The 54,318-nt window shown below is 69.8% G+C and carries 58 protein-coding genes and 3 tRNA genes (1 of these 61 only partly in view); 17 read left to right on the top strand and 44 right to left on the bottom strand.

The genetic code is table 11. The features are described from left to right. The 6 genes in view from AB0I04_RS34805 to AB0I04_RS34780 are tightly spaced (at most 56 nt apart) and all read right to left on the bottom strand, a layout consistent with a single transcriptional unit that may run on beyond the window. A protein-coding gene (locus AB0I04_RS34805; RefSeq protein WP_360894363.1) for an MCE family protein crosses the window boundary here: on the bottom strand, nucleotides 1-548 show its 5' portion. The gene continues 496 nt to the left of window position 1, outside the view; the window shows 548 of its 1,044 coding nt (coding positions 1-548); its start codon is at nucleotides 546-548; its stop codon lies off the left edge, out of view. A gap of 36 nt (nucleotides 549-584) precedes the next feature. Beyond that, nucleotides 585-1,604, bottom strand: a complete 1,020-nt coding sequence (locus tag AB0I04_RS34800) for an MlaD family protein (RefSeq protein WP_360894360.1) — start codon at nucleotides 1,602-1,604, stop codon at nucleotides 585-587. Then, nucleotides 1,601-2,908, bottom strand: coding sequence for an MCE family protein (locus AB0I04_RS34795; protein ID WP_360894357.1), 1,308 nt, complete (start codon nucleotides 2,906-2,908; stop codon nucleotides 1,601-1,603). Before AB0I04_RS34795 ends, AB0I04_RS34800 begins: the two co-directional genes overlap by 4 nt. Before the next feature lie 50 nt (nucleotides 2,909-2,958). Next, nucleotides 2,959-3,753, bottom strand: a complete 795-nt coding sequence (locus tag AB0I04_RS34790; RefSeq protein WP_360894537.1) for an ABC transporter permease — start codon at nucleotides 3,751-3,753, stop codon at nucleotides 2,959-2,961. A gap of 56 nt (nucleotides 3,754-3,809) precedes the next feature. After that, nucleotides 3,810-4,604: an ABC transporter permease gene (locus AB0I04_RS34785; RefSeq protein WP_360894355.1), complete on the bottom strand. Its 795-nt coding sequence runs from the start codon at nucleotides 4,602-4,604 to the stop codon at nucleotides 3,810-3,812. Then, nucleotides 4,604-5,626, bottom strand: coding sequence for an ABC transporter ATP-binding protein (locus tag AB0I04_RS34780; protein WP_360894352.1), 1,023 nt, complete (start codon nucleotides 5,624-5,626; stop codon nucleotides 4,604-4,606). The genes AB0I04_RS34785 and AB0I04_RS34780 overlap by 1 nt, the downstream gene beginning before the upstream one ends. A 402-nt stretch (nucleotides 5,627-6,028) precedes the next feature. On the opposite strand from AB0I04_RS34780, the gene AB0I04_RS34775 reads away from it, so the two are divergent. Next, entirely contained in the window at nucleotides 6,029-6,649 is a 621-nt protein-coding gene (locus AB0I04_RS34775) for a hypothetical protein (protein ID WP_360894350.1), read from the top strand. Nucleotides 6,650-6,726: 77 nt separating this feature from the next. On the opposite strand, the gene rplL is transcribed toward AB0I04_RS34775, so the two are convergent. The 9 genes from rplL to AB0I04_RS34730 form a co-directional block, all read right to left on the bottom strand. Continuing rightward, nucleotides 6,727-7,116 carry a 50S ribosomal protein L7/L12 gene (gene rplL / locus AB0I04_RS34770; protein ID WP_360894347.1) on the bottom strand — a complete coding sequence of 130 codons (390 nt, stop codon included), beginning with the start codon at nucleotides 7,114-7,116 and terminating at the stop codon, nucleotides 6,727-6,729. Between the two features lie 75 nt (nucleotides 7,117-7,191). After that, a complete protein-coding gene (rplJ, locus tag AB0I04_RS34765; RefSeq protein WP_360894344.1) occupies nucleotides 7,192-7,767 on the bottom strand; it encodes a 50S ribosomal protein L10 in 576 nt (191 codons plus the stop codon). Between the two features lie 420 nt (nucleotides 7,768-8,187). Then, nucleotides 8,188-9,030: a DUF6612 family protein gene (locus AB0I04_RS34760; RefSeq protein ID WP_360894343.1), complete on the bottom strand. Its 843-nt coding sequence runs from the start codon at nucleotides 9,028-9,030 to the stop codon at nucleotides 8,188-8,190. Nucleotides 9,031-9,302: 272 nt separating this feature from the next. Continuing rightward, entirely contained in the window at nucleotides 9,303-10,157 is an 855-nt protein-coding gene (locus tag AB0I04_RS34755) for an LppX_LprAFG lipoprotein (RefSeq protein ID WP_360894340.1), read from the bottom strand. Between the two features lie 217 nt (nucleotides 10,158-10,374). Then, nucleotides 10,375-11,100, bottom strand: coding sequence for a 50S ribosomal protein L1 (gene rplA / locus AB0I04_RS34750; protein ID WP_360894337.1), 726 nt, complete (start codon nucleotides 11,098-11,100; stop codon nucleotides 10,375-10,377). An 89-nt stretch (nucleotides 11,101-11,189) separates the two neighbouring features. Then, entirely contained in the window at nucleotides 11,190-11,624 is a 435-nt protein-coding gene (rplK, locus tag AB0I04_RS34745; RefSeq protein ID WP_360894334.1) for a 50S ribosomal protein L11, read from the bottom strand. A 178-nt stretch (nucleotides 11,625-11,802) separates the two neighbouring features. Further along, on the bottom strand, nucleotides 11,803-12,534 hold the full coding sequence (gene nusG / locus AB0I04_RS34740; RefSeq protein WP_345429280.1) for a transcription termination/antitermination protein NusG: 732 nt from the start codon (nucleotides 12,532-12,534) through the stop codon (nucleotides 11,803-11,805). A gap of 49 nt (nucleotides 12,535-12,583) precedes the next feature. Next, nucleotides 12,584-12,814: a preprotein translocase subunit SecE gene (gene secE, locus AB0I04_RS34735; RefSeq protein ID WP_360894331.1), complete on the bottom strand. Its 231-nt coding sequence runs from the start codon at nucleotides 12,812-12,814 to the stop codon at nucleotides 12,584-12,586. A 112-nt stretch (nucleotides 12,815-12,926) separates the two neighbouring features. Next, a tRNA-Trp gene (locus AB0I04_RS34730) sits at nucleotides 12,927-13,000 on the bottom strand. A 172-nt stretch (nucleotides 13,001-13,172) separates the two neighbouring features. Between AB0I04_RS34730 and AB0I04_RS34725 the strand changes: the two genes are divergently transcribed. Beyond that, nucleotides 13,173-14,375 carry a pyridoxal phosphate-dependent aminotransferase gene (locus AB0I04_RS34725; protein ID WP_360894328.1) on the top strand — a complete coding sequence of 401 codons (1,203 nt, stop codon included), beginning with the start codon at nucleotides 13,173-13,175 and terminating at the stop codon, nucleotides 14,373-14,375. A gap of 299 nt (nucleotides 14,376-14,674) precedes the next feature. Here AB0I04_RS34725 and AB0I04_RS34720 read toward each other — a convergent pair whose 3' ends face one another. From AB0I04_RS34720 to AB0I04_RS34710, 3 genes are all read right to left on the bottom strand, one after another. Then, nucleotides 14,675-15,418 carry a hypothetical protein gene (locus AB0I04_RS34720; RefSeq protein ID WP_360894326.1) on the bottom strand — a complete coding sequence of 248 codons (744 nt, stop codon included), beginning with the start codon at nucleotides 15,416-15,418 and terminating at the stop codon, nucleotides 14,675-14,677. 3 nt (nucleotides 15,419-15,421) lie between these two features. Beyond that, entirely contained in the window at nucleotides 15,422-15,937 is a 516-nt protein-coding gene (locus tag AB0I04_RS34715; protein WP_360894323.1) for a SigE family RNA polymerase sigma factor, read from the bottom strand. Nucleotides 15,938-16,018: 81 nt separating this feature from the next. Then, nucleotides 16,019-16,993 (bottom strand): hypothetical protein, encoded by a 975-nt coding sequence (locus tag AB0I04_RS34710; protein ID WP_360894320.1) that lies wholly within the window; start codon nucleotides 16,991-16,993, stop codon nucleotides 16,019-16,021. A 162-nt stretch (nucleotides 16,994-17,155) separates the two neighbouring features. Between AB0I04_RS34710 and AB0I04_RS34705 the strand changes: the two genes are divergently transcribed. Both AB0I04_RS34705 and AB0I04_RS34700 read left to right on the top strand, forming a co-directional pair. Further along, nucleotides 17,156-18,211 carry an adenosine deaminase gene (locus tag AB0I04_RS34705; RefSeq protein WP_360894317.1) on the top strand — a complete coding sequence of 352 codons (1,056 nt, stop codon included), beginning with the start codon at nucleotides 17,156-17,158 and terminating at the stop codon, nucleotides 18,209-18,211. A gap of 134 nt (nucleotides 18,212-18,345) precedes the next feature. Beyond that, entirely contained in the window at nucleotides 18,346-19,263 is a 918-nt protein-coding gene (locus tag AB0I04_RS34700) for a GNAT family N-acetyltransferase (RefSeq protein WP_360894315.1), read from the top strand. Nucleotides 19,264-20,136: 873 nt separating this feature from the next. Here AB0I04_RS34700 and AB0I04_RS34695 read toward each other — a convergent pair. The 6 genes from AB0I04_RS34695 to AB0I04_RS34670 all read right to left on the bottom strand — a co-directional run bounded on the left by AB0I04_RS34695 (nucleotide 20,137) and on the right by AB0I04_RS34670 (nucleotide 22,726). Further along, the gene (locus AB0I04_RS34695) at nucleotides 20,137-21,222 is read right to left on the bottom strand and encodes a UDP-N-acetylmuramate dehydrogenase (RefSeq protein WP_360894313.1); all 1,086 of its coding nucleotides are present in this window, start codon (nucleotides 21,220-21,222) and stop codon (nucleotides 20,137-20,139) included. Next, nucleotides 21,222-21,647 carry a MaoC family dehydratase gene (locus AB0I04_RS34690; protein ID WP_360894310.1) on the bottom strand — a complete coding sequence of 142 codons (426 nt, stop codon included), beginning with the start codon at nucleotides 21,645-21,647 and terminating at the stop codon, nucleotides 21,222-21,224. Before AB0I04_RS34690 ends, AB0I04_RS34695 begins: the two co-directional genes overlap by 1 nt. Before the next feature lies 1 nt (nucleotide 21,648). Next, nucleotides 21,649-22,086: a MaoC family dehydratase N-terminal domain-containing protein gene (locus AB0I04_RS34685; protein ID WP_360894308.1), complete on the bottom strand. Its 438-nt coding sequence runs from the start codon at nucleotides 22,084-22,086 to the stop codon at nucleotides 21,649-21,651. A gap of 147 nt (nucleotides 22,087-22,233) precedes the next feature. Then, nucleotides 22,234-22,401 carry a 50S ribosomal protein L33 gene (gene rpmG, locus AB0I04_RS34680; protein WP_360894534.1) on the bottom strand — a complete coding sequence of 56 codons (168 nt, stop codon included), beginning with the start codon at nucleotides 22,399-22,401 and terminating at the stop codon, nucleotides 22,234-22,236. A 73-nt stretch (nucleotides 22,402-22,474) separates the two neighbouring features. Beyond that, nucleotides 22,475-22,551: transfer RNA gene (locus AB0I04_RS34675), tRNA-Met, on the bottom strand. Nucleotides 22,552-22,653: 102 nt separating this feature from the next. Further along, nucleotides 22,654-22,726, bottom strand: a tRNA-Thr gene (locus AB0I04_RS34670). A gap of 311 nt (nucleotides 22,727-23,037) precedes the next feature. Between AB0I04_RS34670 and AB0I04_RS34665 the strand changes: the two genes are divergently transcribed. Next, a complete protein-coding gene (locus AB0I04_RS34665; protein WP_360894305.1) occupies nucleotides 23,038-23,181 on the top strand; it encodes a hypothetical protein in 144 nt (47 codons plus the stop codon). Nucleotides 23,182-23,257: 76 nt separating this feature from the next. Here the strand turns inward: AB0I04_RS34665 and AB0I04_RS34660 are convergent, their stop codons facing one another. From AB0I04_RS34660 to AB0I04_RS34650, 3 genes are all read right to left on the bottom strand, one after another. Continuing rightward, nucleotides 23,258-24,385 (bottom strand): acyl-CoA dehydrogenase family protein, encoded by a 1,128-nt coding sequence (locus AB0I04_RS34660; RefSeq protein ID WP_360894301.1) that lies wholly within the window; start codon nucleotides 24,383-24,385, stop codon nucleotides 23,258-23,260. 240 nt (nucleotides 24,386-24,625) lie between these two features. Then, nucleotides 24,626-25,312, bottom strand: coding sequence for a hypothetical protein (locus AB0I04_RS34655; protein WP_360894298.1), 687 nt, complete (start codon nucleotides 25,310-25,312; stop codon nucleotides 24,626-24,628). Next, nucleotides 25,309-26,214, bottom strand: coding sequence for an ATP-binding cassette domain-containing protein (locus AB0I04_RS34650; protein WP_360894295.1), 906 nt, complete (start codon nucleotides 26,212-26,214; stop codon nucleotides 25,309-25,311). The genes AB0I04_RS34655 and AB0I04_RS34650 overlap by 4 nt, the downstream gene beginning before the upstream one ends. Nucleotides 26,215-26,344: 130 nt before the next feature. Between AB0I04_RS34650 and AB0I04_RS34645 the strand changes: the two genes are divergently transcribed. Continuing rightward, the gene (locus tag AB0I04_RS34645; RefSeq protein WP_360894292.1) at nucleotides 26,345-27,250 is read left to right on the top strand and encodes an amidohydrolase family protein; all 906 of its coding nucleotides are present in this window, start codon (nucleotides 26,345-26,347) and stop codon (nucleotides 27,248-27,250) included. A 306-nt stretch (nucleotides 27,251-27,556) separates the two neighbouring features. Here AB0I04_RS34645 and AB0I04_RS34640 read toward each other — a convergent pair whose 3' ends face one another. Beyond that, nucleotides 27,557-28,048: an Lrp/AsnC family transcriptional regulator gene (locus tag AB0I04_RS34640; RefSeq protein ID WP_360894289.1), complete on the bottom strand. Its 492-nt coding sequence runs from the start codon at nucleotides 28,046-28,048 to the stop codon at nucleotides 27,557-27,559. 105 nt (nucleotides 28,049-28,153) lie between these two features. On the opposite strand from AB0I04_RS34640, the gene AB0I04_RS34635 reads away from it, so the two are divergent. After that, nucleotides 28,154-29,380 carry an MFS transporter gene (locus AB0I04_RS34635; protein WP_360894286.1) on the top strand — a complete coding sequence of 409 codons (1,227 nt, stop codon included), beginning with the start codon at nucleotides 28,154-28,156 and terminating at the stop codon, nucleotides 29,378-29,380. On the opposite strand, the gene AB0I04_RS34630 is transcribed toward AB0I04_RS34635, so the two are convergent. Continuing rightward, entirely contained in the window at nucleotides 29,377-30,006 is a 630-nt protein-coding gene (locus tag AB0I04_RS34630) for a TetR/AcrR family transcriptional regulator (RefSeq protein WP_360894283.1), read from the bottom strand. The genes AB0I04_RS34635 and AB0I04_RS34630 overlap by 4 nt on opposite strands. 87 nt (nucleotides 30,007-30,093) lie before the next feature. Here AB0I04_RS34630 and AB0I04_RS34625 point away from each other — a divergent pair, with 87 nt between their 5' ends. Continuing rightward, complete coding sequence (locus AB0I04_RS34625; RefSeq protein WP_360894280.1) at nucleotides 30,094-31,119, top strand: aldo/keto reductase; 1,026 nt, start codon at nucleotides 30,094-30,096, stop codon at nucleotides 31,117-31,119. A gap of 71 nt (nucleotides 31,120-31,190) precedes the next feature. On the opposite strand, the gene AB0I04_RS34620 is transcribed toward AB0I04_RS34625, so the two are convergent. From AB0I04_RS34620 to AB0I04_RS34610, 3 genes are read right to left on the bottom strand one after another with little or no spacing between them, the layout of a single operon-like run. Then, nucleotides 31,191-31,430, bottom strand: a complete 240-nt coding sequence (locus tag AB0I04_RS34620) for a heavy metal-binding domain-containing protein (protein WP_360894277.1) — start codon at nucleotides 31,428-31,430, stop codon at nucleotides 31,191-31,193. A gap of 29 nt (nucleotides 31,431-31,459) precedes the next feature. Next, complete coding sequence (locus AB0I04_RS34615; RefSeq protein WP_360894274.1) at nucleotides 31,460-32,776, bottom strand: lipase; 1,317 nt, start codon at nucleotides 32,774-32,776, stop codon at nucleotides 31,460-31,462. Between the two features lie 8 nt (nucleotides 32,777-32,784). Then, on the bottom strand, nucleotides 32,785-33,099 hold the full coding sequence (locus AB0I04_RS34610; protein ID WP_360894271.1) for a hypothetical protein: 315 nt from the start codon (nucleotides 33,097-33,099) through the stop codon (nucleotides 32,785-32,787). Nucleotides 33,100-33,237: 138 nt separating this feature from the next. Between AB0I04_RS34610 and AB0I04_RS34605 the strand changes: the two genes are divergently transcribed. Further along, complete coding sequence (locus AB0I04_RS34605) at nucleotides 33,238-33,600, top strand: NUDIX hydrolase (protein ID WP_360894531.1); 363 nt, start codon at nucleotides 33,238-33,240, stop codon at nucleotides 33,598-33,600. 118 nt (nucleotides 33,601-33,718) lie between these two features. Here AB0I04_RS34605 and AB0I04_RS34600 read toward each other — a convergent pair whose 3' ends face one another. Continuing rightward, on the bottom strand, nucleotides 33,719-34,567 hold the full coding sequence (locus tag AB0I04_RS34600; RefSeq protein ID WP_360894268.1) for an LLM class flavin-dependent oxidoreductase: 849 nt from the start codon (nucleotides 34,565-34,567) through the stop codon (nucleotides 33,719-33,721). 460 nt (nucleotides 34,568-35,027) lie between these two features. On the opposite strand from AB0I04_RS34600, the gene AB0I04_RS34595 reads away from it, so the two are divergent. Together AB0I04_RS34595 and AB0I04_RS34590 are read left to right on the top strand one after the other, a co-directional pair. After that, the gene (locus AB0I04_RS34595) at nucleotides 35,028-37,472 is read left to right on the top strand and encodes an ATP-binding domain-containing protein (protein ID WP_360894265.1); all 2,445 of its coding nucleotides are present in this window, start codon (nucleotides 35,028-35,030) and stop codon (nucleotides 37,470-37,472) included. A 399-nt stretch (nucleotides 37,473-37,871) separates the two neighbouring features. Further along, nucleotides 37,872-38,681, top strand: a complete 810-nt coding sequence (locus AB0I04_RS34590) for an SAM-dependent methyltransferase (protein WP_360894262.1) — start codon at nucleotides 37,872-37,874, stop codon at nucleotides 38,679-38,681. 28 nt (nucleotides 38,682-38,709) lie between these two features. Here the strand turns inward: AB0I04_RS34590 and AB0I04_RS34585 are convergent, their stop codons facing one another. Together AB0I04_RS34585 and AB0I04_RS34580 are read right to left on the bottom strand one after the other, a co-directional pair. Then, the gene (locus tag AB0I04_RS34585; protein WP_360894259.1) at nucleotides 38,710-39,087 is read right to left on the bottom strand and encodes a VOC family protein; all 378 of its coding nucleotides are present in this window, start codon (nucleotides 39,085-39,087) and stop codon (nucleotides 38,710-38,712) included. Between the two features lie 104 nt (nucleotides 39,088-39,191). After that, nucleotides 39,192-40,085, bottom strand: a complete 894-nt coding sequence (locus AB0I04_RS34580) for an NAD(P)H-binding protein (RefSeq protein WP_360894256.1) — start codon at nucleotides 40,083-40,085, stop codon at nucleotides 39,192-39,194. Between the two features lie 81 nt (nucleotides 40,086-40,166). On the opposite strand from AB0I04_RS34580, the gene AB0I04_RS34575 reads away from it, so the two are divergent. Beyond that, nucleotides 40,167-40,811 (top strand): helix-turn-helix domain-containing protein, encoded by a 645-nt coding sequence (locus AB0I04_RS34575; protein ID WP_360894253.1) that lies wholly within the window; start codon nucleotides 40,167-40,169, stop codon nucleotides 40,809-40,811. A 46-nt stretch (nucleotides 40,812-40,857) separates the two neighbouring features. Here the strand turns inward: AB0I04_RS34575 and AB0I04_RS34570 are convergent, their stop codons facing one another. Together AB0I04_RS34570 and AB0I04_RS34565 are read right to left on the bottom strand one after the other, a co-directional pair. After that, nucleotides 40,858-42,870 carry an ATP-binding protein gene (locus AB0I04_RS34570; protein ID WP_360894250.1) on the bottom strand — a complete coding sequence of 671 codons (2,013 nt, stop codon included), beginning with the start codon at nucleotides 42,868-42,870 and terminating at the stop codon, nucleotides 40,858-40,860. Beyond that, nucleotides 42,860-43,549 (bottom strand): response regulator transcription factor, encoded by a 690-nt coding sequence (locus AB0I04_RS34565; protein ID WP_360894247.1) that lies wholly within the window; start codon nucleotides 43,547-43,549, stop codon nucleotides 42,860-42,862. Before AB0I04_RS34565 ends, AB0I04_RS34570 begins: the two co-directional genes overlap by 11 nt. A 92-nt stretch (nucleotides 43,550-43,641) precedes the next feature. Here AB0I04_RS34565 and AB0I04_RS34560 point away from each other — a divergent pair, with 92 nt between their 5' ends. Both AB0I04_RS34560 and AB0I04_RS34555 read left to right on the top strand, forming a co-directional pair. Next, nucleotides 43,642-44,388 (top strand): L,D-transpeptidase, encoded by a 747-nt coding sequence (locus AB0I04_RS34560; RefSeq protein WP_360894244.1) that lies wholly within the window; start codon nucleotides 43,642-43,644, stop codon nucleotides 44,386-44,388. A 23-nt stretch (nucleotides 44,389-44,411) separates the two neighbouring features. Further along, nucleotides 44,412-44,681 carry a hypothetical protein gene (locus AB0I04_RS34555; RefSeq protein ID WP_360894241.1) on the top strand — a complete coding sequence of 90 codons (270 nt, stop codon included), beginning with the start codon at nucleotides 44,412-44,414 and terminating at the stop codon, nucleotides 44,679-44,681. A 108-nt stretch (nucleotides 44,682-44,789) separates the two neighbouring features. Here AB0I04_RS34555 and AB0I04_RS34550 read toward each other — a convergent pair whose 3' ends face one another. Next, complete coding sequence (locus tag AB0I04_RS34550) at nucleotides 44,790-45,548, bottom strand: phytanoyl-CoA dioxygenase family protein (RefSeq protein WP_360894238.1); 759 nt, start codon at nucleotides 45,546-45,548, stop codon at nucleotides 44,790-44,792. Nucleotides 45,549-45,733: 185 nt separating this feature from the next. On the opposite strand from AB0I04_RS34550, the gene AB0I04_RS34545 reads away from it, so the two are divergent. Beyond that, nucleotides 45,734-46,609 (top strand): AraC family transcriptional regulator, encoded by an 876-nt coding sequence (locus AB0I04_RS34545; protein WP_360894236.1) that lies wholly within the window; start codon nucleotides 45,734-45,736, stop codon nucleotides 46,607-46,609. Between the two features lie 17 nt (nucleotides 46,610-46,626). Here the strand turns inward: AB0I04_RS34545 and AB0I04_RS34540 are convergent, their stop codons facing one another. The 3 genes from AB0I04_RS34540 to AB0I04_RS34530 form a co-directional block, all read right to left on the bottom strand. After that, the gene (locus AB0I04_RS34540; RefSeq protein WP_360894528.1) at nucleotides 46,627-47,163 is read right to left on the bottom strand and encodes an AAA family ATPase; all 537 of its coding nucleotides are present in this window, start codon (nucleotides 47,161-47,163) and stop codon (nucleotides 46,627-46,629) included. A 499-nt stretch (nucleotides 47,164-47,662) separates the two neighbouring features. Beyond that, complete coding sequence (locus tag AB0I04_RS34535; RefSeq protein ID WP_360894233.1) at nucleotides 47,663-48,541, bottom strand: PhzF family phenazine biosynthesis protein; 879 nt, start codon at nucleotides 48,539-48,541, stop codon at nucleotides 47,663-47,665. Between the two features lie 202 nt (nucleotides 48,542-48,743). Continuing rightward, nucleotides 48,744-49,763 (bottom strand): helix-turn-helix domain-containing protein, encoded by a 1,020-nt coding sequence (locus AB0I04_RS34530; RefSeq protein WP_360894230.1) that lies wholly within the window; start codon nucleotides 49,761-49,763, stop codon nucleotides 48,744-48,746. Between the two features lie 221 nt (nucleotides 49,764-49,984). On the opposite strand from AB0I04_RS34530, the gene AB0I04_RS34525 reads away from it, so the two are divergent. Together AB0I04_RS34525 and AB0I04_RS34520 are read left to right on the top strand one after the other, a co-directional pair. Then, nucleotides 49,985-50,851 (top strand): polysaccharide deacetylase family protein, encoded by an 867-nt coding sequence (locus AB0I04_RS34525; RefSeq protein WP_360894227.1) that lies wholly within the window; start codon nucleotides 49,985-49,987, stop codon nucleotides 50,849-50,851. Between the two features lie 433 nt (nucleotides 50,852-51,284). Further along, nucleotides 51,285-51,416 (top strand): hypothetical protein, encoded by a 132-nt coding sequence (locus tag AB0I04_RS34520; protein ID WP_360894224.1) that lies wholly within the window; start codon nucleotides 51,285-51,287, stop codon nucleotides 51,414-51,416. Between the two features lie 192 nt (nucleotides 51,417-51,608). Here AB0I04_RS34520 and AB0I04_RS34515 read toward each other — a convergent pair whose 3' ends face one another. The 3 genes from AB0I04_RS34515 to AB0I04_RS34505 are packed head-to-tail and all read right to left on the bottom strand — an operon-like array spanning nucleotide 51,609 to nucleotide 53,428. Further along, nucleotides 51,609-52,142 carry a hypothetical protein gene (locus AB0I04_RS34515; RefSeq protein ID WP_360894221.1) on the bottom strand — a complete coding sequence of 178 codons (534 nt, stop codon included), beginning with the start codon at nucleotides 52,140-52,142 and terminating at the stop codon, nucleotides 51,609-51,611. Between the two features lie 12 nt (nucleotides 52,143-52,154). After that, on the bottom strand, nucleotides 52,155-52,658 hold the full coding sequence (locus tag AB0I04_RS34510) for a protein kinase (RefSeq protein ID WP_360894218.1): 504 nt from the start codon (nucleotides 52,656-52,658) through the stop codon (nucleotides 52,155-52,157). Between the two features lie 59 nt (nucleotides 52,659-52,717). Continuing rightward, nucleotides 52,718-53,428, bottom strand: coding sequence for a hypothetical protein (locus tag AB0I04_RS34505; RefSeq protein WP_360894215.1), 711 nt, complete (start codon nucleotides 53,426-53,428; stop codon nucleotides 52,718-52,720). Nucleotides 53,429-54,318: the final 890 nt, after the last annotated feature.

Raw genomic sequence — 54,318 nt, 5'->3', positions numbered from 1 at the left:
GCCTGGGAGATCTTCCGCAGCCCGCTGAGGGTGCGGCGCACGTTGTCCGGGGAGTACTTCAGCGTCTGGTCCAGCGTGTCGAGCGCCTTCCCGAGCTGCGGCACGTCGATCTTCTGCAGCTGACCGGAGAGGTCCTGCAGGGCCGGTACGACCTCGTACGACGGAGCGGTGCGCGACGTTGGGATCTCCGCGTGCGTGGACTGGTGCCGGTCGCCCTTCGGCACGACCTCCAGGTAGTGCGCGCCCAGCAGCGTCGAGATCTTGATCCGGATCTGCGACTGGGTGCCGAAGCGGACGTTGTTCGCGGTGAAGGCGACCTTCACGTGGTCGCCCTCCAGCCCGACGCTCTTGACCTTGCCGACCTTGACGCCGGCGACGCGCACCTCTTCGTTCGGCTTGAGCCCGCTGGCCTCGGTGAACGCCGCGTGGTAGACGGTGCCGCCCTCGAAGATCGTCAGGTTGAACGCGGCGAACACGAGCACGGCGACCGACGACATGCCGATGACGCCCATCACCAGGGGATCCCGGTCGCGGAAGGAGACTCTCACCGCCGCGCTCCCCTCGTCGCTGCCTCGTTCACCTGATCACCCCTTGCATCGGGCGTTCTCGTTCAGGATCTGCGGAGTGTTGAAGGAGACCTTGCCGGGCAGCCCGATGCGTGCGTCGAGGCTGCACAGGTAGAAGTTGAACCAAGAGCCGTACGACGCCGCCCGGTCCAGCAGCATGAAGTTGGTCGGCATCGTCTGGAACGCCTTGTCCAGCTGGTTGCCGTTGGCCGCCAGCACCTTCGACAGGTGGCCGAGCGAGGCGATGTCGGCCTTGACCGACGGCCGGACGTCGGTGAGCAGGCCGTTGGTCGTGTAGACCAGCTGGTTGATGCTGACCAGCGACTCGCCGATCGCGTGACGGTCGCCGGCCAGCCCGGACACCAGGCTCTTGAGGTTGGTGATGAGGGCGGAGACCTCCTGGTCGCGCGAGTCGATGGTGGAGATCACCTTGTCGAGGTTGTCGATCACCCGGCCGATGACCTCGTCGCGGTTGCCGAGGGTCTCGGTCAGGGAGGCGACGTGCGCGAGCAGCCCGTTGACCGTGCCGCCCTCGCCCTGCAGCACCTGGATGAGCTGGTAGGTCAGCTGGTTGACGTCCTGCGGCTTGATCGCCCGCAGCAGCGGCCGGAAGCCGTTGAACAGCGCGGTCAGGTCCAACGCCGGCTGGGTCTGCTCCTTGGGAATCGTGCCGCCCGCCGGCAGGTCGCCGCCCTGCCCGGAGCCCTCGGTGAGAGAGACGTAGCGCTGCCCCATCAGGTTGCGGTACCGCAGCTGCGCCTGCGTGCTGCGGGGCAGGGTCTGGTCCTTGATCACCGAGACCGTGACCCTGGCCAGGTGCCCTTGGTACAGCTTGATGCCGTCGACCTGGCCGACGCGCACGCCGGCGATCCGCACCTCGTCGCCGGAGTTGAGGCCCGCCGCGTCCGTGAAGATCAGGTTGTACTTCCGGCTCGCGACGAACTGCATGTTGGAGATGGCGACGGCGAGCACCGCCGTGGACAGCGTCGCGATGACCATGAAGATCAGCAGCTTGACGGCCGCCGAGGTCGTCTTCACTTGACGGTCACCACCATTCCGTTGGCGGCCGGTTTGTAGAGCAGCGAGGCGAGGTCGGAGACCTGGTCGGCGCGCGTGCCCATGGCGGGCCCGAGCAGGCCCTTGAGCAGGCTGTCATCGTCGGCGGAGCTGCCCGGCTTGACCAGCACGCTGGACAGGGACCGGCCCGCACCGCCGGCCCACCACTGGTCGTCCTCGGTGCCGTCGAGCAGCTGATACTGCGGGAACGGCACCTTCGGGTTCGGCAGACCGTAGCAGCGAGGGTTCCGGTAGTCGTTGAACGCGGGCCGGTCGAGGCCGGGCTTGTACCCGGGCCGCGGCTTGACCAGCTCGAGCGTGACGTGCACGCCCGGCTGCTTGCCGCCCATCGCGTCGACCAGCCGGGGGGTGAGCTTGGCCATGCCCTGCAGGACGCACGGGACGCCCGGGGAGTACTTGGCGAGCAGCGCGAGCGACTGCCGGTTGGCGATCATCGCGCCGACGAGGCGGGGCTCGTTGTTCGCGGTGAACTCGGTGGCCTGGCCGGTGAGGTCGATCCCCTTGTCGAGGGCGGCCACGAGCTGGGGCTCCTTGTCGACGATCGTCCGGTTCGTCGTCTGGAGGTTCTGCATGATCGAGATCAGGTCGGGCGCGGCGCCGTTGAGGTTGTCGCTGACGATCGCGAGCTGCCTCAGGTCGTGCATCACGGTCGGCAGGTGCGGGTTGAGCCGCTTGAGGTAGTCGTCGGCGCCGACGAGCATCTGCCCGATCTGGTCGCCCCGGCCCTGCAGGGCGGTGGCCAGGGCGTTCAGGGTGGCGTTGAGCTTGGCCGGCTCGACCTCGTTGAGGATCGGCATGACGTCGTCGAGGACCTGGTTGACCTCCACGGCGGTGGTGGAGCGATCCTGCGGGATGACGTCGCCGTTCGCCAGGTGACGGCCGCCGATGGCGCCCGCGGGCGGGACGATATCGACGAACTTCTCGCCGAACACCGTCTTGGGCAGCATCCGCGCCGAGGAGTCCGCCGGGATCAGCGGCGCCTTGGACGGGTCGATCGCCAGATCGATCGCCGCGCCCTTCGGCGTCTGCCGGATCTTGCGGACCTCACCGACGATCAGGCCGCGCACCTTCACGTCGGAGTGCGGGACGAGCTGGAGCCCGGCCCGGTCGCTGTCCACGGTGACGTGGTAGACGGGCGTGAACGCCTTGTTGTACTGCGCGATCATCAGCATGACGAGCAGGACGACGACGAGCACGAACGCCAGCCCGTACAGGCGGTAGCGCAGCCGCTCGGACCACGAGCCGAAGGGCGGGGTGTAACTCACGTGTCCTCCCCCGGCTCAGTAATCGACATCGCGCACTCACACCTCTCGTCTCAGCCGGCGATCCGCACCGTGGTGGTCGCGCCCCAGATCGCCATCCCCAAGAGCAGATCCACGATGTTGACCACGACGAGGCTCGTACGGACGGCGCGACCGACCGCCAGGCCCACACCGGCCGGCCCACCGCTGGCGTTGAAGCCGTAGTAACAGTGGATGAGCATGACGAGGATCGCGAAGATCAGGACCTTCCCGAACGACCACAGCACGTCGTGGGGTGGGAGGAACAGGTAGAAGTAGTGGTCGTACGTGCCGCTGGACTGGCCGAACGACAGGGTCACGATCAGCCTGGTCGCGACGAACGACGCGAGCAGGCCGATGACGTACAGCGGGATGACCGCGAGCATCCCGGCGACCAGACGCGTCGTCACCAGGAACGGCAGCGACGGCACACCCATGACCTCCAGGGCGTCGATCTCGTCGCTGATCCGCATGGCGCCGAGCTGCGCGGTGAAGCCGCAGCCGACCGTGGCCGACAGCGCGAGCGCCGACACGGTGGGCGCCAGCTCGCGCGTGTTGAAGTACGCGGAGACGAAACCGCTGAAGGCCGCGCTGCCGATCTGGTTCAGGGCGTTGTAGCCCTGCAGGCCGACCTCGGTGCCGGTGAAGAAGGTCATGAAGCCGACGATCGCCACGCTGCCGCCCATGACGGCGAGGCCGCCGGTGCCGAGGCTGACCTCCGCCAGCAGGCGAATGACCTCCTTCTTGTAGCGGAGGATGACCCGCCACACCCATGCGAACGCCCGGACGTAGAACGCCATCTGGTGGCCGAAGCCCTCGAGGCGCTCCATCGGCGCGTCGATGAGGCGCTTGGCGGACCGGAACCCGCCCCACGTGCCGGCCGCCATCACATGCCCTTCTGCGGAACGAGCTGGAAGTACAGCGCGCTCATCACGAAGTTCTCCACGAACAGCGCCATCGCGGCGATGACGACGGTCTGGTTCACCGCGTCACCGACGCCCTTCGGGCCGCCGGAGGCGGTCAGGCCCTTGTACGAGGCGACGAGCGCGGCGGTGACGCCGAACACGACCGCCTTCACCTCGGCCTGGTAGAGGTCGGACAGCTGGGCGAGGCCGCTGAAGGAGGAGATGTACGCGCCGGGCGTTCCTCCCTGGAGCATGACGTTGAAGACGTAGCCGCCGGCGATGCCGGTGACCGACACGATCCCGTTGAGGAACAGCCCGACGAACGCGCAGGCCAGCACCCGGGGCACCACGAGGCGGTGCAGCGGGTTGATGCCGAGCACCTCCATCGCGTCGATCTCCTCGCGGATCTTCCGCGCGCCCAGGTCGGCGCAGATCGCCGAGCCGGCGGCCGCCGCGATGAGCAGCGCGGTGACGATCGGGCTGGCCTCCCGGACGATCGCCAGCACCGCCGTCGAGCCGGTCTGGGACTGCGCGCCGAGCTGCCGGATCAGGTTGCCGACCTGCAGCGACAGCACCGCGCCGAACGGAATGGCCACCATGATCGTCGGCGCGACCGTGACGCTGACGATGAACCACGCCTGCTGCAGGAACTCCTGCCACTGGAACGGCCACTTGAACATCGCCCGGAAGGTGTCGAGCGACAGCGCGAAGAACCGGCCGGGCTCGCGCAGCGTGACGTTGGCCACACCGCCGGCGACCTTGCCGGCGCGGGCCATCAGACGGCCCCTTCGTGGTGCTGCCCGGCACCCGCCGACATCGCCGCGACGTAGCGCGGCCACTCCTGGAGCCAGTCACGGCCCATCTCGTCGATGAACGACCCCTGCGGCGGGGTGACACCGTGCGCGCGCAGCCACTCGCCGGGCGCGCGCTGGGTCCGGCGGAGGCGGCCGTCGCTGGTCATCAGCTGCGGCGGAATCGGCGGCAGGGGTCCCGGGTCGCGCCCGAGGCGAGACTCGGCCTCCAGCTCGGAGAGGTCCTTCTCCTCCGACATGCCGATGGGGCCGACCTTGCGCGCGTTGAGGAACTGCCGGACCACCGGCTCCTCGCTGGACAGCAGCATCTCCCGCGGCCCGAACATCACCAGCTGGCGGAGGAACAGCATGCCGATGTTGTCCGGCACCGTACGGGCGGTGTTGATGTCGTGGGTGACGATGAGGATCGTCGCCCCGATCTCGGCGTTGAGGTCGACGATCAGCTGGTTGAGCAGCACCGTACGGACGGGGTCCAGACCGGAGTCGGGCTCATCGCAGAGGATGATCTCCGGGTCGAGCACGAGCGCGCGGGCCAGCCCGGCGCGCTTCCGCATGCCGCCGGAGATCTCGCCGGGGAACTTCTGCTGGGCCCCGGCGAGGCCGACCATCTCCATCTTCTCCATGACGATGCGCCGGACCTCGGACTCGGACTTCCGGGTGTGCTCGCGCAGCGGGAAGGCGATGTTGTCGTAGAGGTTCATCGAACCGAACAGCGCGCCGTCCTGGAACAGGACGCCGAAGAGCTTCCGCACCTCGTACATGTCGTGCTCGCGGAGGTTCGGCATGTCCTTGCCGTCGATCCAGCAGTGACCGCGGTCCGGCTTGAGCAGACCGACCATCGTCTTGAGGAACACCGACTTGCCGGTGCCGGAGGGTCCGAGGAGGACGGAGATCTCGCCGGCGGGCAGCGTCAGCGTGACGTCCTCCCAGATGACCTGACGCCCGAAGGACTTGGTCAGCCCTTCGACTCTGATTTCGACGCCCACTCGTCACCTTTCGTCCAGCCAGCCCGGGGGTGTCCGGTACAACGAGCGAGTTACCGATGGGTTACGTCGCCGGATCACACAGAGCCACTGAACAGTGGCCGGGGGGCCATCGTGCGTGCCGCGTCCACCTACCGTAGTCATCCCTCGCTCGATTGGAAGAGGTAAAACCGTAGTCATCGGCGCGCGGGCCGCCTCGTAAGCAGATCGTTACTCGAGTCCGGCTTATGAGACTAGCGGTCCAACAGTTTCCCTGTGAAGGGGTCGTCCGGTAACCCGGCGCCCGGACACGCGTACGGAACGTCGATAAATGATCACTCGCATGGACCGAATTCTATCAACCAAGCGCTTGATAGGTAAGCCCAGAGAGTCATGGACTCCTCGGCCTTCGGGATAATCCGCGTGATGAGCGAATCACCGCCCCATACCGACGACGACATCCGCTCCTACGTCGCCTCCTGCCCCATCACCCCGGAATTCGCCCGGCGGATCGTCGGCCTCATGGACCTGCCCTGGGATGACCCGGAGGTCGCCGACCGCGCGATGCTCGGCCTCGGCTGGCGCGACGAAGGCGAGGTGCCGATGGACGAGTGTCGTTTCGTCACCGACCTCGGCCATTTCGTGCACGGCGACTACTGCCTCTACATGCCGTTCGCCCACTTCTACGACGTGGGCGGGGAGCTGTGGCCGGAGGACGGCTGGGGTAGGGAGCCGGGCTGGTCCAGCCGGAAGGACGCCGACCGCGCGGACTTCGACGCCTGCGTCGGCGGCGCCGTCGACCGGTTCGCCGAGGTGCTCGGCCCACCGGAGGCCGACGTACGGACCGAGGGCACCACCCTGTCCACCGGCCCGTACTCCTGGCGCTACGCCGCCTGGCGCCGGAGCGGCAACGTCCTCGTCGTCGGCCAGACCCTCGAGCCCTTCTCCTACCACCAGGACGAGGAGGCGGTCGTCTTCATCCGCGATCTGCCCGAGGGAACACCGCTCCCGGACGCCGCCGCCTTCCCCGGCTTCCTCACCTGGTAGGCGAAGACGGCGAAGGGCGGCCACCCGGATGGGTGACCGCCCTCGAAGAGCGCTGAGAAAGCGCGGGAGAAGACGCCTTACTTGACGGTGACCGTCGCGCCGGCCTTCTCCAGGGCCTCCTTGGCCTTGTCGGCCGTCTCCTTGTTGACCTTCTCCAGCAGCGGCTTCGGCGCGCCGTCGACCAGGTCCTTGGCTTCCTTCAGGCCCAGGCTCGTGAGGGCGCGGACCTCCTTGATGACCTGGATCTTCTTGTCGCCGGCAGCCTCGAGGACGACGTCGAACTCGTCCTGCTCCGGGGCGGCCTCGGCGCCGCCACCCGCAGCGGCGGGACCGGCGGCGGCGACCGCGACGGGGGCGGCGGCCGTGACCTCGAAGGTGTCCTCGAACTGCTTCACGAACTCGGAGAGCTCGAGAAGGGTCATCTCCTTGAAAGCGTCGAGCAGCTCGTCCGTGCTGAGCTTCGCCATGGTGTTGCTTCCTCCTGTTGAAAACCCGCGTCGCTCGTGCGGGTGGGGTACTTCAGGTCTGTTACGACCGCGGGATCAACCCTCGTCCGACGTCTCTGCCGACGCCTCGGCGGGAGCCACAGCGGCCCCGCCTTCCTCTTCGCGCTTGACCCGCAGGGCCTCGGCCAGCTGAGCGGCCTTGACCGGCAGGGCGTTGAAGAGAGCGGCGGCGTTGCCCATCGACGCCTTCATCGCACCCGCGAGCTTCGCGAGGAGAACCTCGCGGGACTCGAGGGAGGCGAGCGTGGTGATGTCCTCGGACGTCATCGGCTTGCCGTCGACGACGCCGCCCTTGATCACCAAGTTCGGGTTGGCCTTGGCGAAGTCACGCAGGCCCTTGGCGGCCTCGACCACATCGCCCTTGACGAACGCGATCGCCGACGGGCCCTGGAGCAGCTGCTCGAGCTCCTCGGTGACCCCGGCCTCGCGCGCGGCGATCTTGGTCAGCGTGTTCTTCACCACGGCGAAACGTGCATTCTCACCAAGCGATCGGCGCAGCTCGCTGATCTGCGCGACGGTGAGCCCGCGGTACTCGGTCAGCACGGCACCGCTCGAGCTCTCGAACTCATTCTTGAGCTCGGCGACCGCCGCCACCTTGTCCGCCCTCGCCATGGGCCTCCTTCCAGATGTGCCACCGGTCGAAGGCCCAGAAAATACAGAACGCCCCGGCGCAGGCGCACGGGGCGTGAACATGACCAGCACCAGGTCACGTCTCAGCTCTCGAACTCACCTACGCGGGCCGCCCCGCTGTGCGGGACCTTCAGTCACCCCGTGGGTGACGACCGGCGGTCTTCGGCGTTGAACAGAGTACGCGATGCACCGGCACACGCCAAATCGCGTACGGACGCGGTGGACCCGGCCCTCATCCCGCACTGATCGACAGCGCGGGCGTGCGGCGAGCTCCGCAATGATGCCTCGCCTGCGGCCGAAAGGAGGCTGAATCCAGCAGATCCCCGGCGGCCGCCGCCTTCTCGCGGCAACCGCCAGGGATCCAGGGTCATCGACGGCGCAGGCCCGCCGGACGCACGAGCGTCAGCCGGCGGAGCCGGTCTGGCTCGCGGGCGGGGCCTCGATGGAGACGGGCTTGTTGAAGCCGCTGTACGTCGTCGTGGTGTTCGTCTGCACCTGGCTGCCCGCCGGGCTCTTGACCGCCATCTTGCGCGGGAGCTGCTGGTCGTCGACCCACAGGTCGAAGTCCAGCTTGTCCAGCCCGGTCTTGGCGACGAGCTGCTGCATCTTCTCGCGCTGGTCGCTGCCGAGCTTGGCCAGCGCCTGCTGCACGGAGTAGGTGCCCTGGTAGTGGGTGGTCGGCGTGCCGTCGACGGTCTCGGAGCCGACCTTGCGCACGTCCTTGGAGGCGGTCAGCATCCGTACGTTGGCCGAGGGGTCGGCCTGCTGCGACTGGTTCATCAGCGACTTGATGTCGAGGCCGCTCCGGGCGCCCAGCTTGCTGAGCGACATCTTGACCCACGGCTTGCCGCCGTTCCGGTTCGAGAGCGCCGCCATCTTCATGTACAGGTTGTCGCCCAGGAGGACCTCCTGGAAGCCGCCGGTCTCCCGGCCGTTCACCGACATGCTGGGGATGCTCATCTTCATCGCCAGGCTGGGCTTGAGCCGGTAGGAGATCTGTCCGGTCATCTCCGTCTGCTGCCCGGACATCGTGGTGTGGGAGGTGACCGCGGCCTGGAACGTCTTGATCTCGCTGGCCTTCTGCGACACCTTGTTCACGGCCTGCTCGGCCGCGAGCGCCGCGTTGGCGGACTTCGGCTCGCTTCCCTGTGCCTTGCTGCCACCGCCTCCCCCTCCGCCGCATGCGGCGAGGGACAGGGCCAGGGTTGACCCGGTGACGGCGAGGACGGCGGTTCGGCGGATCATCGCGTTTTCCTTCGAGATCGGTGTGCGCACGCTGCGCGGCAGCCTGCTGCGGCGGACAAAGAGTTACGACGCTTCAGTGATCACATCGGTTCAACCCGGACGTTCACCGCAGGTCAAAAGCGGTGCGCCCCGCGGCGGAGAGCCGCGGGGCGCGTCACGAGCGTGGTCGGCCGGGATCGCCGGACCTCGGTCGGCCCGGGAGACCGATGCCACCCGGCCGGCTCAGGAGGCCGGTGCCGCCCTGCCGGCTCAGGAGGCCGGTGTCACCTTGGTCAGCCCGGGAGGCCTGGTCCGCTGCCGTGGTGGTTCTGCATGAGCTGGTTGCCGTCCGCCACCTGGCTCGCCGGCGGCGCGGACACGCTGACGGACTTGTTGTAGTCGCTGTAGACCATCGTGGCGGTGGCCGCGCCGTCCGACGCGGAGCTCTTCGCCGTCAGCTTGCGCGGCAGGTTGTCCGCGCCGACCCACAGGTCGAACGCGACGCTCTTCCCGCCGCTCTTCTGGTAGAGGTCCTGGAACGACTGCTTGGCCTTGCCGTTGAGCTGCGCCGCGGCGTCCTTCGCGGTAATCGTCCCGGTGTAGTGGGTGGTCTTCACGCCGTCGATCGTCTGGGTGCCGGCCTTGCGCACGTCCTTCGAGCTGGTGAAGATCTTCGTCTGCTGCGCCGGGTCGGCCTGCTTGAGGATCCCGTTCAGGTCCAGTCCGGCCTGCTGCGCGGCCTTGGAGACCGAGAACTTCACCCACGGCTTGCCGCCGGTGAACTGCGACAGCTGCGAGGGGACCTTCCCGTACAGGTTGTCGCCGAGCAGGATCGCGCGCAGACCGGACTCCACCGAGTGGCCGCCGAAACCGGCCTGGTCGAGCGTGCCGACGGCGGCGAGGTCGGGACGGAGCCGGACCTGGACGACACCGTGCGCCTTGGAAGACGCCTTCCCGGTGCCGCTCTCGGTGATGTCCACCTTGTACGACTTGACGGTGCTGGTCTTCTGGGCCGCGAGGCTGATCGCCTGAGCGGCCGATACGTTCACGGCGCCGGTGCCGCCTCCCCCGTTGGCGCTCCCACACCCGGCGAGGGCGGCCACCAGGGCGGCACTAGCGGCCGTACCAACGGCATATCGACGAACCATTGTGAACCCTCCTGCGTATCGCGTACGGCCCCCGGCTCGACAAGAGCGCGAACGCCTGGTTCTGGCACTATCGAGTGTTGCCGCTCAAGATCTCCTAAACATCCCCCGATGGGACCAGATCCGGCTTCCCCGTATGCGACGTGAGTCGTACCTCGGGATGAGCAACGCGAAGGGGCGCCCCCGTAAACGGGAGCGCCCCTTCGTGGTGGGTGACGCGTCAGCCGGCCGCGGACTCTTCCAGCTCCGCGGTGAGGTTGCGGGTGACGTTGGGGTCGACCGGGATGCCCGGGCCCATCGTCGTGCTCAGGGTCGCCTTCTTGATGTAGCGCCCCTTGGCCGCCGACGGCTTGAGCCGCAGGATCTCCTCCAGCGCGGCGGCGTAGTTCTCCACGAGCTGCTTCTCGGTGAAGGACGTCTTGCCGGCGATGAAGTGCAGGTTCCCGTGGCGGTCCACGCGGAACTCGATCTTGCCGCCCTTGATCTCGGACACGGCCTTGGCCACGTCGGCGGTGACGGTGCCGGTCTTGGGGTTCGGCATGAGGCCACGAGGGCCGAGCACACGGCCGAGCCGGCCGACCTTGCCCATCATGTCCGGGGTCGCCACGACGGCGTCGAAGTCGAGCCAGCCGCCCTGAATCCGCTCGATCATGTCGTCGGTGCCAACGTGGTCGGCGCCGGCCTCGCGGGCCTCGTCGGCCTTGGCGCCGCCGGTGATGACCAGCACGCGGGCGGTCTTACCGGTGCCGTGCGGCAGGTTGACGGTGCCGCGGACCATCTGGTCGGCCTTGCGCGGGTCCACCCCGAGCCGGAACGCGACCTCGACGGTGGCGTCGAACTTGGTCGGCGAGGTCTCCTTGGCCAGCTTCACGGCCTCGGCCGGGCTGTACAGCGCCGACTTGTCGATCTTGGCGTCGGCGTTGCGGTACGCCTTGCTGCGCTTCATTGATGTCTCCTGATCTGGAGGTGGTGGTGCGGGCCTGCGCGCGGCCCTCCCACCGGGGTTACCTATGGCGTGCTCACTGCCGCGCTGGGTCAGTCGGCGACGGTGATGCCCATGGAGCGGGCGGTGCCGGCGATGATCTTCTCGGCCTGCTCGGGCGAGTTGGCGTTGAGGTCCGGCATCTTGGTCGCGGCGATCTCCCGGAGCTGGTCGCGGGTGATCGAGCCGACCTTGCTCTTGTGCGGCTCGCCGCTGCCCTTGTCGACGCCGGCGGCCTTCTTGATCAGCTGCGCGGCCGGCGGGGTCTTGGTGACGAACGTGAACGAGCGGTCCTCGTAGATGGTGATCTCTACGGGGATGACGTTGCCGCGCTGGGACTCCGTGGCCGCGTTGTACTGCTTGCAGAAGTCCATGATGTTGACGCCGTGCGGGCCGAGGGCGGTACCCACCGGCGGCGCGGGCGTGGCCTGGCCGGCCTGCAGCTGGACCTTGACGACTGCGGAGATCTTCTTTCTCTTGGGAGGCATGCCTCACCCTTTCGTTCCGGTTGGTTCGTCGGCCCCTACTCCCGTTGACACGGGCGACGCGGCGGCTGGAACGTCGACCGCCGCGTTGGGACCGCTTCCCCCGCGGGCACGCGGGGACGTCTTGAGGCTACGCGCCGACGCGAAGTGCTCCGGCGCCAGGTCTCGCGGACCTGATAGGTCAGATCTTGGAGACCTGGTTGAAGGACAGCTCGACCGGGGTCTCCCGACCGAAGATCGACACCAGCACCTTGAGCTTCTGGGCCTCGGCGTTGATCTCGTTGACGGTCGCGGGAAGGGTCGCGAACGGGCCGTCCATGACGGTGACGGACTCGCCGACCTCGAAGTCGACGGTGGCCGCAGCCTTCGCCGTCTCCTTGGTCTTGGCCTGCTCCTCGGGCTCGGGCGCGAGCAGCGTCGCGACCTCCTTGAGGTGCAGCGGCGACGGCGTGTTGGACAGCCCGACGAAGCCGGTCACGCCCGGCGTGTTGCGGACGGCCGCCCAGGACTCGTCAGTGAGCTCCATGCGGACCAGGATGTAGCCCGGCAGGACCTTCTCGTTGACCTTCTGACGCTTGCCGCCCTTGACCTCGGTGACCTCGTGCTGCGGCACCTCGACCTGGAAGATGTAGTCCTCCATGTTGAGCGACTGGGTGCGCTGCTCGATGTTGGTCTTCACGCGGTTCTCGTAGCCGGCGTACGAGTGAACGACGTACCACTCACCCGGAAGGAGCCGCAGCTGGGTCGTGAACTCTTCGACCGGGTCCGACGCCTCGTCGGACGCCTCTTCGGACGCTTGGGCGGACGTTTCGTCGGACTCCGTGGCGACTTCCTCAGCCTCGGCCGAAGCCGGTGCTTCCACCGACTCGGCCTCCTCGATGGCCTCGTCGTGAAGCTCTGGGGACTCGGACACGGTCACTCTTTCTCTCGTCTGTGGGTTGCTGATGGAATCCGGCACGCGATCAGCCGAAGAGCTTCAGCACAACCCAGGAGAACGCGTTGTCGAGACCGAACACGATCGCCACGACGATGATCACGAAGATCAGCGACACGGTCGTGTACGTTACGAGCTCGTTTCGCGTAGGCCAGATCACCTTGCGGAGCTCGGCGACCACCTGGCGGTAGAACAGGAGAGGCGAGGTCCGCTTCTTGACGGACTTCCCCTTGTCCTTGATCGCGGTCTCGCCGCTCATCTCGGTCGCCATTGCTGTCGACGCATCCCCTCGTCGGTTGTGTCGCGAACTTCCGGTGTGGGCGTGCGTTCAGGACGCCCGCGCACGTGCGCCGTGCACGAACCGTATTCCGCAGGGCAGGAGGGACTCGAACCCCCAACCACCGGTTTTGGAGACCGGGACTCTGGCCAATTGAGCTACTGCCCTTCACAGTGGACCCGATGGCACGCGAGAACCATGCGGGACGCCACTAGGTCACGCAGTCTACGTCTCAAACCGCCCTCGCGTCGAACCAAACGCCGATCGCGCCCTTCGCGCCGCGTTTCCATACCCCGATATGGGGCTGAGAGCTGCCACGATGTCTGCGACGATAGGGACCATGAGCACTCGAATCTCCGCTCGGATCGCCGCGATCTCCGAGTCCGCGACGCTCGCCGTCGACGCCAAGGCCAAGGCGCTGAAGGCCGCGGGGCGTCCGGTGATCGGATTCGGCGCGGGCGAGCCCGACTTCCCGACTCCGGACTACATCGTCGAGGCCGCCGTCGAGGCGTGCCGTAACCCCCGGTTCCACAAGTACACGCCGGCCGGGGGGCTGCCCGAGCTGAAGGCGGCGGTCGCGGAGAAGACCAAGCGCGACTCCGGCTACGAGGTCGAGGCGTCGCAGGTGCTCATCACCAACGGCGGCAAGCAGGCGGTGTACGAGGCGTTCGCCGCGCTGCTCGACCCGGGCGACGAGGTCATCGTACCCACGCCGTACTGGACGACCTACCCGGAGTCGATCAAGCTGGCGGGCGGTGTGCCGGTCGACGTGGTCGCCGACGAGACCACCGGCTACCTCGTGAGCGTCGACCAGCTCGAGCGGGCCCGCACCGACCGTACGAAGGTGCTGCTGTTCGTCTCCCCGTCCAACCCCACCGGCGCCGTCTACACGCGCGAGCAGGTCGCCGAGATCGGCCGCTGGGCCGCCGAGCACGGCCTGTGGGTGATCACGGACGAGATCTACGAGCACCTCGTCTACGGGGACGCGGAGTTCTCCTCGATTCCGGTGGTCGTCCCGGAGCTGGCCGACCGCACCCTGGTGCTCAACGGGGTCGCCAAGACGTACGCGATGACGGGCTGGCGCGTGGGCTGGATGATCGGCCCGAAGGACGTCGTCAAGGCCGCGACCAACCTCCAGTCGCACGCGACGTCGAACGTGGCGAACGTCTCACAGGCCGCGGCCCTCGCCGCGGTGAGCGGCGACCTGACGGCCGTGGCGGAGATGCGCAAGGCGTTCGACCGTCGCCGCCAGACCATCGTGCGGCTGCTCAACGACATACCCGGCGTCGTCTGCCCCGAGCCGAAGGGCGCGTTCTACGCCTACCCGTCGGTCAAGGAGCTGCTCGGCAAGGAGCTTCGCGGCAAGCGCCCGCAGACCTCCGTCGAGCTGGCCGCGCTGATCCTCGAGGAGGCCGAGGTCGCGCTCGTGCCCGGCGAGGCGTTCGGCACTCCGGGCTACTTCCGCCTGTCCTACGCGCTGGGCGACGAGGACCTCGCCGAGGGCGTCGGCCGGGTCGCCAAGCTGCTGGCCGAGGCCCACTGACCCGTCCCGTACGGCGACGGCGGCCGGATCCCGCGTCGGCCCGTGGCGTGATCACGTCCGGGCCGGCGACCGGTCTCCCACGTCGCTCCTGGTCCGGGTGACGGACATGACGACGCCCCGCGAGCGCCACGGTGCTCGCGGGGCGTCTCCGGTTCGGCCTGCGCCTGCTGAAGGTCTCGGGCGGATCGCCGCGTAACCGGACGGAGATCCACCTGACCCTCAGGACCGGATGCGACCGGGAGTCGACTCCGGGCGGGCGCAGTCGACTCTCGGCCGCGCGCAGGCCGCGCTCGCGCGGGTCAGTCGGCCCGGACGCCGTCGGCCACCTGCATCAGCTGGGCGCCGAGCGTGGGGCTGACCCCGACGTAGACACCGAGACCGCTGCGCTCGATCCACATGACCTGGCCGAAGGCACCGGCGGCGCGCAGCGCGGCGTGGCCGTTCACCTCGGCGTGTTCCGCGGTGGGCGGGGCGAACCCCATGTCCCCCGGTTTCCGCAGCGTGGCGTCGCGCACGAGCCGCACCTCGATCCAGCCGGCCGGGCCGGTCCAACGGCAGGTCGTGATCTTGCGCCCGCCGGTCTTCGTGCCATCGCAGCTCTCGGTCGGGTCGATGCCCACGGGCAGGTAGCCGAGCAGTGCCTTGGCGGCCCCGGGAACGTCGACGTGCGTCCCGCCGCTCGGATGCCGTGACGGCCGTGCGCTCGAGTGCCCCGGAGCGGACGCGCTCGCGGACGGCGCCGCCGACCTGATGTTCGGCGACACGGACGGCGATGGGGTGGCCTGGGTGGCGTTCATCCCGCCGCCGTTCTTCTTGTGCCCGCCCTCCGGACCGGTATTGCTGACGGTCTGCGGGTGGATCGCCTGATAGGTCGGGATGACCGCGATCGCGGCCACCACCCCGGCCGCAGCGACCGCGATGGTCGTTCGCCGCCGGACCGTCCGCTGATGGCGGCGCTGTGCGTCATGCGCCAGCGTGCCGGACGCCGACACCCCCGTGACATGCTCCGCCATGGCCTGCCGGAGTTCGTTCTCCAGATCCATGGTTCACCCCCTCGACGCCGCCGCCTGTGCGGACTGTCCCATTCGTTCGCGGAGGCGGGCGAGGCCCCGCGCGGCCTGACTCTTGACGGTGCCGACCGAACAGCCGAGCATGGCGGCCGTCTCCGCCTCCGACATGTCCTCCCAGTAGCGGAGGACCAGCACCGCCCGCTGACGTGGCCCGAGCTTCTTCAGCTCCTCCATGAGCACGCCGCGCAGTTCGACGGTGCCCGCCTCGGAGGCCGTCGGCGTCTCCGGCGGGGCCGCCATCTGGACCTCGCGGAGAATTCGCCAGCGTCGGGCCCGGCTGACGGACAGGTTGACCAAGATCTTGCGGACGTACGGCTCCGGATTGCTGCCGGGCTTCATCCGACCCCAGTGCCGATACGCCTTCTCCAGGGCCGTCTGCAGCAGATCCTCCGCATCCGTCCGCCCCCCGCACAGCAGCTGGGCGGTTCGAAGCAGCGCAGTACCGCGCTCCGCCACGAACTCGACGAATGACTCGTCGTCTCGACGCGCCAAGGCACTCCGTCCGTCGTACGCCCTCTATTTATGTCGATCGGTCGCGGGTGGCCCACCGCGCAGGGCCACCCGCGCCGAGCCTCAGTGAAGCTGGTTCAGCTGCGTGGCGATCGCCGGGAGCTGGGTCGCGAGCGCGGGGCTGCCGGTCAGGTAGACCGCGTAGCCCTGGTCGGTGATCCACAGCACGCCGGTGCCCGCCGGGCTCTCCCACGTCTGGGCGCCCGCGACGGAGGCGAGGCCGCCGCCCTCCGGCAGCTTCAGCTCCGCGGCCAGCTCCTTGACCGTGGTCTGCGGCGGGGTGTTCAGCCGCTCGACGTTCAGGAAGTTACCGCCCGTGGCGGTGAACTTCTGCACGACCGTGCAGACCTTACCGCTCTGGAGGGTGATCGCGTGGCTGTGGGAGGCGGCGAGGTGCATGCCGTTGGGCAGCGTGACGTCCTTGGCCTTGTTGTTCTCCACCTTGATGACCGGCGGGACGGAGGAGCAGTCCGGGGCCGTCACGTCAGGCACGTTCGCCTTCGGCAGGCCCGGCTTCGCGGTCGGGACGGTGCTGGGCACGGAGGCAGCGGAGGGCTGGCCCGCGGAGGGGAGGCAGGTCGGCAGGTTGGTCGGGACCTTCTTGTCGGTGGGCACCTTCACCGGCACGTCCGGCGTCGCGCCGGTCTTCGGCAGCTCCGCCTTCGGGAGCTTGTCCTTGGGGAGCTTGTCCGTCGGCAGCCCCGGCTTGGGCAGCTCGCCCTTGGGGAGCTTGTCCGTGGGGAGCTTGTCCGTCGGCAGCCCCGGCTTGGGCAGCTCGCCCTTCGGGAGCTTGTCCTTGGGCAGCTCGCCCTTCGGCAGCTTGCCCTTGGGGAGCTTGTCCGTGGGGACGCTCACGCAGGTCGGCACCCCGGTCGGGACGCCGCCGGTGGCCTGCCTGACGGCGTTCTTCGCGCCGTCCGCGACCGGCTTGACCGAGGGCGCCGGGGAGTTGCTCGAGACGGTGGCGTAGGCGACCCCGCCGGCGGTGATGGCGCCAACGGCACCGGTGGCCAGCAGAGCAAGCTTGAGGTTGATCACATCTATCCCTTTCAGCGCGGTTTGACTCTCGCGCCCCTCATATACGCGTGGGTCCCAGACCGGGTTGCACGGCTTCTCAAAGTTTTTTTCGGGAATCCTCACGGGCGCTCTTCGAGGGGAGGTCGCCGCAGGCTCGAGCAGCGCATACGGCAAGATCGGTGCATGGAGGCCCGTCCGATCGCAACCCTGCCCAAGGCCCATCTGCACGTTCACTTCACCGGTTCGATGCGGCACACCACGCTCGTCGAGCTCGCCCGCAAGCACCGCGTGCACCTGCCCGACGCCCTCGTCGAGGAGTGGCCTCCCCGCCTGCGCGCGACGGACGAGCGCGGCTGGTTCCGCTTCCAGCGCCTGTACGACATCGCCCGGTCGGTGCTGCGCGACGAGGAGGACGTACGGCGGCTGCTGCGCGAGGCGGCCGAGGACGAGGCCGCGGAGGGCTCCGGGTGGCTGGAGATCCAGGTCGACCCGAGCGGGTACGGGAGCCGCTTCGGCGGGCTGACGGCCTTCACCGACCTCGTTATGGACGCCACCCGGGATGCCTCCGAGGCCACCGGGGTCGGCATCGGCGTCGTCATCGCGGCCAACCGCACGCGGCACCCCCTCGACGCGCGGACGCTGGCGCGGCTGGCCGCCCAGTACGCCGGAGGGGGGGTCGTCGGGTTCGGGCTGTCCAACGACGAGCGGCGCGGCCGGGCGTACGACTTCGACCGGGCCTTCGCTATCGCCAAGCGGGCCGGCCTGCTGTCCGTACCGCACGGCGGGGAACTGCTCGGTCCCGCGAGCGTACGGGCCTGCGTCGACGCGCTGCGGGCCGACCGGATCGGGCACGGCGTGCGCGTCGTCGAGGATCCGGCCCTCATGGACACCGTCGCCGCCCGCGGCGTCACCCTCGAGGTCTGCCCGTCCTCGAACGTCGGTCTCGGCGTCTACGCGACGCCGGAAGACGTTCCTCTCCGCCGCCTCTTCGAGGGCGGTGTGTCGATCGCGCTGGGCGCCGACGACCCGCTGCTGTTCGGGTCGCGGCTGACCCGCCAGTACGAGCTGGCGCGCCGGGACCACGGGTTCACCGACGAGGAGCTGGCCGAGCTGGCGCGGTGTTCGATCCGGGGTTCCGCGGCCCCTCCGGAGACGCAGAAACGACTCCTCGACGGCATCGACGCCTGGCTCGGCACACCGCCCGGAGCCGCCCTCCCGGCGGCGCCCCCGCGCGAGTGAGAACGCCCCCGGAACCACCTTCACGGCTGCGTCCGCGCGACCTGGAGCCCGCCGTCACGGCAGCGTCCGCGCACGGCGGAGAACGCCCCCGGAACCAGCCGCACGCCGACGGACGAAGTGGAATGATCGGACACGTGATCATCCGTACCGCGACCGTCGAAGAGGCCGCCAGACTGACGCCTTACCTCCCCGTCACGCACGCCGTCCTCGACGGTGACCGGCTGGTCGGCGGGCTGAGCCTCATCGAGGCCCGCCCCGGGGTCCGCGAGCTGAGCATCTGGGTGATACCCGAAGAGCGGCGGCGAGGGGTCGCGAGCAAAGCCGTGCGGACCATGACCGAGCAGGCGGACGGGCGGCTGGAGATGGTCACCGATGTGGCCGACGCGGTCTCCCAGCGCGTCGCGCTGAACGCCGGGTTCACCCGCGAGGCCGTACGCCGGAACAGCGGACCTGGCGGCGGCCGACCGGACGACGTCGTCTGGGCCTGGCTGCCCGGCGACCCGCCCGGCCCGGCGCCGCGGCCGTTCCCCGACCTGCGGGGCGGCGAACTGCGTGACGGCGAGGTGAGCCTGCGCCCGCAGGGCCCCGCCGACGTGGACGACCTGCTCGCGCTGATGAACCTGCCGGACGTGCGTGCCCGGGCGACCGTCAAGCACGTGCGGACGCGCGCCGAGGTGGCGCGGCGCCTCGAGCACGCCGCGAGCGAGTGGCTGGCGGGCAACCGCGCGGACCTGACGATCCGGGTGAACGACGAGTTCGCCGGCGACATCGGTCTGTACTACGAGGCCTGGAGCCGGTCGGCGATGATGGGCTACAGCCTGCTGCCGGCGTTCCGCGGCCAGGGCATCGTGCCGCGCGCCGTACGACTGCTCAGCGCGTGGGCGTTCGAGATCGGCGTCCAGCGGCTCGCGGCCGGAACCGCTCCGGACAACACGGCGTCGCAGCGGGTGCTGGAGAAGGCCGGTTTCGTCCGCGAGGCAGTGCATCGGTCCCGGCTGGACGGCCCGGACGGCACCCGCAGCGACGATTTCCTGTACGTCCTACTCCCCTGACCGGGCGAGCGTAAGGCGTCCGTCGCGGTTCTGGTGCTTTCGCAGTAAGTGGAACGGCTCTACCCGCAGGAACTGCTTGCCGATGGCCGGGGGGTGGTATCGGCTACCTGCTCAAGGACCGGTCTCCGACATCGGCGAGTTCGTCAACGCGGTACGAAAGAATGAGCCCGTCCAGATGTGCGCGGCCCACGCATTGACATTTCTGTTACCACACGTCTACGCTCCGTTACTGACTTGGATGCGCGACGTGGTGCCGGTGTGCGGGGCCCCTGTTCCACCAGAGAGATGGTTCGGGCCTCTTCGTGCGCCGTTGGCCGCGCCAGTGTAGCCGGGTCGTGAGGGAACCCGCCGTCCTGAGAGTGGACCGCACGCGGGACGTGCGTCGCCGTCCGGGATTGAAAGCGGGGGACCAGCGCGCCCAAGACCGTTCGGGGCGTGCCGCTGCGCGGGATCCACTCGTGCTCAGTGTTGAGGAACGGTAGCAGTACCCCCGGCACACAGGGGATTTAGCCTTTTCGCGGCCAGGCCGGTGCCCGACGAGGCTGGCGTCATTACGAACACGCCCTCAATCAGATCACCGGCCGCGGCCCAACTGGCCCGTGCTACGCGCCGAGCGCGCTGGCGCCCGGCCTGGCCCGTGGCGCGATGCTGTTCGATCACGCCACGGGCCAACGCGGGGAACTTGGCCGTCGATGCCGACCTGGACGTCTCCAGTCCGCCCGGCGGCCCCACCGTCTTCACGATCACCGCGCCACTCACCGCCGGCTCGTAATAATCCGGCAGGTCGATGGTGCCGTGACGCCGCGACGTCAAGGAGCGAGCGGGTGTACGACTCGGCCGAAGACGCGGGTGTCCGTGGCCGACGTCCGGACGTCAGAGGCGGATGCCGACGAAGACCGGTTCGTTGACGAGCGTGACGCCGAAGGCCTCGCGGACGCCGTCGCGGACCTCGCGGGCCAGGGCTAGGAGGTCGTCGGTACGCCCGCCGTCGGCGTTGGTCAGCGCGAGGGTGTGCTTGGTCGAGATCCGGACCGGGCCCCGGCCGTACCCCTTGGTGAAGCCCGCCTTGTCGATCAGCCAGGCCGCCGAGGTCTTCGTGCGGCCGTCCGGCTCCGGGTAGCGCGGGAACACGGCGCCCGGGCCGAGCCGGTCGCCGACGCGCTTCTCCAGGTCGGTGAGCTGGTCCGGGTCGAGGATCGGGTTGGTGAAGAACGACCCGGCGCTGCGCGTGTCGGGATCGGCGGGGTCGAGGACCATGCCCTTCCCCCGGCGCAGGCCGAGCACCGCGTCGCGGGCGTCCCGCAGCGGGACCCGATCGCCGGGCTCGACCCCGAGGGTCCGGGCCAGTTCGGCGTAGCGGACCGGAGCGGAGAGGTCGGCCGGTTCGAGAGCGAAGGTCACCTCCAGCACGACGTGCCGGTCGGCGCCCTTGAAGGCACTGGTGCGGTAGCCGAACCGACAGGCGTCGCGGTCGAGGACGACGACCTCGCCGCGCTCCCGGTCGTACGCGCGGACCCCGACGATCGTCTCGCTGACGTCCTGGCCGTACGCTCCGACGTTCTGGATCGGGGTGGCGCCGAGCAGGCCGGGGATGCCCGACAGGCACTCGACGCCGGACAGGCCCTCCTCGACGCACCGGGCGACGAACGGGTCCCACTCCTCGCCCGCCCGGGCGCGTACGAGCACGCGGCCGTCGCTCCGTCGGCGGTCAGCGTGAAACACGGCGACGGACACGCCGCGGGTGGCGATGTGCACCGCCGTGCCGGGAAAGCCCGCGTCGGCGACGACGAGGTTGCTGCCGCCGCCGAGGACGAGCACCGGCTCGCCCTCCCGGTCGGCGCGGCGGACGGTGTCGGTCAGTTCGTCGTCGGTCGTGGCCTCGACGAAGCACCGCGCGGGCCCACCGAGCCGCAGCGTGGTGTAGCCCGCGAGGTCGACCTGCTCGCAGCGGACCGCCATCAGGCGAGACGGACCGTCGCCTTGGCGCGGGTGAGGACCTTCTCACCGCGCGAGCGGGCGGTCAGCGCGACGACGACCGTGTTGTCGTCGCGCTTGTCCTCGATCACACCGGTGATCTCGATCTCGGTGCCGCCGTCATTGGGCACCACGACCATGGAGGAGAACCGGACGCCGTAGTCGACGACCGCACCAGGGTCGCCGGCCCAGTCGGTGACGTACCGGCCGCCCTGCGCCATCGTGAACATGCCGTGCGCGATCACGTCGGGCAGGCCCACGGACTTGGCGAACGGCTCGTTCCAGTGGATCGGGTTGAAGTCCCCGGACGCGCCGGCGTACTTGATCAGGTCGAGGCGCTCGACCTTGTACGTCTTCGCGGGGAGCTCCTGGCCCACCTCGACCTCGTCGTACTTCACGGTGGCGGTCATCTCAGGCACCTCGCTCGATGATGACGTTGTGGGCCGTGCAGACGTGCTCGCCGTCGACCGTCTTGATCACCGTCTGCAGGTCGAGGCGCTCGTTGCGGCCGATGGAGCGGATGCCGGCGATCGTCGACTCGGCGGTGACGACGTCACCGGCGTGCAGCGGGCGGACGTACTCGAACCGCTGCTCACCGTGGACGACCATCGAGTAGTTGAGGCCGAGCTCGGGGTCGGTCAGACCGGCGCCGGTGATCGAGATGACGATCGGGAAGGTCGGCGGCGCGATCACGTCGGGATGCCCGGCGGCCTTGGCCGCGTCCGAGTCACGGTAGATCGGGTTCAGGTCGCCGATGGCGTCCGCGAACTCCCTGATCTTCAGCCGGGTGACCTCGTACGGCTCCGACGGCGGGAAGGCCCGCCCGATGAAATCGCGGTTCAGCGCCATTCAATCCGTCCCTTCCCGGAATACCCACGTGCGCGCCAGGGGAGGCGATGAGGCGACGTTAACAGACGTGGTTCAGCCCGCCCCGGCAGCGATGCCGGGGCGGGCTGTGAGCGTCAGGGAACGCCGACCGGCGAGCCCGCTCCCGCCTCAGCGGGTCTCGCGGTGCGCCTGGTGCTTACGGCAGTTCGGGCAGTACTTCTTCAGCTCCAGGCGGTCCGGGTCGTTGCGCCGGTTCTTCCGCGTGATGTAGTTGCGGTGCTTGCACTCCTGGCAGGCCAGCGTGATCTTTGGCCGTACGTCGGTGGCAGCCACGATGGAGTGCCTTTCTGGTGAGGGACACTGGACAACGACCTGCACCAACCCCCCTGCGAGAGGGGAGGCGGTGAGGTGGTAGCGGAGGCCGGACTTGAACCGGCGACACAGCGATTATGAGCCGCTTGCTCTGCCTGACTGAGCTACTCCGCCGCGAGGGTCGGGACAACCGGAGAAAAGAATACCGGACTCTCCGGATGCACCCGAACAGACGAAACCCGGTCCACGTTGGCGGACCGGGGTATCGGCTGCAAGAGCCCCCTTACGGAATCGAACCGTAGACCTTCTCCTTACCATGGAGACGCTCTGCCGACTGAGCTAAGGGGGCGTGCGCCCTTCCGCGCTCCGTAACCATACACGCTGCGCGGCTCGGACACGAAATCGATTCGCCGGGGCCATCCGCGCCTCGGTGCCGGCGCCGTACCGGGGGCGTTCACCGCCTCCCTCCGGCCCGTACGCGGAGGCATCCGGACGCTCGTTCTGGTCGACCCTGAGGCACCCCTGACGTGCCCCTGGTCCGGCCCTGAGAACCCGGGCGAGGAGGCGATCACGGCTCTAACGTGATCATCGTCCGCAAGGTGCCCCGGCCGGGTCCTCACGCCTCACCGGACGTCCCTTCGGGCGTCCGTCCAGGAGGGGATGATCATGCTGCTCGAAGGCAGGCGCGAACGTCGTCGCGCCACCGTACGGCGCGCCGGCGCGGCCGCCGACGCCGTCAACCGGTACCTCATCGACCTGCAGGTCCCGCCGCGAGGCACCCGCTGCCCCGCCATGACGCCCTGAGCCCTTTCGGGGGTGCCTGGGGGTGTCCGGCACCGGACACCCCTTGGGGCGAACCTCGTGGCGGCCGCGGGCCTGGTCAGCGGAGCAGTTCGCGGGCGATGACGACCTGCTGGATCTGGCTGGTGCCCTCGTAGATCCGGAAGAGCCGGACGTCGCGGTACAGCCGCTCGACGGCGACGCCGCGCATGTAGCCCATGCCGCCGAAGACCTGGACGGCGCGGTCGGCGACGCGGCCGACCATCTCCGAGCAGAAGTACTTCGCGCAGGAGGGGCCGAGCTTGCGGTCCTCCCCCACGTCGTACGCCTCCGCCGCCCGCAGCACCATCGAGCGGCCCGCGTACAGCTCCGCCTGGGAGTCGGCGATCAGGCCCTGGATCAGCTGGTAGTCCCCGATCCGCCGCCCGCCCTGGCGCCGTTCCTTGGCGTACGCGACCGTCTCGTCGAGGAGGCGCTGCGCGACGCCGACGCAGACCGCCGCGATGTGAACCCGGCCGTGCGCGAGCGACGTCATCGCGGTGCGGTAGCCGGTGCCCTCCTCGCCGACCATCGCCGTCGCGGGAATCCGTACGCCGTCGAAGTACACCTCGGCGGTGTGCGCGCCGCGCTGGCCCATCTTCTCGTCGGACGGGCCGACGGTGAGGCCGGGCGTGCCCGCCTCGACGATGAACGTGGAGATCCCCCGCGACCCCTCACCGCCGGTCCGGGCGAACACCATGAACACGTCCGCCTCGGGCGCGTTGGTGATGAAGCGCTTGGCCCCGTCGAGCACGTAGTGATCTTCATCACGTACGGCCCTGGTCGTCAGGGTGCTGGGGTCGGAGCCCGCCTCGGCCTCGGTCAGCGCGAACGCCGCGACGGCCCGGCCGGCGGCCAGCCTCGGCAGCCAGTGGTCGCGCTGCTCGTCGGTGCCCGCCTTGACGAGGACCTGGCCGGCGATGCCGTTGCTGGTACCGAACATCGAGCGGAACGCCGGGCTGGCATAGCCGAGTTCGAAGGCCAGGCGCACCTCTTCGCTCATGGACAGGCCGAGCCCGCCGTACGCCTCCGGCAGCGCGTACCCGAACAGGCCCATCTCGGCGGCGGCCTGCCGGAGGTCGTCCGGGATGCGGTCCGTCGTCTCGATCTCGTCCTCGCGCGGGATCACCCGCTCGCGGACGAAGGTCCGTACGGCGTCGAGCACGTCTGCGAAGTCCTGGGCGTCCACGCGTCCTCCGATAACCGAATCGGATTCTTGTCCGGGAACACTTTAATCGGACACCTCCGGCTCGAGCAGCCGTTGACCCTGACACGGCCCGTCCGGCGAGAAGATGGGCCGGCGCGGCGCGCACACCGCCGGTCCGGTGCCGGCGGGCCATCACCCCAGCGGCCCGGAACTGCAAGGCATGCTGCGGCTGCACCGGGCTGACGGCTCGCCGCCCGCGCCGGCGGGCGGCGTTCTGCGGGATCAGTCCGTGACATCACGGGCCACCGTGACGACGGCGATCGTCAGGGCGACGACCGTCCAGCCGGCGAGGAGGAGCGCACCGGAGCCGGGGTGCGGGCCGAAGGTCGCCAGTCCGCTGGTGAAGGGGCCGCGGTAGCGCGTCGGCGGCGCCACCGCCTCGGCGATCACGCCGATCGGGACGATGACGAACGCCGTCGCCGCGTTGCGGAGGATCGCGCCGAGTGCCACGCCGAGCAGGCCCAGCAGGACCACCCCGGCGACGGTGACCGCGTACAGCCGCAGGAGGTCGCCGGGGCGGCCGGTGTGCATGGCGGCGCCGCCGTGCCGTCTGACGGCGGCGGCCAGCCAGAGGGTCTGCGCGGCCGAGGCCGCCGCCGCGGCGACCACCGCCACGGCGGCGGCCTCGGCGGCCAGCACACGGCGCCGTCCCGGCGTGGTCAGGAGGACGGGGACGATCGTCCGGAAGCGATGGTCCTGGGCGGCCGCCACGACGCCCAAGAGCAGCATCGGATATCCCGTCAGCTCCCCGGCCGACGGCCCGAGCCCGTGCCAGGCCGCCCCCCGGTCGCCGGGCGTCCCGATCACGGCCACGAGGAACAGGTGGAGGGCGGCGACGGCGGACATCGTCAGCCACGGGCCCGGTGTCGTCCGCAGGGCGTACAGCTCGGACCGCAACAGCCGGATCATCGCGGCTCCCGGTCTTCGGCGGTGCGGGTGAGACGGAAGAAGACCTCTTCGAGGTCTGGGGCGTCCTCGCGCAGTTCGAACAGCGGAATCCGATGTTCGGCGGACAGCAGGCCGATGTGCTCGGCCCATCCGGGCGGGGCCTCCAGCCGGCCGGGCCCGGCCGGCCGCACCGTGACACCGGCGGCGGCCAGCAGTCCGGCGAGCCGCTCGGCCTCGGGGGACCGCACGTGGACCCGGCCGGACGCCCGGCTCCGCAGGTCATCGAGCGGTCCGGCGGCGACCAGGCGACCTCCGGCGACGATGACCACCTGGTCGACGGTGTGCTGGACCTCCGCGAGCTGATGGCTGGACACCAGCACCGTACGTCCCTCGGCGGCCTGCGATCGGAGGAATCCGCGCAGCCAGTGGATGCCCTCCGGGTCGAGCCCGTTGGCCGGTTCGTCCAGGACGAGCACCCCCGGGTCGCCCAGCAGCGCCGCGGCCAGCGCCAACCGCTGCCGCATCCCGAGCGAGAATCCCCCGGCGCGCCGGTCGGCCGCGCCCGTGAGGCCGACGAGGTCCACAACCGCGTCGACCCGGCGAGCGCCGACACCGACGCGCATGCCGAGCATGCGCAGGTGGTGGCGTGCCGTACGCCGGGGGTGCGCGGTCATCGTCTCCACCACCGCGCCGACCGCCCTGACGGGATCGGCCAGCTCGCGGTACGGCCTGCCGTACACCAGAGCGCGGCCGGACGTCGGCCTGACGAGACCGAGGAGCATGCGAAGGGTCGTCGTCTTACCCGCCCCGTTCGGGCCGAGGAATCCGACGAGCGAGCCCTGCTCCACGGTGAAGCCCAGCCCGTCGACGACGGCCCGGTCGCCGTACCGCTTGGTGAGTCCCTCGATCGTGATCGCCGACACCGGCCTATAGATAACGGTTAGCCATTGAGGTCGTCAAGTGCCGTGCCCGAGCCTTACGGCGGCCTCATCGCCGATCCGCACCCGCACCCGCACCCGGGCGGCCGAATCCGGTTCTGGAATCATGCGGGTCATGGCTTCGCCAACCGATCACCGGACCGTACGGCCGCCGGGCGACGACGCGGACATCCCCGCGTTCTGGCGGTCGCTGGGGCTGCCCGGCCTCATCGACGTGCACACGCACTTCATGCCGGACAACGTCCTGGCCAAGGTCTGGGCGTACTTCGACCGTTTCACCGAGGCCGGCCTGCCGTGGGAGGTCCGGTACCGCTACGACGAGGAGCGGCGGCTGCGCCTGCTGCGGGAGTTCGGCGTGCGCCGGTTCACGGCGATGCTCTACCCGCATCGGCCCGCGATGGCCGTCTGGCTGAACGGCTGGGCGGCCGACTTCGCCGCGCGCACGCCCGACTGCCTGCACACCGCGACGTTCTTCGCCGAGCCGGAGGCCGGCGCGTACGTCGCCGAGGCGATCGACGCCGGGGCGAGGGTCTTCAAGGCGCACGTCCAGGTCGGCGGGTACGACCCACGCGACCCACTCCTGGACCCCGTCTGGGGGCTGCTGGCCGAGTCGCGCACCCCGGTCGTCGTGCACTGCGGCAACGGCCCCGAACCCGGCCGCCACACCGGCCCGGCCGCCTTCGCCGAGGTCCTGGCCCGCCATCCCCGGCTGATCGCGATCGTCGCGCACATGGGCCTGCCGGAGTACGCGGAGTTCCTCGCGCTCGCCGAACGCCATCCGGACCTGCGTCTCGACACGACCATGGCGTTCACCGACTTCACCGAGCAGCTGAACCCCTGGCCCGCCGAACTCACCTCCCGGCTGGCCGACCTGGGAGACCGGATCCTGCTCGGCACCGACTTCCCGAACATCCCGTACTCCTACGCCCACCAGCTCGCGGCGCTCACGCGGCTCGACCTCGGCGACGACTGGCTGCGCGCCGTCTGCCACGACAACGCCGCCCGGCTGTTCGCCCGCTGAGCGTCGCGGGCCTCAGCGTGGCCGTGTCGGCCTGACCGCGTACGTCGACGGCACGGGACGGTTCGCGCTCTACGTCGGCGGCCACCGGATCGTTCGCGTCGATCTGAGAACGGGACACCGCACGTCGTTCCCGGTGCCGCTTCCTGAGGACATGGGCAAGGGCGACACCGTCGACTCCGCCTGGTGAGGCAGGTCCGGCGGCGGCGATCGGTGCCGCCGCCGCACCTGTGGTTCGTGGGGAGCGTCACGTCGGCCGGCGGGCGGCCAAAGGGTGGGCTCAGCGGCGCGTTGAGGGTGCCCGGGGGCTCAGCGGTTCCATCCGGTCGGCTGGCTCACCGGGCGCGCCTCGTCCGCCGGCGGCTCGACGGGACGCCCCTCGTACTGCGTCGACAGGACGACGTGGGTGTTCATCTCGCCGTGCTCGCCAAGACGCTCGAGCAGTCCTTCCAGATGCCGCATGGACGCGACGCGGACCCGCAGCATCGAGCACCAGCTCCCGCTGAGCTTGTGCACCTCGGTGACCTCGGGGAAGTCCTCGGCCGTCGTCGTCTTGAGCAGGCACCGGCCGAGCGCGCACCGCATCTGCACGAACGTCGTCAGCGGCAGGCCGGCCCGCGCGGCGTCGATCCGCGCCTGGTAGCCGGTGATCACCCCCGCCTCCTCCAGGCGGCGCACGCGCTCGGCGACGGCCGGCGGTGACAGGTGGACGATCTGCGCGAGCCGGTTGTACGAGAGCCGTCCGTCGCGCTGCAGCTCGTCGAGGATGTGCCAGTCCGTCTCATCCAGCGGTCTGTCCATTCGGAAACCCTGCACCGTGGATCTCCTTTCGAACAAGAGGCAGAACGGACGAACCTCCGTTGATCGCCCGTTCAGTTCGAAGGTGTGGGTTTCTAACGTTGTGGCATGCGTACGACCCCTGTCGCGAACCCCCCGGAAATCGCGGTACGCCGCGGACGCGCCATGGCGGCCTTCTTCTCCGGTGCCGCCCTGATGAACGCGGCGATGGCCATGGCGAGCGCCATGAGCACGATCGTGGCCGGCGATCGGCTCGGCATGCGCTGGGGCGCCGTGCCGAACACCGCCGGCGTCGTCGGAACGGGCGTCGGCGCGCTCGCCCTGACCTGGCTGACGGCACGCCGCGGGCGGCGTGCCGGACTGGTCCTCGGGTACGGGGCGGCCGCGCTCGGCGCCGCTCTCGCGGTCGTCGCGGTGGCCGCCGGGGACATTCTCGCCCTGACGATCGGCATGCTGGTGCTCGGCCTCGGCAACGCCGGAGCCCAGCTGTCCCGCTACGGGGCCGCCGAGCTGTACCCGGCGCACCGGCGCGGATACGCCATCGGCACGGTCATCTGGGCCGGCACGATCGGCGCGGTCGGCGGCCCGCTGCTGCTCGACCCGTCGAGCGCCGCCGCGAGCCGACTCGGCGGCCCCGCCATGGCCGGGCCGTTCCTGGTCGCGGCCGTCGCCACATTGGTCGCGGCGATCGCCGCCACCGGAGCCCCCTCTCGCCGCGCACCGGCCGCCGCCTCCCCCGTGCCGCTCCGCGACCTGGTGCGAACGCCCACCGCCCGATCCGCGCTGGCGGTCATGGTCACGGCGCAGGTCGTCATGGTCGCCGTCATGACCGCGACACCGATGGACATGCACCGGCACGGTCACGGGCTGAGCGCGGTGGGCGTGACCCTGGCCATGCACACGCTCGGCATGTTCGCGCTGTCGCCACTGACGGGACGGCTGTTCGACCGCGTCGGCGCCCGGCCCGTCATGCTCGCCGGCCTGCTGTCCCTCGCGCTCGCCGCGCTGCTCGCCGCCGCCGTCCCCGGCGGCGACACCGCGCCCCTGGCCGGGGCCCTCTTCCTTCTCGGCTACGGGTGGAACCTGTGCTTCGTCGGCGGCAGCGGCCTCCTCGCCCGCGACCTGCCTGCCGGGGAACGGGCCCGCGTCGAGGGCGCCGTCGACGCGACGGTGTGGAGCATCGCCGCCGCCGCGAGCCTGGCGTCCACCCTCATCCTGTCCGCCGGTGGATACCCGGCCCTGGCTGCTGGATCCTGCGCACTCGTGGCGGTGCCGCTGATCCTGGTGCTGTTCGGCGGCGACCGCCGCGGCTCCGGTGGGACCGCAGGCTCTTAGGCGTACAGCGTCTTCATCCAGATGTAGGTCAGCACGTCGACGAGGGCCTCTTCGTCGTCGAAGGGCGCAACGCCCGCGGCCGCGAGGTAGTAGAGGCGTTCTCCCAGCCAGGTGAGGGCGGAGGCGAGCATCTGGGGGTCGGCCGTCCCGGGTGCGCCGTCCTGCTCGATGCGCGCCTTCGTGGCCTCCGTGTAGCCGTTCATCTGGTGGAGCCACAGCTCGGTCAGCTTCGGGTCGCTGCGCCAGTTCTCCACGATCGCGCGCAGGACGGGGGCCTGCTCGCGCCAGAGGCGGGCGCCCTCGCTGATGCCGTGGCGCACGGTGGCGTACCGCTCGTCCTCGCCGTCGTGCCGCAACCACGGTCGCGCCGCCGCGTGTCCCTGTCCCACGGCTCGATGGACCAGTTCGGCGAGCACGTCGTGCTTGCTCTCGAAGTAGAAGTAGAAGCTGCCGCGGGAGATCTGGGCGGCGGCCAGGATGTCGGCCACCGCGATCTCGTCCAGCCTCCGGTCGTTCAGCAGCTCACGGGTGGTGTCGAGGATCACCGTACGGATGTCGCGGTCGTCACCCCCGGCAGGAGGTGACCGCCGGGAGCGGCGCGGGCTCGAAGGTTCCTCTCTCACCATGGGCCGAGTCTAGGGAATAAGCCGTCTAGACACAGTGTCTAGACGGTATGTATGGTCCGAGCCATCGACGGTCAGTAGGGAGAGACAGTGAAATATCGGATCTTCGGCCGCAGTGGTCTGCGGGTGTCCGAGGCGTTCCTCGGGACCATGACGTTCGGCGACAACTGGGGATGGGGAGCGGCCGCGGAGGACTGCCGGAAGATGCTCACCGCGTACGCGGAGGCCGGCGGCAATGTGATCGACACCGCGAACAACTACACCGACGGCGCGAGCGAGCGCATCGTCGGTGAGCTGCTCGGGTCGGACCGCGACCACTTCGTGCTGTCCACGAAGTACACGCTGACGCTCGACGGTTCCGACCCGAACGCCTCGGGAAACCACCGCAAGAGCCTGACGCGCTCGCTCGACCAGAGTCTCCGGCGCCTGCGAACCGACTACATCGACCTGCTGTGGGTGCATATCTGGGACGCGCGCACGCCTCTCGAGGAGACGATGCGGGCCCTCGATGACACGGTCCGCGCGGGCAAGGTGCTCTATCTCGGGATCTCCGACGCGCCGGCATGGGCGGTCGCCCGCGCGAACACCCTCGCGGAGACCCGCGGCCTGACGCCGTTCACCGGCCTGCAACTGCCGTACAGCCTGGTGCAGCGCGACATCGAGCGCGAGCTGCTGCCGATGGCCGACGCCCTGGAACTGTCCGTCGCCGCGTGGTCGCCGCTCGCCGGCGGTGCGCTCACGGGGAAGTTCACGCGATCGCAGACCACGGAGCCGACGCGGAAGAGCCGCGAGGAGCTGTCCGAGCACGACCTGCGCGTGGCGCGGGAGGTCGACGCCGCCGCCGACAGCCTGGGCGTCAGCTCGTCGGAGGTGGCGATCGCCTGGACCATGGCGCACCGCCCGTGGGTGCACCCCATCCTCGGCGCCCGAAACCTCGACCAGCTGACCGCCAACCTCACGGCACTGGACCTGCGCCTCCCCGAGGAGGTCCTGCGCCGCCTGGACGAGGTGAGCCGGATCGAGCCCGGCTTCCCGTACGACTTCATCGAGGCGACAGGGGAGTTCGTCTACGGCCCGGTGCGCGACGACGTCCTCGGGCGGACCGAGCGGCGGTGAGAGGCTGTCGCCCACCGCTCCGGGCGGTGGGCGACACCATCGGCGGGAAAATCACCGTCTCGGCGGCCGACTCAGCCGAAGACGACCGCCGTCCCGTACGCGATGTAGAAGCTGCCACCGGCGGACGACCGGTCGGGCTCGATACGCACTCCCACTACCGCGTGAGCACCGTTGCGGATGGCATTGGCCGCGAGGACGTCCAGGGCCTGGCCGACGTTCCTCTCATGGCACCATTCCAGCCATCCGGCCACCACGCGCTGTTCGGCGGCCAGGGGCTGCTCCGTCGTATAAAGCGGGATCGTTCGTTCCACGAGGGCATTGCGCCGTTCCGCGGGGACGGTCAGCGGATGAATTCGATCTCGGGATACCGGGATGAAGCGCCGTCGAGGAGCCCGTCATCCTTGCGGCGCAGCCAGCGGTCGAAGAAGGACGAGACGTAGGCGCGTTCCGCGGTGATCGCGCGTGCGGGATCGACCGTGCCGACGTCATCGCCGATCGTCTTGTCGGGAACGCGACCGCGCAACTGCGGGAGGATCGCCTCGGCGTCGGTGTACGACCCGTGCCGGGAGCCGCGCAGCGTCAGATCCGCCCGCCAGCCCCGGCCGTGCGCCCAGAACGACCTCCACGACGACTCCGTCCGGTGGTCGCTGCCGCCCGGTCCGGCACTGCCCATGAGCAGGAACGGCCGGTCGAGGCCGTGCTCGGCCACCGGCGAGAGCTCCAGGTGGGCCGGATCCTCCCCGAACCCGAGCGTGCCGTCCAGGTCGACGCCCGCCCTGATCCGCGCGTCCTCGTACATCGCCTGCGCCGCGGTGAAGCCCCCGCCCGAGGTGCCGAGCATGCCGATCCGCCGCAGGTCCAACGCCGCCGCGAGGTTCCGGGGCGGCCGACGATGATCGGCGTCCGGATCGCTCCCCGCGTGGAGTGCCGCCAGCGCGCCGAGCACGAACCGGGTGTCGGCGACCCGCACGGCGACGACCTGTTTCTGAAGCTGAACCAGCGTGCCGTCGCGCTGGGCCTCGGCGAGACGTTCCGGCAGCACCGTACGGGCGATCCGGTGACCCGGGAACTCCACCGCCGACGCCTCGTAGGTGTGGTCGATGGCGACGACGACGTACCCGGCCGAGGCGAGCTGCTCGACCAGCGCGGTGTTCCAGGTGCGCGGGTCGGCAACGCCGGGCGAGTACAGCACGACCGGGCGCGGCCCCCGTACGGCCGGGGCGTCCAGGTGCGCATGGGTACGCGTCGCCGCCCAGTCCACCGTGCCCGGCTCGACGCCGTAGTTCGAGGGACCCGCGAACGCGTCGAACCCCTGCGCCTCTCCGGACGCCATCTGCGGTGCGACCGGGCGGCCGGTGACCCGTGAGGCGGGATAGAAGACACTGACCATCAGCTCACGGCGCTCGGCCGGCCGCCACGGGTCAGGCCGTGACCGGTCGACGAGATGCAGAGACGTCGCACCCACCGCGTACGGCCCGGTGGGCGTGGGCAGCCGAACCTTCACCGCACTCGTCGGCATCGCCGGTGCGGACCGGGGCCTGGCGGCCGACGCCGCGTGCCCGGCCGACAGGAACCTGGTCCCGGCCGCCGGCGTCGCGTGGACGGGAACGGCCGACAGCATCGCGACCACGGCCCCCACCGAGATCATCTTTCGCATGCCACCGACTATGGACGGCGGGACCGCACATCGGCGTCCCGCTCAGGAACGACCCTCGTCGTACTTCTGAGGTATCCCCTGCACGGCATCCGCGGCCGCGCGTCGATACCCAGCGTCCAGCGCGCGCCCTGACGCGGCGATGGCCAGGGCCACGACTGCGCCTTGATCACGGCCTGGGTCAGTTCCTCGGGATCGGCCGCCTCGACCAGCCGCCAGCCAGCGGGCGGAGGAATCAGCGCCCACCACACACCGCTGTGCGAGCCGAACCAGAACACCAACCCCGGAAACCGCCCCCGCAGCACCCTGACCGCATCGGGAGTCATCAACGCTCGTCGGACCGCGGCTCGTGGCGCCTCAGGTACTCGGCGATCTGAGCCGCCGCACCGGCTGGATCGTCGACCGCGTGGTGGGCCTGGTCGACCTGTCGCCACACGAACGAGGCACCTGACGGATCGACTTCGATCCAGAGCTTCCGCTCGACGATCGCGCCCCGTCCGACCGAGGCGGCCGCCCGTGAGGTACGCGAAGAACTCGGTATCAGCCCGCCCATCGGCCGGTTGCTCGTCGCCGACTGGGCACCCAACCAGGCCGAAGGCGACAAACTCCTCTTTCTGTTCGACGGAGGTGTATTGGGTCTCGCGTACCGGGAGAAGATCGAGCTCGCGCCGGACGAACTCACCGCCTACGAATTCCACGACGTGGCGCGGGTGAACGAATTGACCATCGCTCGCCTGGCTCGACGTATCGTCCACGGTCATGCCGCCCGGCACGACGGCAGTACTCGCTACCTCGAGCACGGCGAGCCCGTCGCCCACGGGCTTTGAGGCGGATGAGTCGGCCATCGCGCGGCGTTTCGATCACTTGGGTCGGTCGAAGGCCACCACACGACGACCGACTCGTTCGCGAAGTCACGCGCCGAGCGCACCCGCCGGATGTGCGATTTTAGGCGATGATGTCGGCGAGGCGGTCGGCCTGGTCTGGGTCGCGGCCATGGCAGTAGAGCATGACCTCGTCGGCGCCCAGATCGGCGAACTGGGTGATCGCGTCGCGGATCTGGTCGGCGGTGGTGAGCATGCCGTCGACCATGTGTTCGGCGCGGCCGGTGAACGCGTAATAGGCGCCGATGGACGCTCGGGCGTCCTCGATCACCGTGGGCGGGCCGAGGGCGACGTTGACCTGGGTGACGATGCGCGGTGAGCCGTCGCGGCCGTGGTCCGTCCACGCCCTCCGTACGGTGTCGATGAGGCCACCGGCCCGGGACGCCGGGGCGGCGGCCAGGAAGCCGTCGCCCCAGCGGGCGACGCGTTCGAGGGCGGCCGGCTGGAAGCCGCCGAACAGCACCTGCGGGCCGCCGGGACGGGCGGGCGCGGGTCCGATCGGGCCGGCCTCGTCACTGTACGGCTCGCCTGCCCACAGGCGGCGCATGACGGCCATCTGTTCGTCGAGCCGTCGGCCGCGGGTTCGCAGGTCGGTGCCGGAGGCGGCGTGGTCGTCGGCGCGGCCGCCGACGCCGAGGCCGAGGACCAGGCGGCCGCCGGACAGGCGGTCGAGGGTGGCGGCCTGCTTGGCCAGGAGGACGGGGTCGCGCAGGGGTGCGAGGAGCACCTCGGTCTGTACGCGAACACGAGTGGTCGCGCCGGCGATCACGGCCAGGGTGACGAGCGGTTCCGGATTGTCGTAGACCAGTCGGTCGAGCAGGCCGATGGTGGTGAAGGGGCCGGCGTCGGCGCGCCGTGCCCAGTCGAGTAGGGCTGCGGGGTCGGTGATGGGCAGGCCAAGGCCGATGTCCATGAGAATCTCTCTGTGCAGGGACGAATTCGGTGCCGCCCCTCCATCACCTCGTGGACCCGAGGCGGGACTCCCGTTCTGCGGCTCTGTTTCGAGGGAGTGCCGGTTCAGAGTGATCCCAATCTACGATCAAGATCTTCGCAGGTGCAACCCGAGCGTCGGCCGGTCAGGTGTGACCTGCCCATCGGACCTCGTACGCCGGGCCGTCGTGCACTGGTGTCGAGCTGGTGACGATTCTCTGCGGTGACCTGCGGTTCAGCGTGGCGGCTGACACGGCGGAGAAGAACAAGACTGTTTCTCGGAGATCTCGCGAGGCACGCTGGGGCCCAGGTCGACGAACCCCCGCAACGTACGGGGCGAGGCCGTCGCATGGGAACAAAAAAAGAACTACCCTGGTTATCGAATTGTCTTCACTTCGATAATCACAGCAGTTCTTAATTCATTTTACCAAAGAGGGGCGCAATTGTCCAACGGCGAGCTCGAGCGTGAACAGGAATACGTCGCGATGCTTTATCGGCGGGTCGATGACCTGCGGGAACAGGCGTCCGAGCGGCTGGCCGGCGTCCTGCGGGAGAACGGCGGGACCCGGCAGGCGCGCGTCGAGCGGGAGGCCTCGGTCGGCCGGTACGCCGACCGGGTGGCGAGGTTCGACGCGGCCGAGAACGGCCTCTGCTTCGGCCGGCTCGATCTGCGCGACGGCGGGCGGCACTACATCGGGCGGATCGGTGTCTTCGACGACTCCGACGACGGCGACCCGCTGCTGATCGACTGGCGGGCCCCGGCCGCGCGCCCGTTCTACGTGGCCACGGCCGCCGCGCCGGAGGGCGTACGGCGCCGTCGTCACATCACCACGCGCGACCGCAGGATCGTGAGCCTGGACGATGAGGTTCTGGACAGCGCGGTCCTGAGCGACGACGCCGGCGAGGAGGCGCTGATCGGCGAGGCGGCGCTGCTCGCGGCGGTCAACGCCGGGCGTACGGGCCGGATGCGGGACATCGTCGAGACCCTCCAGGCCGAGCAGGATGAGATCATCCGTTCCGACCACCGGGGGCTGCTGGTGGTGCAGGGCGGGCCCGGCACCGGAAAGACCGCCGTCGCACTGCACCGCGCGGCGTACCTCCTGTACACCCACCGGCACCTGGCGGAGCGCGGCGTCCTGGTGGTGGGCCCGAACGCCACCTTCCTGCGGTACATCGGCCAGGTGCTGCCCGGCCTCGGCGAGACCAGTGTGGTGCTGTCGACGGTCGGCGGGCTGTTCCCCGCGGTCACGGCGCGACGCGCCGAGCCGTCGGCGACCGCGGAGATCAAGGGCAGGGCGATGATGGCCGACGTCGTGGCGGCGGCCGTACGGGACCGGCAGGCCGCGCCCGGCGGTCCGGTCGAGATCCCGTACGGCGACGAGACGCTGCGGCTGGAGGAAGAGGACTACCGGCGCGCCGCGGAAACGGCGCTGAGCGGGCCGGTGTTGCACAACCAGGCACGGCGGGTCTTCGTCCGCGAGGTCCTCGACGTCCTCACCCGGCAGGTCGCCGAGCGGCTGGAGGCCGTCGTGCTCGACGACAGCGGGGAGCCGCTCGACGGCGATGGACGGGGCGGGCTCGGCGAAGCGGACGTGAAGGCCCTGCTCGCCGCCGGATATCCCGAGGAACTGCTGCGCGCCGATCCCTTCGTCGACGCCGGGGAGGCACGGTCGCTGCTCGACGAGGCCGACCTGGCCGAGCTGCGCCGGGAACTCGCCGCCGGCCCGGGCGTACGGGCCGCCCTCCACGAGCTGTGGCCGACCTTGACGCCGCAGGGGCTGCTGGAGGATCTGTTCGCCGATCCGCAGCGGCTCGCCTCAGCCGCGCCTGAGCTCGCCGAGGCGGAGCGCGGGCTGCTGCTGCGCACCCCGGGCGGCGGCTGGAGCCCGGCGGACGTACCGCTGCTGGACGAGGCGGCCGAACTGCTGGGCGAGGACGACCGGGAGGCCACCGCGCAGGCGGCCGCCCGGGCGCGGGCGAGGGCCGAGCGTCGCGAGGAGATCGCCTACGCGCAGGGCGTGCTGGAAATCTCGGTCGGCTCCCGGTCCAGCGACCTGGAGGAAGGCGAGGAATCCGAGATCCTCACCGCCGCCGACCTGCTGGGCGCGGAGGAACTGGCCGAACGGCAGGAGGTCGTGACCCACCGCACCGTGGCCGAGCGGGCCGCCGCCGACCGTACCTGGGCGTTCGGGCACGTGATCGTGGACGAGGCGCAGGAGCTGTCGGAGATGGCCTGGCGGCTGCTCATGCGGCGCTGCCCGACCCGCTCGATGACGATCGTGGGCGACGTGGCGCAGACCGGCGACGCGGCCGGCACGTCCTCGTGGAGCCGGGTGCTCCAGCCCCTCGTCGGCGACCGGTGGCGCCTGGCGCAGCTGACCGTCAACTACCGCACCCCGACCGAGATCATGGCCGCCACCGCCGACCTGCTCACCGCCCTCGACCCCGCTCTGGACCCGCCACGCTCGGTACGGGAGACGGGCGTGCCGCCCTGGCGCCTCACGACCGCCCCGGCCGACCTTCCGCGTGTCCTGGCCGAGCACACCGCGCGGGAGGCGGCGTCCCTGACCGAGGGCCGGCTGGCCGTGATCGTCCCGGACGCCCGCCTCACGGAGCTGGCCGCCGCCGTCGCGACCGTCGTCTCCGGCATGGCCTACGGCGCCGACCCCGACCTGGAGCGCCAGGTCGTGGTGCTGACCGTCCGCCAGGCGAAGGGGCTGGAGTTCGACTCGGTCCTCATCGCCGACCCCGCGGCCGTCCTCGCCGCCTCCCCACGCGGCCGGAACGACCTGTACGTCGCCCTCACTCGCGCCACCCAGCGCCTCGGCATCCTCCACCCGGGCCCGCCGCCCGCCGAACTCGCCGGAATCCCGGCGTACGGGCCCTGAGCCGACCGGCGGCAGCCACGACCGTGCGGCCTGTCCTGGGGTCCGGGGAGCCGTAGGTGATCACACGCGGCGGGATGACATCTCACTCGCGGATTGCCGTCAAGGATAACAATGATGCCAGATTCCGCCACAGAGACTATCGAATATAAGTACGATATCCGGAATTACTGAGCGCATCGGAACACTTGAACGGCCGCGGGATGACCGGCTTTGCCTGATATGGTCAAGCGCTAGTTCGGCGAAATGCGGCGAAGGTACGAATGCCCCCGTACGTGTGCGTGTGCGCCCCGGCGTCGCGACCGCGAAGGGTCGTCAAGCCCGGGGGGCGTTGAGCGACAAGTTGGAAACCGGCATGAACAGCTACGGGTTCGGCAGCGCGACAGGGGCAGGTGAGTCGTCATGACCAGCGACAACTTTACGGCCGCGGCGGAACGGATCGATACCAGTCGGCCGCACTCGGCGCGCGTCTGGGACTATTGGCTCGGCGGTAAAGATAATTACGAAGCGGATCGCGCCCTCGGCGACCAGATCGCCCAGACGTTTCCGCACGTCGTAACGACAACGCGCGCGGACCGCGAATTCATGCACCGGAGCGTGGCATTCCTTGCGGAGACAGCCGGGATTCGCCAGTTTCTCGACATCGGGACCGGCCTCCCCACCGCGCCGAACACCCATCAGGTCGCCCAGAGCATCGCCCCGGACACCCGTGTCGTCTACGTCGACAACGACCCGGTCGTGCTCGTCCACGCCCGCGCGCTGCTCGCCTCGAATCCGGAGGGCGCCTGCGCCTACCTGGACGCGGACCTGCGTGAGCCCGGCCGGATCCTCGCCGAGGCGGCGAACACACTGGACTTCAGCCGTCCGGTGGCGATCCTGCTGATGAGCCTCCTGCATTTCATCAACGACCACAGTGACGCCGCCTTCATCGTGTCGAGGCTGCTGGACGCGGTGCCGTCCGGCAGCTATCTGGCCCTGACGCACGCGACGGACGAGATCGGCGGCCCTGCCGTCAAAAAGGCGTACGAGATGTGGAACGCCAACGCCGCACAGCGGGCCCGCCCGCGTACTCAGGCGGAGGTCACCGCCCTGTTCGACGGCCTGGACATCGTCGAGCCCGGGATCGTGTCGCCGCCGGGCTGGCGGCCGCCGGAGGGCGCCGTAGGGCCGTGGAAGGTGCCGCTGTGGGCCGGGGTGGCTCGGAAGCCCTAGCCGACCGGGCCTGGATGAGTCCCTCGGGCTACCGCGTACCGGCCACGCCGATCAGGTTGCCCTCGGGGTCGGTGAACTGCCCGACCACGAGGGTTCCGGGGGTGCCCTCGGGGCCCATCCGGCGTATTCCGCCGAGGCTTTCGGCCTTCTGGAGCGCGGCCTCGACGTCGGGGACGCCTACGTAGAACAGGACACGCCCCTCGTACCCCTCGCCGCCTCCGACACCGCCGTTGATCCCGCCGCCGGTCGTACTCCCGTCGACGAACCCGTAGTGTCCCGGCCGGGAGACCGTCTCGGTGGCGGCATCCTCGACGGCGAACTCCCACTCGAACAGGCCCGTGTAGAAGCTCCGCAGCTTCGCCGGATCGTTGCCGATGATCTCGAAGTGCACGACTGGCTGTCCCATGATGCGATCCCTTCCGGGCCGACCTCCGGCCTCCGGGTCTTGTGCTCGCCGTACAGACCCCCGTGGACGACGAAACTCATCGGCCGGCTCGGGACGCGTTCCTGTCAGGTGGCCTGCACCGCGGGCCTGAGGGTTTCCTCGCACCACTGCCGGAACGTCGTGGGGGTGTCGATCGCGTGCTGCGGCGTACGGGCGATGCCCTTGTCCAGGCCGTTCTCCTTGGCGGTCGCCATGTCCAGCATGGCCTGGGCCATGCCTTCCGACGCGCCGGACCCGGTGATCCGATCCTTGAACGCATGGCCGGGGACCTGCTGATACTTCACCCGGGTCCCGAGCACCTCGGAGATGACGGCGGCCATGTCATTGCTGGACAGGTCCTCGGGGCCGAGGACCGGGACCTCCTCCTGACCGGTCCACGTGCTGTCGAGCAGCAGGCGGGCGGCGACGGCGGCGATGTCGCGGGTGGCGACGGTGGGCAGTTCGAGGTCGGAGGAGTTGGGGCCGAAGAACATGCCCTGCTCTTTGATCACCCCGACTTGCCGGAGCACGTTGTCCATGAACGTGGGCGCGGCCAGCGCTCGGAACGCCACGCCGGTGCCGGCGATCAGGTCGTCCATGGCCAGCGACGCGGTCACGTGCCCGGCCCGGCCGGCGTAGGGGGTGTTGCGGCCCAGGGCGCTGACGTCCACGACGCGCTTGACGCCCTGGCCGCGCATCGCCTCGGCCGCGGGGCGCGTGAAGCCGGCGTAGGCCTCGTCGGCGCTGGCGGCCTGACGGTCGGCCGGCAACAGCCAGAACACGGCGTCGGCACCGTCGAAGGCGCGTGTGACGACCTGCGGATCGCCGTGCGAGCCTTGGATGACCTCGACCCGGTCACGGACGTCGGTGGACAGCTTGGCCGGGTCGCGCACGATCACGCGGACCGGCTGGTCACCGGCGAGGACCTTGTCGAGAACCTGGTGTCCGATGTTTCCGGTAGGGGCGGTGATGACGATCATGAGCACTCTCCAAGCACGTGGGTCGGGGATCGCCGCACAAGTAAACTCTACCGTACCGTTTACTTTTGGAGTTGCAAGCCGATGAGACAGGACGGCGAACCGCGGCGGCGCGGTGAACAGCGGCGCGGCGAGGAACTGCGCCGCCACATCCTGTTCGTGGCCAAGGACGTGTTCCTCGAGACGGGTTATGAACGGGCGTCGATGGACACCGTCGCGGCACGCGCCGGGACGTCCAAGCGGTCGCTGTACGCCCACTTCGAGAGCAAGGACAAGCTGTTCCTGGCGGTCCTGGACCTCGTCCGCGAGCTGTACCTGGGCAGGCTGAAGACCCCTGACGCGTACGCCGAGGACCCCGCAGAGGCGGTGACGCTGTTCTGCGGGCGGTTCCTGCAGCTGATGGCGTGGGAGCCTCAGGTACGGACCTGCCGGCTGAGCATCGCCGAGGCCGAACGGCTGCCCGGCAGCTCGAACGCCTACTTCGACGCCATATTCACCAGCACGTACGAGCGACTGAGCGTCTACCTCGCCGAGCGGTACGCGATGGACCAGGCCGGCAGCGCGGCACTCGCGGAGGACCTGCTCGGCCGGACCGTGCTGCCGCGGCTGTTCCGCACGTTGCTCAACGTCGACGAGGCGATCAAGGACGTGCCCGAGGACACGGCCCTGGCCGAGCACGTCGACCTGAATGCGATCCGCCGGCTGGTCTCGGCGGCCCTGCCCGGCTGAGCGGCGCCGCGAGAATCGGCTTCCGGCCGCGCCCGGCGCCTCGAGATCAGATGATCTTCGTTCTCCCGGGCAGCCGGAGCGTGAACGTCGCACCACGCCCCGGCTCGCTCCGCACGGCGGCGGATCCGCCGTGCGCCTCGGCGAGATGCCGGACGATGGCCAGCCCCAGGCCGCTGCCGCCGGTCTGCCGGCTGCGCGACTTCTCGGCCCGCCAGAACCGGTCGAAGACGTACGGCAGATGCTCCGGCGCGATCCCCGGCCCGGTGTCGGCCACCTCGATCAGCACGTCACCGCCGTCGGCGTACGCGCGAAGCGTCACACGTCCGCCAGCCGGTGTGTAGCGGACCGCGTTGGAGATCAGGTTGCCGACCGCCTGCCGCAGCCGTACCGGGTCGGCGTCCAGCCGCAGCGTCCCTCGTACCTCGGTGGTCAGCGCCAGCCCGGCGGCCGCCGCCGCGGCGCGGTGGACGGTGGCGATCTGCTCGACCAGGTCGGCGGCGTCGACCGGCTCAGGGTGCACACGCAGCCGACCCGCGTCGGCGAGCGCGAGTTGCTGCAGGTCGTCGATGATGTGCCGCAGGAGTACGGCCTCCTCGACCAGCGAGGCGGTCAGCGCCGGGTCCAGCTCGGCGACGCCGTCCTGTGCGGCCTCCAGCCAGCCGAGGATATTGCTCAGCGGCGTGCGCAACTCGTGCGACACGTCGCTGACCATGGCCTTGCGCTGCCGCTCCATGCGGTCGAGGTGCTCGGACATCTCGTTGAAGGCGGCGCCCAGCTCGCCGACCTCGCCCTTGGCGCGCACCATGACCCGCGCCGAGCCGTCGCCGGCCCGCATCCGCCGGGCCGCTGCGGTCACCGCCCGCACCGGCCGCACCAGCCGGGTGGCGACGAGCACGCTGACGGCCACCGCCAGTCCGAGGATCACCGCGGTGACGCCTGCGATGCCGTACGGGTCGATACGGGGCGTTCGATCATCCGGGGAGCCGATGTAGAGCAGCGCGGCCGGCGCGACGTACGGCTTCAGCTGGGTGCGGCGCGCGCCGGCCAGGCACTCCGCGGCCGAAGCGGACGCGGTCGGCTTGCCGGTCTCGTCCAGCCACACGTCGACCCGTCGGTGCATGCACTGCGCGACCAGGGCGGCGAGCTGTTTGAGCGCGCGTTTCTCGGTGGCGGTCGGCCCGGGTGCGCGCAACGAACCCGACGCACCCGGTGCACCCGGTGCACCCGGTACATTCGACGGATCCGCCGCACACGCCGGGACGGTGGGCCCGACGAGCCTCGCCCGCGCGACGACATCCGTGATCGAACGTGCTCCCGTGTTCCCGACGGGCCGTACGGCTCCGCGGCCGGTCAGCGAAGCGGCGCGCCCGTCGATCGCCGTACGCGGCGCGCGGCCGGGCCGTACGGCTCCGCCGGCGACCAGCCGGGCGGCCTCGGACGGCGTGGAACCGGTGCGCGGCGGCGGCGCGCCGAGGGGTGGTCGCCGAGGGTCGGCGTCCGGCGTCCGGGTGGCCTGGCCGTCCTCCCGGATGTACGGGCGGCCGCCCGGGCCGACGAGGACCGTTCCGGATCGCACCCCCTGCCTGCGTCGGCAGGCCGCCTGCGCGTCGACCTCCCTGCGCAGCCGTACGCGCTCGGAGTCCGGCAGCCGGAACGGCCCGACCGCGCGTGCGTCGATCCGGTCGGTGGCCGCGCCGGGCACCAGCGACACGTCGACGGCGAGCGGGTCGACGACGGCCGAGGCGCGGGCGGGCAGCGGCGGTCGCCCGGTCGCCGAGTCAGCGATCCGGGTGCCGCTCTCGGTGGCCAGCGCGATTCGCCGGTCGCCCCGGCGGGCCAGGTCACGGACGGTCTCCTCGACGCCGTCCCACCGCGGATGGCTCGCCGCGTAGCCGAGCAGCGCGTCGTTGATGCGGGCGTCGCTGGCGAGCGTCTGTCCCTGCTGATGCCGGATCTGACCGGATGTGCTGCGCGCGGCCAGCCACGCGGTCGCCACGATCGAGCAGACCGCGATCAGCACCGTGCCGGCGATCAGCCGTACGAGCAGGCTATGACGCACGGTCGTCGACCAGCTTGTAACCGACGCCGTACACGGTGCGCAGGCGAACCGGCCGCCGTGGCTGCGGCTCGATCTTCTTACGCAGGTTCTTCACGTGCACGTCGACCGTGCGCTCGGTGATGAAGCGGTCGAAGCCGTGCAGGTGCTCCAACAGCTGCGCCCGGGTGAACACCCGCTCCGGCCGCGCGGCCAGTGCCTCCAGGATGCGGAACTCCGCGGGCGTGCACTCGACCTCGCGCCCGTCTGCGAGGACGGTGTGCCGCGCGGCATCCACCGTGATGCCGCCCACCCGGTACACCTGCTCGTCGTCCCCCCGCCGGGTGCGCCGCAGCAGCGTACGGACCCGGGCCATCAGCTCGCGCGGGCTGTACGGCTTGGTGACGTAGTCGTCGGCGCCGAGGTCGAGGCCGATCAGCAGGTCGTCCTCTGTCGAGCGGGCGGTCAGCATCAGCACCGGCACTCCGGACTCGGCGCGCAGCACGCGGCACACGTCCAGCCCGTCGACGCCCGGCATCATCACATCCAGCAGCACGAGGTCGGGGTTTCGCGCGCGAGCCTCGTCGATCGCGGCCCGCCCGTCGTGGACGACGTGCACCGTGTGTCCCTCACGCTGGAGGTAGCGGCGCAGCAGCTCCGCCTGTTTCACATCGTCCTCCGCGACCAGGACATCCGCGCACATGGCCCCGAGCGTAGGCGAACCGTGATCGGCACCACGAGATCATCACAGCGGCCACACAGGTTCTTCACATTCCTCGGCCAGCATCTCGCGACATGCGCCACCTCAAGACGTACACCGGCGCCCTGCTCACCGCCGGCCTGATCGTCGGGTCGGCCGGCTGTGGCTCGGCGAATGACGGTAGATCGGGCGGCGGCTCGCCCACGGCGGAGGGCCGGGCGGCCGCTGCGGAGACACAGCAGGGTGCTGCGGAGATAGCGACCGTACGCGGCCGCCGGATCGCCGTGCACGAGCAGAAGGGCGACGGTGCGGTCTGGAAGACGCTGTCCAACCCCAACGAGATGGGCGCCACCCGGGTCTTCCTCGTCGACGGCAAGGACGGCGACTGGCTCAAGGTGCTGCTGCCGATCCGGCCCAACGGCAGCACCGGCTGGGTCAGGGCGTCCGACGTCACGCTGTCGTCGACGACCCACCGGGTGGAGATCGACGCGAAGGCGTTCACGTTCACCGTCTTCGACGGCGGCAAGGTGCTGCGCACTGGAAAGGTCGCCACCGGCGAAGGCGGCACACCCACTCCGGCCGGCCGCTTTTACTTCACCGAGCTGGTCAAACCGCCGAACCCGCACAGCGCCTACGGGGCGTACGCCTTCGGGCTGAGCGGCTTCTCGCCCACGCTCAAGAAGTTCGCCGGGGGCCCCGGACAACTCGCCGTCCACGGCACGAACGAGGAATCGGCGCTGGGCGGCAAGGCCAGCCACGGCTGCGTGCGCGTCAGCAACGACGACATCACCTGGATGGCCAACAACCTGACGATCGGCACACCCGTCGTCGTCAAGGGCTGAAACAACCACCGAAAGGAACATCGATGCGCCTGAAGTCCCTCATCACGGCCGTCGTGCTGGGCGTCGGCCTGGCCGGCACCGGACTGGCCGCCGCCGAGGCCACCACCACGCCCAAGCCGCCGGCGCACAGCAACCCGGTGTCGCACCGCGACCCCTCGTCGCGCCCCGCCCCCGGGTCGCACCCCGCCGACCCGCGCGGCAAGACGGGCCGACCGGGGCTGGGTGTCGACAAGAGAGGGTGCCCGGTCAAGGCCCCCGGTTGCGTCGCCAAGGACCCGAGCTACACCGGCTGATCTCCGGACCGCAGGCCCGCACGTCTCCTGTCGTGCGGGCCTGCCGCATGCCCGGAACCGCCCAACCAGGAGCCCTCTATCAGGAGCTCCCCTATCAGGAGCCCTCTATCAGGAGCCCTCCTCACTCCGATCCCGCTGCGCGGAGGCCTGGTCGGCGAAGGAGGGGAAATGCTCGTCGGGCAGGGGGCTGCCGACGGTCAGCGCGAGCGGGTCGGTGACAGGGTGCGCGGGTTCGGCCGCGAAGGTCAGGTCCGCGTCCACGTAGATGGTGACGTGGGCGATACGCGGGTCGTCGGTGAAGTTCGGTGTGGCGCTGTGCGCGAGGCGGGAGTTGTGGAACGTGCAGTCGCCCGCGCGCAGGGGAACGGTGACGCGCTGTTCCCACTGCAGCTCGGGCGCCACGGTGAACATGTCGCCGTGATCGGACAGATCCTGCGACCGCAGGCCGTCCAGGTGCTGGGAGCCCGGGATGAACGTCATGCAGCCACGGTCGACCGGCACGTCCACCAGCGCCACCCAGGCCGAGAGCGCGTGCCGTGAGCCGGCGTGCGGCCAGTACGGCTGGTCCTGGTGGAACTCGGTCGCGGCCCCGTTGTGCGGCTCCTTGATCAGCAGCTGGTCGTGCCACAGCCGCAGCGGGATCCCCGCCAGCCGGGTCGCGATGGCCGCCAGATCCGGGTTCAGGGTGATCTCGCGCAGCGTCTCGTCGTGCCGCCACAGCTGGAGGAGCTGCGTGAAGATCATCCCGTCGTGGTTGTCCCGGACGGTGTTCCGGGCCGCCAGCGCCGCTTCGGCGAACCTGGCCGCATCCGCACGGGAGATGACTCCGGGCAGGTGGACGAAACCATCACGTCGGTATGCTGACACGACGTCCTCGGAAAGGTTCTCCGGCGTGGTACGTGGGCTTTCGGCAGTGACAGTCATGCGCGTCTTCCTCGCCTTCTGGGGATTGCCGTCTCGACAACTGTCGCCGCCGCCTCTGCCACGCGGCTAGCACGAGAGCCCGCCAGCTGTAGCACAATCTTGACGAGCACCCGTCGAAGGAAGGCCCGATGCATCGCGTACGACTGGCGGAGGTCTTCCCACCGGACGGGCCGCCCATCGTCGCCGAGCGATTCGAGCTGCGGAGCGACACCTCGGCCCACAGCCATGACTTCATCGAACTGGCCGTGGTCACCGGCGGCACCGCCACGCACGTCACGGCCGCGGGCGAACGAGACCTGGACCGCGGCTCGGTGACGATGCTTCGCCCGGGCGACTGGCACGGCTACCGCCACTGTGACCGGCTGACCGTCTACAACATGTACGTCGGTCCGGAGGTGTTCCGGCGCGAACTGGCCTGGATACGCGCCGACCCACACCTCGGCCGCCTCCTGCACACCGCCGGCCGATCCGGCCACCACTCCGGTCACCCGCTACGACTCGACCCCACCGCGCTGCGCATCGTCGAAACCAGTCTGGCCGAAACCGCAGGTCAGCCCGACCCGACCACCCATCCCGGACCGGCCTATGCCGTACGGGCGGGGGTACTGCTCTGCCTGCTGGGCGGCACGGCGGCATCCCTTTCCACCGATCCCGCCGGCGACCGAACCGGCCACAGCCACCCCGCCGTGGTGGCCGCGGCGCAACTGCTGGAGAACGACATCCAGCGCGCCTGGAACCTGGACGAACTCGCCTCCACCGTGAGCGTGTCGCCGCCCTACCTGGCACGCCTGTTCACCGCACAGCTCGGCATCCCGCCCATGACCTATCTGGGCAGGCTACGCGCCGAACGCGCCGCGGCACTCCTCATCGAGACCGACCTACCCGTCGCGGCGATCGGAAGGCTCGTGGGCTGGTACGACCCCAACTACGCCAGCCGCCGATTCCGGCACTTCTTCACCCTCAGCCCAGCCGCGTACCGCACCCGGTTCCGCGCCGGCGGCTGACGTGACCGGGCTGCGGATCAGTGGGTGGTCTGTTGCAGCACGAACCGCATCCGCGTGCAGGGATCGGCACGGGGCAGTTCGACCAGGTCGTAGCCGTACTGCGCGTAGGTCTCGGCCACGGCATCGTAGGTTCTCCGGGCCTCGTCCAGGCTCTGGTGGCGTTCGTCATCGGTGCGATAGATCTCCGGCCAGGGCGGCGCGATGAACACCTGCGGGCGATAGGGGAACGCCGCCACCGCGGCTTCAACATGCTCAGGCACGTCCAGGCCCAGCAGGCGGAAGTAGCCGGCCACGCACGGTACGGCGTGGTCGAAGAACACCGGCCCCGGCTGCGTCAGCGCCCAACGGTAGGAACGGATGTCCCAGGACAGCATCAGCTCGGCGAACAGCGCCGTGTCGCTCCACGGCAGGCCCGTCCCCCCGATGGCGCTCTGATCCTGGATGATCGCTCGCCCGGCTTCCGGCGCGCCGGCGAATCCGTTCTCCCGAAGCAGGTCGACCAGAGTCGTCTTGCCCGCTCCAGGGCCGCCGGTGATGACGACCAGTTGGTTCAGTTGGTGAGGTGCAGATGCCATGGGGTCTCCGTCCTGGGGGTGCAGTCGCAGCCTGACCCGCCCGTGCCACAGGCGTGCCAGATGGGCCGGTGGTCAAGGGGGGAATCACAGAAATCCGGGAATCATGAAAACGATTGGGCCGGAACCATCCGAAGAGCCTGACGCGTTCCGCAAATGCAGGGCAGCGAATGTCGAGTCGCTGATCCAACGGACCTGTCGCGGAGGACGATGTGGTCAAGCGTCGGAAGGTAGCCCGCCGGTTGAAATACCGAACCCCTGGTTCCGAACTCCTCCCAGAGGACATCACCGACGAGGGCAACGATGAGGACGGCCAAGCCGGCGTGCGCGAACCGCGAACACCGACTCCCGACGGTCCAGGCCCGGTAGCCCTTGAACCCCCCAGAGACTGAGGGCACTCCCGGCCTTACGGGTTGCGTCCACGGCGGTGGGGTGCGAGTTTCCGCTGATGACAGGCGTGGCGCCGGGAAGTGAGGACGCGCTACAGCTCAACTCGGCCGGAGACGCAGGTGATCGTGCCACCGCCGACCCAGATCGTACCGTCGCCGTCCGCCGAGACGTGCACCCGTCCTTGGCGACCGAGCACGGTGCCCTGGCGGGCCACATACGGCGCAGTCAACCGGCCGGTGCGCAGCAGCCATTCGGCGAGTGAGGCGTTCAAGCTGCCGGTCACCGGGTCCTCGGCCGTACCCCTGTCCGTCGGAAAGAACGCCCGCACCTCTACCGCCGCAGGAGAGCCGGGGGGATACAGCCCGGCCACGCCGATGTCCAGCGTCCCGACATCGCCCGGCCGCAGCGCGAGCACGGCATCGGCGTCGGCGAGCAGCACCGCCACCCAGCCAGGACCGTTGTCGGCCCACTGCGCGTCCACGATCTCGTCGCGGCCGATACCGAGCATCGCCGCGATCTTCTTGACCAGCGCCTCATCGACAGGGCCGGATCGTACGAGCGGCGGAGCGGCGAAGGCGAGCCCGTCACCGGTCCGCCGCACCGTGACCAGCCCCGCACCGCACTCCTGAACGACCACATCATGCTGCGGGTGACCGGTGGCCGACAGCCATGCATGGCAGGTCCCCAGCGTCGGATGCCCCGCGAAGGGCAGTTCCCTGGCCGGCGTGAAGATCCGCACCCGGTAGTCGGCGTCCGGCGTCGTCGGAGGCAGCACGAAAGTCGTCTCCGACAAGTTCGTCCACCGCGCGAACCGCTGCATCTCCTCGGCCGACAGCCCCTCCCCGTCGAGCACCACCGCTACCGGGTTCCCCCGGTACGGCTCGTGAGTGAACACGTCGACCTGCTGGAACTCACGCGCGATCAAGGCTTCCTTGATCGATACCGGGCCTGCCTCACGTTGTGTCGCCATGGCCCCATCCTGTTGGCAGACCCGAACCCGGCCCCAGAGCCAATCCGAACCAGTGGTCTGCCCCCACTCGCCAACACCCCACGACTCCATCCGATGTTCTACCCGCCCTGGCCTGCGCTCAGCTTTCAGCCCATGGTCGGCATACCGATCGAGCCGCCGACGAACAGCGCCTCTCGCCGCGCGGGTGCTGCTATTAGAGCGACTACGTGGGGCCGCTCCCGCGGACGGCGGCCGGTCCGTGGCCGTGCCACCGATGGACGGCGCGCCGCAGGGCCCGGGCGTCGCCGAAGCCGACCCGCGCTGCGATGGATTCCACGCTGAGCGTGGTCTCCCGTAGCAGGTGGTCGACGCGCCGTTGGCGGAGCCGCTCCAGTTCCTCCCGCCAACTGGTGCCCTCCTCACGCAGGCGGCGTTGGAGCGTCCGGGGGCTCATGGCCAGCCGCTGCGCCACCTGGTCGAGGCCCGGCGGACCGTCAGCGACCGCAGACTCGAGTGCGGCGTGGAACCGGTCCAACCAGCCCCGTACCGGGCGGGCGGCAGCGGTGGACAGTCGTGCGTGATCCTCCAAGATCGCGGCGAGCGCAGGGTCGGCGCCGGGTAGGCGAGCGTCGACGTCGACCTCGGCGAACGTGATCGACGGGTGGTCGGCTCCGACTTCGATGCGCCTGGTGTTGTACAGCTCGGCCAGGCGCTCGGGCCGGGTGGACGGGCGGTGCGGCAGGCGTACACGCACTGGTGTGAGCCGCCGGCCGGCCCCCGCACTCGCCACCATGAGCAGCATGTACGGGACGAACTCGGCGATCAGCGGGTGTGCCGGGCAGTCGTGGTAAGGGCCCTGGTAGTTGACCGTCATCCCGCCGTGGTGGCGGACAACGGGGAGCTGGTCGGCCGGGTCGGCGATGGCCGTCAGGTGGCGGCTGGCCGCGCGCAATCCGTCGCCGAGAGTGCTGGAGACCGAGAACAGGTAGTCCCACACGCCGAGCGCACCCGGCCGCCACAGCTCCATCACCCGCCTGCTGCCCCCCGCATCCCATGCCGTACGCGAGCCCAGCTCCCAGATCCGTAGGCAGGTTTCAGTGGGGATGCGAATCCCGTCCTCCTCCAAAACGGCCAGACCAGGTACGCGCGCCACCTGCGACCGGTCCAGTCCCGCCGCGATTCCCGCCCGGATCAGCAGGCGGGTCAGATGGGGTGAGACGGTGCCTTTCACGGCGTCACTCACCGCGTCGCCTCGCACCGCGTTGGCCATTCTGGACGGCTTGTCGCTAGAGGACCGTGACGTCACCTTTGCATGACATACGAAGCCAGGCCATGTCGCAACACAGGTGGCGTGTTCGGTCCTCCCGATGGCGCGTTCGGCCCTCCTTGCGCGCACCTCGGATTCCTACCGTCATGGGCAGGCCCCCCTTCACCGGGGCGTGTGAGCGACCTGAGAGGAACGTCATGGAGAACAAGCTGTTCGACTACAGCCCGATCGTCGGGCGGGAACCGATCCGCTGGCCGGGCGGCGCCCGCGTCGCCTGCTACGTGGGCCTGAACGTGGAGCACTTCACGATCGACCGCCCCTCCACCAGCATCAACGAGGCGACCGCGACTCTCGTGCCGGATCCGCTGAACTACGGCTGGCGCGACTACGGACCGCGAGTGGCGATCTGGCGCGTCGCGGAGATCCTGGACCGGCACAGAATCCGGGCGAGCGTGTTGCTCAACGCCGACGTGTGTGAGCGGTATCCGCAGATCATCGAAGCGGGCAACGCCCGCGGCTGGGCGTGGCTCGCCCACGGAAAGAACAACTCCACGCTCCAGGCCGACGTAGACGACGAACGCGCCTACCTGACCGAGGTGGTGCAGACCATCGAGAAGGCCACCGGGCGGCGACCGCGCGGCTGGCTGGGGCCCGCGCTCACCGAGACGTTCCAGACGCCGTCGCTGCTGGCCGAGCTCGGCCTGAACTACGTGCTGGACTGGACCAACGACGACCAGCCATACCGGCTGAATGTGCCGGGGATGCTCAGCGTGCCGTACTCGCTCGAACTCAACGACCTGGGTATCTTCACAATGCACGGGATGAGCGGCACCGACTTCGTGCAGATGGTCAAGGACCAATTCGACCAGCTCTACACCGAGTCCGCCGAGAGCGGCCGCGTCATGGCGCTGGCGCTGCACCCGTTCGTCATCGGCCAAGCGTTCCGGGCAAAGTACCTCGACCAGGCGCTCGAGTACATCGCCCGGCATCCGGGCGTATGGCTGACGACGAGCGACGAGATCGCCGAGCACTGTGCGAGCACCGGTCCCTGCCCCGTAGCCTGACCGCTCTGGCCCCACCGAGACCGAATCCAGGAGCCGACCCGGGAGTTGCGCGCGGGATGACCAGACTTCCACCTCGACCAACCACCTAGCTCGACTCCCGCGGTGCGGCCATCCCGGAGCCTGAGGCCACCGCCCAAGGACGGATGCCGGCAGTCGGTTGCCGACGCCATGAACGTTCGGTGGTGATCTCGGGGTGCTTGTGGTGCAGAATGCTCGCATGGCGAGTTGAAGAGCATCGTCCGGTCCTCGCTGGCGGAAGGTCAGCCACTGGGACACCGTTCTTGAAGGGGATCGCTGGGTCTGTGTCGCGTGTGGCACGCCGGTACGGTCCTACCAGTACCGTTACTATCCGCCGGAGTCGGACTTCTACGAACGCTGCGTCGGGTTCTGCTGGTGCTCCAGCTGCCGTATTTTCACCGGGACGATGGTGCATGTGCCACGCCGCAGGACGCTGGTGGATCCGTTGGCATCGCTGAGCGTCGAACGCCGGGATTCACTGCGGCGCAGTGAGGTGCGGTTGATCGAGTACCTGGACAGCCGACTCGGCGGCCTGGACGGCCAGTAGGTGGCGCCCGACCAGCGCGGCTGGAGGGACCGGCGCCCACGCCGCGAGCCCGTAGGGCGTGCGGGTCGGGTGACCTGCGGCGGTTCTTGCGCCGCCACCTTGACCCTGTCGGGGCTCCGGTTCGCGCCGGAGCCCTTCGCCGTTTCCGGCTCCTACCTGCGAAGACGCGCCCGGATTCATTCAGGCGGACCCTCACACACCAACAAGCGGGCGGCCGATGCCAGGGCGGCGGAATTGATCCACCGGATTGAGCACGTCATGAGTGTGACGAACGCGTGCGTCCGGCTTTGAGTGTCTCGGCAGCTGTGATGGTCGGTGTCGGCTGACTCTGTTCAGGCCGTGCATGCCGTGCATGAGGTTGGGCAGGTGGCGGTACTTCGCGCCGGCCCAATGCGCGGGCGAGTTGCGACTGCTGAAGGAGAGCGCCACAGCGGCCGCTGCGACGATCACCGCGAGGCCGGCCAGCACGGAGGCGATCGTGAGGCCGGTCCGACGCCGTCGGCCGGTCTGCTGTGGTAGGTGGGAGACAGCCGGCAGGTGGGCCTGCTGCGGTAGACGGCCGCTGTCGCGGTTCGTCAGTGGGGTCTGCAGGCCGGGCAGTGTCGTGGCCGTCCATTCCCGGGTGACCAGGGTGACGGCGGTTTCTGGGGTGCCGCCGGTGAGAGCGGTCAGGAGATCCGCGGCGGTGGGGCGTTCGGCCTGTGCGGGGTGGAGAGTGGCGGCCACCAGATCGCGCAGCTACTGCGGAACACCATCCAGGTGGTGACCGGCCTGGGCGGCACGGGCGGCCAGGACCATCAGGTTGCCAGTGCCATAGGGGTTGGCTCCGGTGGCGGCGAAGGCGATGAGCGCACCCCACGCGAACACATCCGCGGCCGTGGAGACCTCACCGTCGAAGACCTGCTCGGGCGCGATCCAGCCCGGGTTGCCGACGATCAGGCCGGTGGCGGTGTGCTTGTCGGTGCTGTCCAGGGCGCGGGCGATACCGAAGTCGATGACACGCGGCCCGCTCTGCGACAACAACACGTTGGACGGTTGGAGATCGCGGTGGACCAGCCGTACGGCACGGATGGCTGACAGCGCCGCCGCGATGCCGACCGCCAGCGCCCGCAGTGGCGCAGCGGGGAAAATCCCGTCCGCCTCGACATAGTCGGCCAGGGACTTGCCGTGGATGTACTCGGTGACCATGTACGGAAGCCCGTCGGCGTTGGTTGCTGCCGTTGCTGTCAGCGCTGCTGTCACCCGCGCTCCCGGCAGGCTGCGGCTGCCGGCGAGTAGGGGTCCCGGGTAACAGCGCCTAGCTAGGCCTCGTCCGGTCGATCATGTTCGGAGTCAGATGACGAGGGCGGCTGCGGTGGCGGTGCCGAGGAAGACGTAGCCGCGCTTGTCGTCACACAGTCCGCCACGGCTTGTGCTGCCTGGGCGATGAACGGTGCTGGCAGTTCATCCGCCGTCCACTGTGACCAGTCGTCCCACTTCTGCTCGGCGATCTCTTCCACCCGGGCGGCAGCCTCGGACGGCCTCACCCCGGGAAGTTGCAGCGCTGCCGTTGTCCAGCCAATCAGCTCGTTCACCTCGAGGTACTGGTACCACTCGGCGTCGTCCCAGCCGCGTATGTCGCGCCGGGCCCACGACCACCGCAGGGCCTCAGCGGTAGCATCGGCAGCCCGCTGCCGGGGGGTTCCCGTCGTTGTCCGGGCGGCGTACTCGGCGTACCTCACCAGCTCCAGCGTGGGCCAGAACCTGAATCTGGCGAAGAAGTCAAGGTTCTCGCCAATGGTGTGACGGAAGGCCCGGCCCCGGCCGTGGCTGCTGGAGGCATCCAGCCACGCCCCCAACGAGGACGGCCATCCCCAGCTGTTCAGGGGATAGTGGGCAGCGGGCCGAATCACGGCGTCGAACCAGCCCTGGATGTAGGCGTTACAGGCGGCGACGATCGAATGAACGTCGGCGTCAGTCGCCGGTTTCTCCGGGTCTATGTCGCCCCACAGCACCACAAGCGAGCGTTCCACGGCAGTCCTCACAGCACGGTGAAGACCGTCCTGCCGGGAAGGCTGCGCCCAGGGCAGAAGGGCGGGATAGCAGACAGTAAAAGGATCTTGGTAATCGGACACGGGTAGAGCCTAGGACTCGTTCGGTCAGTCATGTTCGGAGCCAGATGCCGAAGGCTTTGCAGAGGGTCGGCGATCTCCATCGCACTCCCCCGCTGACTTGGGCCGGCGTCGAGCGCAGTGTCGTCGTGATGCACGCTCATCCCGCGCATATCCCGTGCCTGCCTGGCCGGAACGTTCATGGGCCGGCGCCTCGCTACTCTGCCGTGATTCGACGCATGAAGGCCCCCGACGAGATTAAGCGGGTGACCAAGCAAGATCTGTTTCGCCCTGAGCGGTGACCATCAACAGCCGAATTCAGCAGTACACCGTCCTATCCGTAGCAAGATCGAAGATGTCCAGGACAGTCCACAAACGTCCGCTGAACTGCTGCCGAACGCCCGCGCGGTCCAGGTCCGTCCACGGCTGTCCAGAACCATTGTTAGTTCGAGTCAGCAGAGGCGTTAGCAGCCGCTGTGCCGCGAGAGGCCCGGCATCCGGTGGCAAGCGGACCCGGAGCAAAGGCCATCAGACCTGCGACTCCTTGATGGGCAGGCCTGCGGATCACCCCGGCTGCGGTATCCAAGCGCTGATGTTCGCGTTTACAGACCTGCGGGGTGGGCCGATAGCCAATCCGCGTGGCGGTCCTTCAGAACATCCCGGTCGTGCACGGTCGAAGCGATGACATCGGCTCCGCCCTCATAGGGGTGATACAGCCATCACCGAGGCCGCGCAGCTTGGGGGAAGGCCGGAGGCGATCTCAGCAGTGTCAGTGCCTCCAGGCCGGAGCTGGGGGGAAGATGTGGCCATGA

Source organism: Actinoallomurus sp. NPDC050550 (genome assembly GCF_040655075.1).
Taxonomy (GTDB): Bacteria; Actinomycetota; Actinomycetes; order Streptosporangiales; family Streptosporangiaceae; genus Actinoallomurus.
Note: the sequence above shows the minus strand (reverse complement) of the source record. Positions and strands in the feature narration are given on the sequence as shown.

What these genes read in the sequence shown, in the direction of transcription:
- AB0I04_RS34790 (WP_360894537.1), bottom strand. Translation starts at nt 3,753, where the DNA reads ATGGAGCGCCTCGAGGGCTTCGGCCACCAGATGGCGTTCTACGTCCGG.
- AB0I04_RS34785 (WP_360894355.1), bottom strand. Translation starts at nt 4,604, where the DNA reads ATGGCCCGCGCCGGCAAGGTCGCCGGCGGTGTGGCCAACGTCACGCTG.
- AB0I04_RS34775 (WP_360894350.1), top strand. Translation starts at nt 6,029, where the DNA reads ATGAGCGAATCACCGCCCCATACCGACGACGACATCCGCTCCTACGTC.
- rplL (WP_360894347.1), bottom strand. Translation starts at nt 7,116, where the DNA reads ATGGCGAAGCTCAGCACGGACGAGCTGCTCGACGCTTTCAAGGAGATG.
- rplJ (WP_360894344.1), bottom strand. Translation starts at nt 7,767, where the DNA reads ATGGCGAGGGCGGACAAGGTGGCGGCGGTCGCCGAGCTCAAGAATGAG.
- AB0I04_RS34760 (WP_360894343.1), bottom strand. Translation starts at nt 9,030, where the DNA reads ATGATCCGCCGAACCGCCGTCCTCGCCGTCACCGGGTCAACCCTGGCC.
- AB0I04_RS34755 (WP_360894340.1), bottom strand. Translation starts at nt 10,157, where the DNA reads ATGGTTCGTCGATATGCCGTTGGTACGGCCGCTAGTGCCGCCCTGGTG.
- rplA (WP_360894337.1), bottom strand. Translation starts at nt 11,100, where the DNA reads ATGAAGCGCAGCAAGGCGTACCGCAACGCCGACGCCAAGATCGACAAG.
- rplK (WP_360894334.1), bottom strand. Translation starts at nt 11,624, where the DNA reads ATGCCTCCCAAGAGAAAGAAGATCTCCGCAGTCGTCAAGGTCCAGCTG.
- secE (WP_360894331.1), bottom strand. Translation starts at nt 12,814, where the DNA reads ATGAGCGGCGAGACCGCGATCAAGGACAAGGGGAAGTCCGTCAAGAAG.
- AB0I04_RS34725 (WP_360894328.1), top strand. Translation starts at nt 13,173, where the DNA reads ATGAGCACTCGAATCTCCGCTCGGATCGCCGCGATCTCCGAGTCCGCG.
- AB0I04_RS34720 (WP_360894326.1), bottom strand. Translation starts at nt 15,418, where the DNA reads ATGGATCTGGAGAACGAACTCCGGCAGGCCATGGCGGAGCATGTCACG.
- AB0I04_RS34705 (WP_360894317.1), top strand. Translation starts at nt 17,156, where the DNA reads ATGGAGGCCCGTCCGATCGCAACCCTGCCCAAGGCCCATCTGCACGTT.
- AB0I04_RS34695 (WP_360894313.1), bottom strand. Translation starts at nt 21,222, where the DNA reads ATGGCGGTCCGCTGCGAGCAGGTCGACCTCGCGGGCTACACCACGCTG.
- AB0I04_RS34690 (WP_360894310.1), bottom strand. Translation starts at nt 21,647, where the DNA reads ATGACCGCCACCGTGAAGTACGACGAGGTCGAGGTGGGCCAGGAGCTC.
- AB0I04_RS34685 (WP_360894308.1), bottom strand. Translation starts at nt 22,086, where the DNA reads ATGGCGCTGAACCGCGATTTCATCGGGCGGGCCTTCCCGCCGTCGGAG.
- AB0I04_RS34665 (WP_360894305.1), top strand. Translation starts at nt 23,038, where the DNA reads ATGATCATGCTGCTCGAAGGCAGGCGCGAACGTCGTCGCGCCACCGTA.
- AB0I04_RS34655 (WP_360894298.1), bottom strand. Translation starts at nt 25,312, where the DNA reads ATGATCCGGCTGTTGCGGTCCGAGCTGTACGCCCTGCGGACGACACCG.
- AB0I04_RS34645 (WP_360894292.1), top strand. Translation starts at nt 26,345, where the DNA reads ATGGCTTCGCCAACCGATCACCGGACCGTACGGCCGCCGGGCGACGAC.
- AB0I04_RS34640 (WP_360894289.1), bottom strand. Translation starts at nt 28,048, where the DNA reads ATGGACAGACCGCTGGATGAGACGGACTGGCACATCCTCGACGAGCTG.
- AB0I04_RS34635 (WP_360894286.1), top strand. Translation starts at nt 28,154, where the DNA reads ATGCGTACGACCCCTGTCGCGAACCCCCCGGAAATCGCGGTACGCCGC.
- AB0I04_RS34630 (WP_360894283.1), bottom strand. Translation starts at nt 30,006, where the DNA reads ATGGTGAGAGAGGAACCTTCGAGCCCGCGCCGCTCCCGGCGGTCACCT.
- AB0I04_RS34615 (WP_360894274.1), bottom strand. Translation starts at nt 32,776, where the DNA reads ATGCGAAAGATGATCTCGGTGGGGGCCGTGGTCGCGATGCTGTCGGCC.
- AB0I04_RS34610 (WP_360894271.1), bottom strand. Translation starts at nt 33,099, where the DNA reads ATGACTCCCGATGCGGTCAGGGTGCTGCGGGGGCGGTTTCCGGGGTTG.
- AB0I04_RS34600 (WP_360894268.1), bottom strand. Translation starts at nt 34,567, where the DNA reads ATGGACATCGGCCTTGGCCTGCCCATCACCGACCCCGCAGCCCTACTC.
- AB0I04_RS34590 (WP_360894262.1), top strand. Translation starts at nt 37,872, where the DNA reads ATGACCAGCGACAACTTTACGGCCGCGGCGGAACGGATCGATACCAGT.
- AB0I04_RS34585 (WP_360894259.1), bottom strand. Translation starts at nt 39,087, where the DNA reads ATGGGACAGCCAGTCGTGCACTTCGAGATCATCGGCAACGATCCGGCG.
- AB0I04_RS34580 (WP_360894256.1), bottom strand. Translation starts at nt 40,085, where the DNA reads ATGATCGTCATCACCGCCCCTACCGGAAACATCGGACACCAGGTTCTC.
- AB0I04_RS34575 (WP_360894253.1), top strand. Translation starts at nt 40,167, where the DNA reads ATGAGACAGGACGGCGAACCGCGGCGGCGCGGTGAACAGCGGCGCGGC.
- AB0I04_RS34565 (WP_360894247.1), bottom strand. Translation starts at nt 43,549, where the DNA reads ATGTGCGCGGATGTCCTGGTCGCGGAGGACGATGTGAAACAGGCGGAG.
- AB0I04_RS34560 (WP_360894244.1), top strand. Translation starts at nt 43,642, where the DNA reads ATGCGCCACCTCAAGACGTACACCGGCGCCCTGCTCACCGCCGGCCTG.
- AB0I04_RS34555 (WP_360894241.1), top strand. Translation starts at nt 44,412, where the DNA reads ATGCGCCTGAAGTCCCTCATCACGGCCGTCGTGCTGGGCGTCGGCCTG.
- AB0I04_RS34545 (WP_360894236.1), top strand. Translation starts at nt 45,734, where the DNA reads ATGCATCGCGTACGACTGGCGGAGGTCTTCCCACCGGACGGGCCGCCC.
- AB0I04_RS34535 (WP_360894233.1), bottom strand. Translation starts at nt 48,541, where the DNA reads ATGGCGACACAACGTGAGGCAGGCCCGGTATCGATCAAGGAAGCCTTG.
- AB0I04_RS34525 (WP_360894227.1), top strand. Translation starts at nt 49,985, where the DNA reads ATGGAGAACAAGCTGTTCGACTACAGCCCGATCGTCGGGCGGGAACCG.